This is a genomic window from Mycobacterium sp. (assembly GCF_049278535.1).
Classification (GTDB): domain Bacteria; phylum Actinomycetota; class Actinomycetes; order Mycobacteriales; family Mycobacteriaceae; genus Mycobacterium.
Genome location: NZ_JBAPMI010000079.1, coordinates 1 through 55,406, shown reverse-complemented (window position 1 = coordinate 55,406; position 55,406 = coordinate 1). Strand labels below are relative to the sequence as shown.

At 65.7% G+C, this 55,406-nt stretch carries 59 protein-coding genes and 1 pseudogene (1 of these 60 running past the window's edge); 27 read left to right on the top strand and 33 right to left on the bottom strand.

The window, feature by feature from the left end; all coding sequences use genetic code 11:
• From WAO18_RS04975 to WAO18_RS04955, 5 genes are all read left to right on the top strand, one after another.
• Nucleotides 1-790 carry the 3' portion of an LLM class F420-dependent oxidoreductase gene (locus WAO18_RS04975; RefSeq protein ID WP_422204361.1) on the top strand. The gene continues 74 nt to the left of window position 1, outside the view, so only the last 790 of its 864 coding nucleotides appear in the window; its start codon lies off the left edge, out of view; its stop codon occupies nt 788-790.
• Nucleotides 791-811: 21 nt separating this feature from the next.
• The gene (gene rfbB, locus WAO18_RS04970) at nt 812-1,807 is read left to right on the top strand and encodes a dTDP-glucose 4,6-dehydratase (protein ID WP_422204359.1); all 996 of its coding nucleotides are present in this window, start codon (nt 812-814) and stop codon (nt 1,805-1,807) included.
• A 1-nt stretch (nt 1,808) separates the two neighbouring features.
• Nucleotides 1,809-2,411, top strand: coding sequence for a dTDP-4-dehydrorhamnose 3,5-epimerase (gene rfbC / locus WAO18_RS04965; protein ID WP_422204357.1), 603 nt, complete (start codon nt 1,809-1,811; stop codon nt 2,409-2,411).
• A gap of 83 nt (nt 2,412-2,494) precedes the next feature.
• Entirely contained in the window at nt 2,495-2,722 is a 228-nt protein-coding gene (locus tag WAO18_RS04960; protein ID WP_422204356.1) for a deoxyribodipyrimidine photolyase, read from the top strand.
• 409 nt (nt 2,723-3,131) lie between these two features.
• Complete coding sequence (locus tag WAO18_RS04955; protein WP_422204354.1) at nt 3,132-4,586, top strand: trypsin-like peptidase domain-containing protein; 1,455 nt, start codon at nt 3,132-3,134, stop codon at nt 4,584-4,586.
• A gap of 55 nt (nt 4,587-4,641) precedes the next feature.
• On the opposite strand, the gene WAO18_RS04950 is transcribed toward WAO18_RS04955, so the two are convergent.
• From WAO18_RS04950 to WAO18_RS04920, 7 genes are all read right to left on the bottom strand, one after another.
• On the bottom strand, nt 4,642-5,013 hold the full coding sequence (locus tag WAO18_RS04950) for a hypothetical protein (RefSeq protein WP_422204352.1): 372 nt from the start codon (nt 5,011-5,013) through the stop codon (nt 4,642-4,644).
• Nucleotides 5,010-5,939: a metallophosphoesterase family protein gene (locus tag WAO18_RS04945; protein ID WP_422204350.1), complete on the bottom strand. Its 930-nt coding sequence runs from the start codon at nt 5,937-5,939 to the stop codon at nt 5,010-5,012. Before WAO18_RS04945 ends, WAO18_RS04950 begins: the two co-directional genes overlap by 4 nt.
• Nucleotides 5,936-6,304 (bottom strand): cupredoxin domain-containing protein, encoded by a 369-nt coding sequence (locus WAO18_RS04940; protein WP_422204348.1) that lies wholly within the window; start codon nt 6,302-6,304, stop codon nt 5,936-5,938. Before WAO18_RS04940 ends, WAO18_RS04945 begins: the two co-directional genes overlap by 4 nt.
• Before the next feature lie 162 nt (nt 6,305-6,466).
• The gene (locus tag WAO18_RS04935) at nt 6,467-7,168 is read right to left on the bottom strand and encodes a Rieske (2Fe-2S) protein (protein ID WP_422204347.1); all 702 of its coding nucleotides are present in this window, start codon (nt 7,166-7,168) and stop codon (nt 6,467-6,469) included.
• Nucleotides 7,165-7,704 (bottom strand): RNA polymerase sigma factor, encoded by a 540-nt coding sequence (locus WAO18_RS04930; RefSeq protein WP_422204345.1) that lies wholly within the window; start codon nt 7,702-7,704, stop codon nt 7,165-7,167. Before WAO18_RS04930 ends, WAO18_RS04935 begins: the two co-directional genes overlap by 4 nt.
• Before the next feature lie 122 nt (nt 7,705-7,826).
• The gene (locus tag WAO18_RS04925) at nt 7,827-9,059 is read right to left on the bottom strand and encodes a tetratricopeptide repeat protein (protein ID WP_422204343.1); all 1,233 of its coding nucleotides are present in this window, start codon (nt 9,057-9,059) and stop codon (nt 7,827-7,829) included.
• Nucleotides 9,060-9,169: 110 nt separating this feature from the next.
• Nucleotides 9,170-9,469 (bottom strand): PE family protein, encoded by a 300-nt coding sequence (locus WAO18_RS04920; RefSeq protein WP_422204341.1) that lies wholly within the window; start codon nt 9,467-9,469, stop codon nt 9,170-9,172.
• 560 nt (nt 9,470-10,029) lie between these two features.
• Between WAO18_RS04920 and WAO18_RS04915 the strand changes: the two genes are divergently transcribed.
• From WAO18_RS04915 to WAO18_RS04905, 3 genes and pseudogenes are all read left to right on the top strand, one after another.
• Nucleotides 10,030-11,316 carry a PPE family protein gene (locus WAO18_RS04915; protein WP_422204379.1) on the top strand — a complete coding sequence of 429 codons (1,287 nt, stop codon included), beginning with the start codon at nt 10,030-10,032 and terminating at the stop codon, nt 11,314-11,316.
• Nucleotides 11,317-11,328: 12 nt separating this feature from the next.
• On the top strand, nt 11,329-12,741 hold the full coding sequence (locus WAO18_RS04910; RefSeq protein WP_422204340.1) for a PPE family protein: 1,413 nt from the start codon (nt 11,329-11,331) through the stop codon (nt 12,739-12,741).
• A 30-nt stretch (nt 12,742-12,771) separates the two neighbouring features.
• Nucleotides 12,772-13,113 (top strand): annotated as a pseudogene (locus tag WAO18_RS04905) (DUF732 domain-containing protein); the annotation flags it as partial.
• A gap of 68 nt (nt 13,114-13,181) precedes the next feature.
• On the opposite strand, the gene WAO18_RS04900 reads toward WAO18_RS04905, so the two are convergent.
• Both WAO18_RS04900 and WAO18_RS04895 read right to left on the bottom strand, forming a co-directional pair.
• Entirely contained in the window at nt 13,182-14,006 is an 825-nt protein-coding gene (locus tag WAO18_RS04900) for an SAM-dependent methyltransferase (RefSeq protein ID WP_422204339.1), read from the bottom strand.
• A gap of 10 nt (nt 14,007-14,016) precedes the next feature.
• Nucleotides 14,017-14,874 carry a helix-turn-helix domain-containing protein gene (locus tag WAO18_RS04895; RefSeq protein ID WP_422204377.1) on the bottom strand — a complete coding sequence of 286 codons (858 nt, stop codon included), beginning with the start codon at nt 14,872-14,874 and terminating at the stop codon, nt 14,017-14,019.
• A 151-nt stretch (nt 14,875-15,025) separates the two neighbouring features.
• On the opposite strand from WAO18_RS04895, the gene WAO18_RS04890 reads away from it, so the two are divergent.
• The 3 genes from WAO18_RS04890 to mmsB are packed head-to-tail and all read left to right on the top strand — an operon-like array spanning nt 15,026 to nt 18,621.
• Nucleotides 15,026-16,546, top strand: a complete 1,521-nt coding sequence (locus WAO18_RS04890; RefSeq protein ID WP_422204337.1) for a CoA-acylating methylmalonate-semialdehyde dehydrogenase — start codon at nt 15,026-15,028, stop codon at nt 16,544-16,546.
• 7 nt (nt 16,547-16,553) lie between these two features.
• Nucleotides 16,554-17,729: an acyl-CoA dehydrogenase family protein gene (locus WAO18_RS04885; RefSeq protein WP_422204336.1), complete on the top strand. Its 1,176-nt coding sequence runs from the start codon at nt 16,554-16,556 to the stop codon at nt 17,727-17,729.
• Nucleotides 17,730-17,739: 10 nt separating this feature from the next.
• On the top strand, nt 17,740-18,621 hold the full coding sequence (gene mmsB / locus WAO18_RS04880) for a 3-hydroxyisobutyrate dehydrogenase (RefSeq protein WP_422204334.1): 882 nt from the start codon (nt 17,740-17,742) through the stop codon (nt 18,619-18,621).
• A gap of 13 nt (nt 18,622-18,634) precedes the next feature.
• Here the strand turns inward: mmsB and WAO18_RS04875 are convergent, their stop codons facing one another.
• The gene (locus WAO18_RS04875; RefSeq protein ID WP_422204332.1) at nt 18,635-19,093 is read right to left on the bottom strand and encodes a haloacid dehalogenase; all 459 of its coding nucleotides are present in this window, start codon (nt 19,091-19,093) and stop codon (nt 18,635-18,637) included.
• A gap of 193 nt (nt 19,094-19,286) precedes the next feature.
• Between WAO18_RS04875 and WAO18_RS04870 the strand changes: the two genes are divergently transcribed.
• Both WAO18_RS04870 and WAO18_RS04865 read left to right on the top strand, forming a co-directional pair.
• Nucleotides 19,287-19,943 (top strand): response regulator, encoded by a 657-nt coding sequence (locus WAO18_RS04870; protein WP_422204331.1) that lies wholly within the window; start codon nt 19,287-19,289, stop codon nt 19,941-19,943.
• Nucleotides 19,940-21,172 (top strand): GAF domain-containing protein, encoded by a 1,233-nt coding sequence (locus WAO18_RS04865; protein ID WP_422204329.1) that lies wholly within the window; start codon nt 19,940-19,942, stop codon nt 21,170-21,172. Before WAO18_RS04870 ends, WAO18_RS04865 begins: the two co-directional genes overlap by 4 nt.
• Here the strand turns inward: WAO18_RS04865 and WAO18_RS04860 are convergent.
• The 5 genes from WAO18_RS04860 to WAO18_RS04840 are packed head-to-tail and all read right to left on the bottom strand — an operon-like array spanning nt 21,169 to nt 26,181.
• Nucleotides 21,169-21,687: a MarR family winged helix-turn-helix transcriptional regulator gene (locus WAO18_RS04860; protein WP_422204327.1), complete on the bottom strand. Its 519-nt coding sequence runs from the start codon at nt 21,685-21,687 to the stop codon at nt 21,169-21,171. The genes WAO18_RS04865 and WAO18_RS04860 overlap by 4 nt on opposite strands.
• A 46-nt stretch (nt 21,688-21,733) precedes the next feature.
• Nucleotides 21,734-22,777: an aminotransferase class I/II-fold pyridoxal phosphate-dependent enzyme gene (locus WAO18_RS04855; RefSeq protein WP_422204326.1), complete on the bottom strand. Its 1,044-nt coding sequence runs from the start codon at nt 22,775-22,777 to the stop codon at nt 21,734-21,736.
• The gene (locus WAO18_RS04850; protein WP_422204325.1) at nt 22,777-23,799 is read right to left on the bottom strand and encodes a 3-oxoacyl-ACP synthase III family protein; all 1,023 of its coding nucleotides are present in this window, start codon (nt 23,797-23,799) and stop codon (nt 22,777-22,779) included. Before WAO18_RS04850 ends, WAO18_RS04855 begins: the two co-directional genes overlap by 1 nt.
• Nucleotides 23,796-24,461, bottom strand: a complete 666-nt coding sequence (locus tag WAO18_RS04845) for an SRPBCC family protein (RefSeq protein ID WP_422204323.1) — start codon at nt 24,459-24,461, stop codon at nt 23,796-23,798. The genes WAO18_RS04850 and WAO18_RS04845 overlap by 4 nt, the downstream gene beginning before the upstream one ends.
• A complete protein-coding gene (locus WAO18_RS04840) occupies nt 24,442-26,181 on the bottom strand; it encodes a thiamine pyrophosphate-binding protein (protein WP_422204322.1) in 1,740 nt (579 codons plus the stop codon). The genes WAO18_RS04845 and WAO18_RS04840 overlap by 20 nt, the downstream gene beginning before the upstream one ends.
• 91 nt (nt 26,182-26,272) lie before the next feature.
• On the opposite strand from WAO18_RS04840, the gene WAO18_RS04835 reads away from it, so the two are divergent.
• A complete protein-coding gene (locus WAO18_RS04835) occupies nt 26,273-27,475 on the top strand; it encodes a flavin-containing monooxygenase (RefSeq protein WP_422204321.1) in 1,203 nt (400 codons plus the stop codon).
• Nucleotides 27,433-28,773, top strand: a complete 1,341-nt coding sequence (locus tag WAO18_RS04830; RefSeq protein WP_422204319.1) for an FAD-binding oxidoreductase — start codon at nt 27,433-27,435, stop codon at nt 28,771-28,773. The genes WAO18_RS04835 and WAO18_RS04830 overlap by 43 nt, the downstream gene beginning before the upstream one ends.
• A gap of 22 nt (nt 28,774-28,795) precedes the next feature.
• Here the strand turns inward: WAO18_RS04830 and WAO18_RS04825 are convergent, their stop codons facing one another.
• From WAO18_RS04825 to secY, 7 genes are all read right to left on the bottom strand, one after another.
• On the bottom strand, nt 28,796-29,539 hold the full coding sequence (locus WAO18_RS04825; protein WP_422204317.1) for an anti-sigma factor family protein: 744 nt from the start codon (nt 29,537-29,539) through the stop codon (nt 28,796-28,798).
• A gap of 70 nt (nt 29,540-29,609) precedes the next feature.
• Nucleotides 29,610-30,143, bottom strand: coding sequence for a sigma-70 family RNA polymerase sigma factor (locus tag WAO18_RS04820; protein WP_422204315.1), 534 nt, complete (start codon nt 30,141-30,143; stop codon nt 29,610-29,612).
• A 76-nt stretch (nt 30,144-30,219) separates the two neighbouring features.
• On the bottom strand, nt 30,220-31,863 hold the full coding sequence (locus tag WAO18_RS04815) for a carotenoid oxygenase family protein (protein ID WP_422204313.1): 1,644 nt from the start codon (nt 31,861-31,863) through the stop codon (nt 30,220-30,222).
• The gene (locus WAO18_RS04810; protein WP_422204375.1) at nt 31,860-32,384 is read right to left on the bottom strand and encodes a sigma-70 family RNA polymerase sigma factor; all 525 of its coding nucleotides are present in this window, start codon (nt 32,382-32,384) and stop codon (nt 31,860-31,862) included. The genes WAO18_RS04815 and WAO18_RS04810 overlap by 4 nt, the downstream gene beginning before the upstream one ends.
• A gap of 64 nt (nt 32,385-32,448) precedes the next feature.
• The gene (map, locus tag WAO18_RS04805; RefSeq protein WP_422204311.1) at nt 32,449-33,249 is read right to left on the bottom strand and encodes a type I methionyl aminopeptidase; all 801 of its coding nucleotides are present in this window, start codon (nt 33,247-33,249) and stop codon (nt 32,449-32,451) included.
• A gap of 2 nt (nt 33,250-33,251) precedes the next feature.
• Nucleotides 33,252-33,797 (bottom strand): adenylate kinase, encoded by a 546-nt coding sequence (locus WAO18_RS04800; RefSeq protein WP_422204309.1) that lies wholly within the window; start codon nt 33,795-33,797, stop codon nt 33,252-33,254.
• Nucleotides 33,794-35,119, bottom strand: a complete 1,326-nt coding sequence (gene secY, locus WAO18_RS04795) for a preprotein translocase subunit SecY (protein WP_422204308.1) — start codon at nt 35,117-35,119, stop codon at nt 33,794-33,796. Before secY ends, WAO18_RS04800 begins: the two co-directional genes overlap by 4 nt.
• A gap of 280 nt (nt 35,120-35,399) precedes the next feature.
• Here secY and WAO18_RS04790 point away from each other — a divergent pair, with 280 nt between their 5' ends.
• Nucleotides 35,400-36,320: a class I SAM-dependent methyltransferase gene (locus WAO18_RS04790; protein WP_422204306.1), complete on the top strand. Its 921-nt coding sequence runs from the start codon at nt 35,400-35,402 to the stop codon at nt 36,318-36,320.
• An 11-nt stretch (nt 36,321-36,331) separates the two neighbouring features.
• Nucleotides 36,332-37,252 (top strand): class I SAM-dependent methyltransferase, encoded by a 921-nt coding sequence (locus WAO18_RS04785; RefSeq protein WP_422204305.1) that lies wholly within the window; start codon nt 36,332-36,334, stop codon nt 37,250-37,252.
• Here the strand turns inward: WAO18_RS04785 and WAO18_RS04780 are convergent.
• Entirely contained in the window at nt 37,244-38,563 is a 1,320-nt protein-coding gene (locus WAO18_RS04780) for a xylulokinase (RefSeq protein ID WP_422204303.1), read from the bottom strand. The genes WAO18_RS04785 and WAO18_RS04780 overlap by 9 nt on opposite strands.
• Nucleotides 38,564-38,620: 57 nt before the next feature.
• Here WAO18_RS04780 and WAO18_RS04775 point away from each other — a divergent pair, with 57 nt between their 5' ends.
• Genes WAO18_RS04775 through WAO18_RS04760 form a run of 4 tightly spaced genes read left to right on the top strand, consistent with a single transcriptional unit; the run spans nt 38,621 to nt 42,133 of the window.
• On the top strand, nt 38,621-39,565 hold the full coding sequence (locus tag WAO18_RS04775) for an NAD(P)-dependent oxidoreductase (protein WP_422204374.1): 945 nt from the start codon (nt 38,621-38,623) through the stop codon (nt 39,563-39,565).
• A complete protein-coding gene (locus tag WAO18_RS04770) occupies nt 39,562-40,218 on the top strand; it encodes an L-fuculose-phosphate aldolase (RefSeq protein WP_422204302.1) in 657 nt (218 codons plus the stop codon). The genes WAO18_RS04775 and WAO18_RS04770 overlap by 4 nt, the downstream gene beginning before the upstream one ends.
• 38 nt (nt 40,219-40,256) lie before the next feature.
• The gene (locus WAO18_RS04765) at nt 40,257-41,093 is read left to right on the top strand and encodes an MBL fold metallo-hydrolase (protein ID WP_422204300.1); all 837 of its coding nucleotides are present in this window, start codon (nt 40,257-40,259) and stop codon (nt 41,091-41,093) included.
• Between the two features lie 2 nt (nt 41,094-41,095).
• Entirely contained in the window at nt 41,096-42,133 is a 1,038-nt protein-coding gene (locus WAO18_RS04760; protein WP_422204299.1) for a dihydrodipicolinate reductase, read from the top strand.
• A 1-nt stretch (nt 42,134) separates the two neighbouring features.
• Here WAO18_RS04760 and WAO18_RS04755 read toward each other — a convergent pair whose 3' ends face one another.
• Entirely contained in the window at nt 42,135-42,983 is an 849-nt protein-coding gene (locus WAO18_RS04755; RefSeq protein WP_422204297.1) for a helix-turn-helix transcriptional regulator, read from the bottom strand.
• Between the two features lie 66 nt (nt 42,984-43,049).
• On the opposite strand from WAO18_RS04755, the gene WAO18_RS04750 reads away from it, so the two are divergent.
• Complete coding sequence (locus tag WAO18_RS04750; protein ID WP_422204295.1) at nt 43,050-43,697, top strand: class I SAM-dependent methyltransferase; 648 nt, start codon at nt 43,050-43,052, stop codon at nt 43,695-43,697.
• Here the strand turns inward: WAO18_RS04750 and WAO18_RS04745 are convergent.
• Nucleotides 43,694-44,908, bottom strand: a complete 1,215-nt coding sequence (locus WAO18_RS04745; protein WP_422204293.1) for a zinc-dependent alcohol dehydrogenase — start codon at nt 44,906-44,908, stop codon at nt 43,694-43,696. The two genes, WAO18_RS04750 and WAO18_RS04745, sit on opposite strands and share 4 nt — an antisense overlap.
• Complete coding sequence (locus WAO18_RS04740; protein WP_422204292.1) at nt 44,905-45,681, bottom strand: SDR family NAD(P)-dependent oxidoreductase; 777 nt, start codon at nt 45,679-45,681, stop codon at nt 44,905-44,907. The genes WAO18_RS04745 and WAO18_RS04740 overlap by 4 nt, the downstream gene beginning before the upstream one ends.
• 133 nt (nt 45,682-45,814) lie before the next feature.
• Between WAO18_RS04740 and WAO18_RS04735 the strand changes: the two genes are divergently transcribed.
• From WAO18_RS04735 to WAO18_RS04725, 3 genes are read left to right on the top strand one after another with little or no spacing between them, the layout of a single operon-like run.
• The gene (locus WAO18_RS04735) at nt 45,815-46,753 is read left to right on the top strand and encodes a class I SAM-dependent methyltransferase (protein WP_422204290.1); all 939 of its coding nucleotides are present in this window, start codon (nt 45,815-45,817) and stop codon (nt 46,751-46,753) included.
• A gap of 10 nt (nt 46,754-46,763) precedes the next feature.
• On the top strand, nt 46,764-47,663 hold the full coding sequence (locus WAO18_RS04730) for a class I SAM-dependent methyltransferase (protein ID WP_422204289.1): 900 nt from the start codon (nt 46,764-46,766) through the stop codon (nt 47,661-47,663).
• A 7-nt stretch (nt 47,664-47,670) separates the two neighbouring features.
• Entirely contained in the window at nt 47,671-48,585 is a 915-nt protein-coding gene (locus WAO18_RS04725) for a class I SAM-dependent methyltransferase (RefSeq protein ID WP_422204288.1), read from the top strand.
• On the opposite strand, the gene sppA is transcribed toward WAO18_RS04725, so the two are convergent.
• A complete protein-coding gene (gene sppA, locus WAO18_RS04720; protein ID WP_422204287.1) occupies nt 48,582-50,372 on the bottom strand; it encodes a signal peptide peptidase SppA in 1,791 nt (596 codons plus the stop codon). The genes WAO18_RS04725 and sppA overlap by 4 nt on opposite strands.
• Before the next feature lie 51 nt (nt 50,373-50,423).
• Between sppA and WAO18_RS04715 the strand changes: the two genes are divergently transcribed.
• Together WAO18_RS04715 and WAO18_RS04710 are read left to right on the top strand one after the other, a co-directional pair.
• Complete coding sequence (locus WAO18_RS04715; RefSeq protein ID WP_422204286.1) at nt 50,424-51,350, top strand: LLM class flavin-dependent oxidoreductase; 927 nt, start codon at nt 50,424-50,426, stop codon at nt 51,348-51,350.
• A gap of 89 nt (nt 51,351-51,439) precedes the next feature.
• Nucleotides 51,440-52,672, top strand: coding sequence for a serine hydrolase domain-containing protein (locus tag WAO18_RS04710; RefSeq protein ID WP_422204284.1), 1,233 nt, complete (start codon nt 51,440-51,442; stop codon nt 52,670-52,672).
• A 6-nt stretch (nt 52,673-52,678) separates the two neighbouring features.
• Here WAO18_RS04710 and rplO read toward each other — a convergent pair whose 3' ends face one another.
• From rplO to rpsH, 6 genes are all read right to left on the bottom strand, one after another.
• The gene (gene rplO / locus WAO18_RS04705) at nt 52,679-53,119 is read right to left on the bottom strand and encodes a 50S ribosomal protein L15 (RefSeq protein ID WP_422204282.1); all 441 of its coding nucleotides are present in this window, start codon (nt 53,117-53,119) and stop codon (nt 52,679-52,681) included.
• Nucleotides 53,116-53,349: a 50S ribosomal protein L30 gene (gene rpmD / locus WAO18_RS04700; RefSeq protein WP_422204280.1), complete on the bottom strand. Its 234-nt coding sequence runs from the start codon at nt 53,347-53,349 to the stop codon at nt 53,116-53,118. Before rpmD ends, rplO begins: the two co-directional genes overlap by 4 nt.
• Before the next feature lie 2 nt (nt 53,350-53,351).
• A complete protein-coding gene (gene rpsE / locus WAO18_RS04695) occupies nt 53,352-54,053 on the bottom strand; it encodes a 30S ribosomal protein S5 (RefSeq protein ID WP_422204279.1) in 702 nt (233 codons plus the stop codon).
• Between the two features lie 31 nt (nt 54,054-54,084).
• Nucleotides 54,085-54,489, bottom strand: coding sequence for a 50S ribosomal protein L18 (gene rplR / locus WAO18_RS04690; protein WP_422204278.1), 405 nt, complete (start codon nt 54,487-54,489; stop codon nt 54,085-54,087).
• Between the two features lie 2 nt (nt 54,490-54,491).
• Nucleotides 54,492-55,031, bottom strand: a complete 540-nt coding sequence (gene rplF, locus WAO18_RS04685; RefSeq protein ID WP_422204277.1) for a 50S ribosomal protein L6 — start codon at nt 55,029-55,031, stop codon at nt 54,492-54,494.
• A gap of 12 nt (nt 55,032-55,043) precedes the next feature.
• Nucleotides 55,044-55,406: 30S ribosomal protein S8 (rpsH, locus tag WAO18_RS04680; RefSeq protein ID WP_422204276.1), on the bottom strand; the 363-nt coding region annotated here is incomplete at its 5' end.

Genomic DNA, 55,406 nt, shown 5'->3' with positions numbered 1-55,406 from the left:
GAATCTCGCCAAACAAATCGAATCACTTGGCTATGGCGCGGCCTGGATCGGCGGCTCCCCCGATGCCGACCTTGAGTGGGTGGAACCGGCCCTGGCCGAGACGTCGGCACTGCAACTGGCGACCGGGATCATCAACATCTGGGCGTCGCCGGCCGCCGACGTCGCCAAGTCCTACCATCGCATCGAAAGTGCTTACCCCGGAAGGTTTTTACTGGGTGTCGGTGTAGGCCATCCCGAACACACCGGCGACTACAAGAAGCCCTACGAAGCGCTCGTCGACTATCTCGACGAGCTCGACGGCGCATCGGTGCCGACCAGCCGGCGAGTGCTCGCAGCACTGGGCCCCAAAGTGCTGGCCCTCTCGGCGGAACGCAGTGCCGGTGCGCATCCGTACTTGACGACGCCGGAGCACACCGCGCACGCGCGCGAGCTGATCGGCAACACGGTGTTTCTGGCTCCCGAACACAAGGTGGTGCTGACCGCCAATGCCAACGAGGCGCGTGAAATCGGCCGCAAGACGGTTGATTTCTACCTTGGCCTGAGCAACTACGTGAACAACTGGCTCCGGCTCGGGTTCACCGATTCCGACGTACGTAAACCCGGCAGCGACAAGCTGATTGACGCAGTGGTCGCCTACGGCACCCCCGAGCAGATCGCAGCGCGCCTCAACGAGCATCTGGAGGCCGGCGCCGATCACGTGGCGATCCAGGTGCTCGGCGGGCCAGACGGCAAGCTGGTGGGCGTGCTGGAAGAACTGGCCGGCGCGCTGGGGTTGACGCCCGCCGGCTGACCGCCGGGCTAGGGTTTCTCCATGCGGTTGCTGGTCACCGGTGGCGCTGGGTTCATCGGCGCCAATTTCGTGCACGCCACCGTGCGCGACCATCCGGACGACGCGGTGACGGTTCTGGATGCCATGACATATGCGGGCAGCCGCGAATCACTGGCTGCTGTCGACGCCGACATCAGGCTGGTGCAAGGTGATATCACCGACGCGGAACTGGTTTCACAGTTGGTCGACGAGTCCGACGCGGTGGTGCACTTTGCCGCCGAAACACATGTCGACAATGCACTGGCCGACCCTGCCCCGTTCCTGCAGGCCAACGTGATCGGGACCTTCACCATCCTGGAAGCGGTACGCCGGCACGGGGTGCGACTGCATCACGTTTCCACCGACGAGGTCTACGGCGATCTCGCACTCGACGATGCGCAGCGGTTCACCGAGTCCACGCCCTACAACCCGTCGAGCCCGTACTCCTCGACCAAGGCGGCCTCCGACATGCTGGTCCGAGCCTGGGTGCGGTCGTACGGTGTGCACGCGACAATCTCGAACTGCTCCAACAACTATGGGCCGTATCAGCATGTTGAGAAGTTCATCCCGCGGCAGATCACCAACGTGCTGGCCGGCCGACGGCCGAAGTTGTATGGCACAGGGGCCAACGTCAGGGACTGGATCCATGTCGACGACCACAACGACGCGGTCCGCCGCATTCTCGAACGCGGCCGGGCCGGGCAGACGTATCTGATCGGTGCCGACGGCGAACGCGACAACCTTTCGGTGCTGCGGACCCTGCTCGAGTTGATGGGACGCGATCCCGACGACTTCGATCACGTTGTCGACCGCGCCGGCCACGACCTCCGGTACGCGATCGATCCGACTCAGCTGAGCAGTGAATTAGGCTGGGCGCCAAAGCATACCGATTTTACCGAAGGTCTGCGCCTCACCATCGACTGGTATCGCGACCACGAATCCTGGTGGCGGCCACTGAAAGACGCCGTCGAGGCTCGCTACGAGCAGCGGGGTCAATGAGATGGGAGCCCGCGAACTCGACATTGCCGGAGCATGGGAGATTACGCCGGCACTGCATGCCGATTCACGAGGGATGTTCTTCGAATGGCTCACCGACCGCGAGTTCACCGAGTTCGCGGGTCATCGCCTGGACGTCCAGCAAGCCAATTGCTCGGTATCGGCGGCCGGCGTGCTGCGCGGCCTGCATTTCGCCCAACTGCCGCCGGGCCAAGCCAAATACGTGACCTGCCTGTCCGGCTCGGTTTTCGACGTCGTTGTCGACATCCGGGTGGGATCGCCGACGTTCGGACGCTGGGACGCCCTCGTGCTCGACGCTCATAGCCACAAGTCGGTCTACCTGTCCGAGGGGCTGGCGCATGGGTTCCTTGCACTGCAAGATAATTCGACGGTGATGTACCTGTGTTCAGCGGAATACAACCCGCAACGCGAACACACCATCGCCCCCACCGACCCGGCGTTGGCGATCGACTGGCCCAGCGGGCACGAACTGGTGATCTCCGACCGTGACGCTGCCGCACCCACCCTGGACGAAGTGCGCGCCGCCGGAATGTTACCGAGCTGGGACGAGGCCCGGGCTTTCGTTGAGGGCCTGCGTAACCGCTAGGACGGCGGTTTGATTCAGCCCGTTTGGGGTATTTCCATCCGTGGCTTCACACGGGTGACCCTATTGGTGTTGAGGAGGTCATCATGCTTCATCAACTGTTACTGGCCAGCTATAGCCAGCCGGAAGCCGCGGGCTTTATCTTGCGCGGCATCAAGGGCATTTTCGTCGCGATCGGCAGCGTCATCGCGGCTATCGTGTGCGCGCTCATCGCAGGGACCAAGGGCCGCAACCCATTCGGCTGGGGCATCCTCGGATTATTTTTCAGCATTCTGACGCTGATCGTGGTGATTGTGATCCCGTCCAAGAAATAACCCGTCCCACATCCAGCAGGGCGGCGACTCGTCATTTTGCGACGATCGGCAGTCGCCGCATCCGCTCTCGCCTCCCTTGATCATGTCGTCGCTCGGCGGCAACGTAATTGGCCCGATTCTGGGCGCGGGTGCGTCGGCGTCTGGGCATCACCGCTGTGCGGGCGGCGCCAATGCCTGAATGCGGTCGAGATCCTTCCGCTAAACCTGATACGTAACCAGTCCTTCCGGGTACCGTCGTATCCGCTGCCTTGGTAGGACGGCCATCTGCCCTCCCCACCAGGGAAGTAGCGGTCAGGAAGGTCCGTGGCGGTCCCCTCAATGCCGAAGGGGGTTGGAAATGTTTCACTCCCAACTCAGATCACTTGCGGTGCTGGTGTCGGTGGTAGGGCTTGTATTCGTGGGTGCCCCTGTGAGCCGGGCCGACCAGGGTGCTCGGCCGAAGGCGACGCCGGTGCAGTTGGCCGAAAATCTGATCCGCCCGGCGGTGGTGTATATCGAGGGGGACCTCAGCGCCTACGTGGGGACCGACAAAGGGTATTTCACCGATATCGATCAACCCTTCAAGGTGACCATCTCGTGCACCGGTTTCGTGGTCAACCCGACGGGATATGTGGGCACCGCCGGACACTGCGCCGACCTCGGACCGGAGGGAGCGCGGGCCGACATCATCCATCAGATAGTCAACCAAGACGTCCAAAAAGACCCGACCATCGACGCGAGCAAATTCTTTAGCGATGCGATGGCGAATTGGAAGATCGAGGGACAGGCCGGGGGGTCCCCCATCGATCAGAAGCTGCGTGTTGCGATCGATCCCGGGCCTGGGGCAAAACCGCAGGTCCTACCCGCCCGGGTCGTTGAGGTCCGTCCGGTGTCCCAGGGTGATGTCGCGCTGCTGAAGGTGGAGGCCACCGATCTGCCGTCGAGCGAACTAGCCGCCGGCTCTGACGTCCAGGTCGGTCAACAGGTCGTGTCCATCGGTTATCCGGCGAGCACCGAACAGATCACCGACTTTTCCCTGAATCCGGATAACAAAGATGGCACCATCAGCGCCATCAAGACCGACGCATCGGTACCGGTCTATGAGACCGATTCAGCACTGTCGCAGGGCATGAGCGGAGGCCCCACCGTCGGGATCGACGGCAAGGTCCTGGGGGTCAACAGCCGCTTACCCGCCGGGGAAACGCAGGCCTTCAACTTCATTGCGCCGGCGTCGGGGCTGACCGAGTTGCTCACCCGCAACGGGACCAAGGCCGAGCTGGGTCCCCTCGATGTCCAGTTCCGCAGCGGCCTCACCGATTACTACGCGGGGCATTACACCTCTGCGATCGCAACGTTCGATAAGATTCTCGCCCTGTCGCGGAACTACGGACAGGCCGCGGTGTTCAAGACCAACGCGACGAAGGCCCAAGCACAGTTCGGAGACGTCCCGACCTCCTCGGGATTTAGCGCTCTGTGGTTCGTCCTCGGCGGTGTGGCGCTCGTCGCCGTTGCGGCCGCGGTGATGGTACTGCTGCTGCGGCGCCGAGGCCTTAAGCCCGCCGGCGCCGCAGCATACTTCCCGGGCCAGGGTTCCCAGCCCAGGTGGAACCCGACGATCCACCAACCGGCCGAGCTGACCACCGGCGCCGACTTGAGCGATCCCCATTCGGGGTCTACCCCAGTCCAGCAGAGGTGGTCGACACCGCCTGACTCCGCGAATCAACCACCCCCAAGCGCGCCGGTGACCGGCCCGGTCCCGTCCGGGGCAAACGCCGCGCCCGCCGATTCCGCCACCGCGGCCACCAACCGCTACTGCTCGAACTGCGGAGCCCCGCACTCGCAGAATGCGCGGTTCTGCCCCGGCTGCGGACACGCCACAACATGACATACCAGTCAGGTTGAGTATCCCGTCATTGCCAGAGGCGCCCAAGCCGGCTCTGTCAGAATCCGCGCTTGGTCCGGTGCCCGATCGCGTAGACCGCCCACAGCCCGACGGCCAGTAGTTCGGCAAGCACGCTGATCGCCGCATGTGGCGACGGTTGCCATCCCGTTTCGGAGAATCCGAAGAGTCCGACGGTGCGTGACAACGCAAAGGCGACCAGTGCACCGCCGGCCACCGCGGCCGCAGCCCACTGAAGCCACCATGGGCCGCCGAGCAGAATCAGCACCGCGAGAGCGAACGAGACACTGGCCTGCACGACGAAAGCTGTGCCGATCGTCGGGATGTGCTGGTAGCCGTGGACATACAGATACGCATGACTGACCCCAGTGATCGCCATCGCAGCGGCCATCCCGATCCGGATCAGCGTCATTGCAGTGCCTTCTCTTTCAAGGCGAGCACGGTCTCGCCCCGGTTGTAGCTGACTTCACGGATTCCCAGCGCGTCGTGTAATTTGCCGGCCGGCAGGGTGACCGGCTTGGGCGCCGGCCCGTCGCCGGGATGCGGCAGCGGATAGGCGGTCGTGGTTCCACTGTGGAACGTCACGTTGCCTTCGGTTTTGGAAAAGACTTGATGGACATGGCCGTTGAGGCAGGTCACCGACGAGAAGCGGCGCAGATAGCTCAGCGCCTGGGCGGCATCGTCGGTCCCCCAACCCCATTCCGGATACATGGCGAACAGCGGGATATGACTGAATACGATGATCGGCGTGTCGCTGGGCAGTGCCGCCACATCTTTGGCGACGAACTCGAGTTGCTCAACGCCAAGGTGCCCAAGCTTTTTCAGGTTCAGTGTGTTGACCAACGCGATCACATGCACTCCGGCGACGTCGAAGCTGTACCAACCGTCCCCACGGGTCCCGGCGCCGAAAGAACTGCGGTACTTCTGGCCCGCATCGTCGATCGAGTCGTGTTCTCCGGGAACGGTGAACACGTGCGACGTGTTCAACCCGGTCATCATCTGCTTGACCTGATCGAATTGGCCCGGTGTGGCCATATGGGTCAGGTCGCCGGTGTGGATCACGAAATCCGGTGTGTAACCGAGGTTGTTGATCCGATCGATCGCCTGGCTGAACGAGCCCGCGACATTCGGATTTGCTTTACCCAGGAACCCGATGTGGCTGTCGCTGATTTGAGCGAACCTCAGGGTGGGCCGGCCCTGATTGCGCGCGGCATCGGCGGTGCCGGCGACGTGGGAGATGACTTCGCCGCCAACCACTGCCAGGCCGACGGCTGCACCGAACCATGCGCTGTGCCGAATCAGTTGGCGCCGATTCATGGTGTGCGGCGCGTCCGTCATTGCGTCACCACCACGGTGGCATGCATGAACGGGTGGATCGAGCAGACGTAGCCGAACTTGCCGGCTTTCACAAAGGTGTAGGTAAACGTTGTCTGCGAACCCATTCCAGGTGAGTGAAACGACCCGTCGTCGGCGACGACGTTGTGCGGTTCTTCGTCCCGGTTGGTCCAGGTGACCGTGCTACCCGCTGGGACGGTCAGCGTCGTGGGGGCGAACGCGAAGTTGTCGATGCTGACGGCGTTGCCGGCCACCGGAGCTGCTGATCCTGCGGTCGGGGCGGCCGGACTCGCAGGCACGTTCGGCATCGGCTGCATCCCGCCCATACCCGGCATTCCGGGCGTCGTCGCCGCCGGTCCGAAGGTCACCGAAGGCGCCTTCACTGACGGGGATGACGAGCATCCGGCCAGCACCATCAACATCAGAACCACTGCACGCGAGCCCCGAGGTCGTCCGGGCATAGCGATACACCTCCATCCTCGGCGGAAAAATACGCGTCGCCAAGAGATAGCGCGGTGGGTTACACGTGATTAGGCGTGTTCGGTCGGCGGTGCCGGAACGAACACTTCGATCGCGCCGCCCTGCTCGCGAACCATCAACGTGGGCAGCGGTTTTGGTGCTATCGGTAGTTGATGGGTCAACACCTGGCCGACGGGCGAAAACGACGTCGAATGGCACGGGCAGCGCAGTCGGTCGTCGGGCGCGTCGAACCACAGTCGGCAACCCTGGTGAGTGCACACCCCCGAGACGGCTTCGGGCTTGCCATCGACTCGACGAACGAACCCGATCACGGCGCCGACATCGAAGGGCCGCATGAATCCGTCGGGCACGTCGGCGCTGGCCGCGACGGGCACCCAGCGTCCACTGCTCGGCGTGAGCTCCCGGGACCCGCTGTTGCCTCCGTCGGCGACCTGAGCGCCATCGATCAACGCCCGATCGATGGACACCGCCGCCACCGCCGCCGCCGCGGCTGCCGACGTCCCGACGATGACATTCCTTCGGGTCGCAGTCGACTTCGGCGCCCGATCGGCGGTGCCGTCCTGTTGCTCCGCGAGCCGACGGTGCAGGTCGGTGAGGAATTCCTGCCGTGGGGCATCACTGCCCAGCCTTGCTGCCTGCAGGTCGATCGCCGTCCGAATTTGTGCGGCTTCGAAGTCGCCGGGCCGGAACGGCTTTGGGCGACGGCCCCGCAGCAGGTCGTCGATGTACCTGCGCAACCCACGCGCGTTCATGATCCGCTCTTTTCGTTGACCTGTGCGGCCAGGCGCAATGCCCGATGCTGGAGCACCTTCGCATTGGCGACACTAACTCCCATTTCGGCCGCCGAGTCCTTGATCGAACGCCCTTGCAGGAAACGCAATTCCAAGATCCGCCGATAGTTGTCCGGCAACTGTCCAAGTACACCGGCCACCCGCTGCGGGGCGGTGCTGATCGCCTGCTCGCTCTCGGGCGGCTGTTCGATGTCGTCAATCGAGGTGATCTCCCGCCCCAGCGTCTCACGCCAGTGCGCGGCCAGCACGGTTCGCGCGGTGGCCCGCAGATAGCCGCGAACCTCACCGACACTGGCCGTCAGTCGCATTGGCCGCAGCGCGGCCAGGAAGACCTCGGCGGTGAGATCCTCGGCGTCGGCCCGGTTGCCGACTCGCGCATGGATGGTGCGATAAACCCAGGTGGCGTTGTCTTGATAGACCGCCTCCCAGTCCGGGTAGCCGTCGCCGGACACCAACCGCAAGGGTCGCGGGCCGACGGAATCGCCGTGTGCCGTCACATATCGCCTGCCTGTCGAGAGCGTGGCTCCACCGAGAATCTTGCCTGTCAGTGGTCCATAGCGTCTCGGGTTACACGCAACGGCCGGCCCGCAGCAGGCGCTCGCCGCCGGCCGCGCCGTCATCAGCGCTTGGTGCGCCGAAACAAGAAGGTCAGGCTGCGTCGCCGATTGGCGAACCCCGGCGCGAAGGTGAACCCATCGGTTCGGTGAAAGAGGTGCCCTTCGAACAAGACTGCCCGGTTCGCGCGGTGGGGAATGACCTGCGATTCAGCGTTGCGCTCCCGGAGGAACTGCGTGACGCGGTCCCCTCCCGAGTTGTAAGCGTCGAAGGTCCAGTCACTTGGTGCAGTCGTGTCCCAGACAACCAGGCCGCCCGAATTCGGGTCGAGGTTCGCCGAATCGGGGGTGATCCATAAGTTCAACGAGAAATCGGCATCATCACCGTGGATATCGGTGCCCGGCAATTTGGAGTCGTAGACGAACCCCCACCATTGCGCCAGTTGATATCCCTCGAATGCTTCACCGAGCGCCGCAAGCAACTCTTCGGCGACAGCGAACAGCGAGACGCTCGCGAATCCGTCTTGCGGAAAAGCACCGACGTAGCCGAACTTGTACGGGTGGCGCCAGACGGTGGATTCCAAGCAGAACTTTCGCACCTGCTCCAACGCGGCCGGCGTGAGGAAGTCGTCGATGACCTGGAACTGCTGACCGGTCGAGATACCTTGCTGGATCGGCCCAAAGTCGACTGCCGGGTTCAAATATCGTGGCAGCCTCTGCTCGGAAATCCTCACGTACGGCGGATCGGCGAGGATCTGACTGCTTCTGCCCGGGACGGACACCCATGGCGCTTCGCCGTTTGCCTTATCGATCACGTCGATGAGGCCGCGACGCAGACCGAGAAGTTGTTCGGTCGACGCCGCGGCGGGCGCTTGCTGATCGCGATGTGCGACGGTCAGGATGTGGTCGAGTTGTTCGATGTTGTGCAGGGCGAAATGCGCTGGAATGGGATAACTGTCGGGCGGCGGCTGGCGCTGTTCGCGACACAGGTCAGCAAGAGCGATGTAATCCGACAACGCGGAATCATATTGTCCCAGAGCCAGATTCACCTTCGCGCGTAAATCTGTAGCAGGCGCGGAGGAGGAATCCTTCTCTACCGCGGCCGACGCATAGTGAAGTGCTTTGTCATACTCTCCGAGTTCCAGATACGAGGTGGCGAGCAAGTACAGCGCTTCAATAGTGGGCTCCGCCTCGACGGCGTTCTCGAGCATCTCCGCTGCTTGCTCAAAGTTGCCACTCTGCATCAAGCGTTCGGCGTCGACAAGGGTGGTCCCTGCCTGCGATACGGATTCCGGCACTGATCTTCCTATGTCGAGCTATCGGCACTGCGGCCGACGCCTTCGACGGGTCCGACAAATAACTGTCGGCCGGGTGCCATCACAGGGCCCGGCAGGCAGAAAATTGTTAGCTAGCCTGCGGCGGCGGCGTTGGCGGCCTCGGTGGCCGCGTACGACCCAGCGCTGGTCGACAGGGTGTTCACGAACTGCTCGTGGATCGCGGCAGCTTGGGCAGCAACAGCCTGGTAGAGCTGCGCGTGCGCGGCGAACTGGGCCGCCGTCAGGGCCGACACCTCGTCGGCTGCGGCCGGGACCACCCCGGTTGTCGGGGCCGCCGCGGCGGCGTTTTGAGCGCTGAAGGACGAGCCGATCCCGCCCAGGGCGGTGGCCGCCGAGCTCAGTGCCTCGGGCTGCGTGGTGACGAACGACATGTGCATGTCTCCTCAAGTGCGAACATCGCTTCTGAGAAGACTGTAGGCCCGTCCGGCAGGTTCGCAGGTTTTCCCACGCTCACGCCCGCCCCAACGGCCCCCAACGGCGCCGGAGTTGATGGGCCGCAAAACCCGGTGTGGCGTGCTGAAACGTCGGGAAATCCGCGCAGCGGGTCAGCGGCGAGGGCATAGACCCGAGTTTTTGATTCCCAGATTTTTATTCGCCGACACCGGTCGTTCATCGGCTCCATGCGACTAATCGGCCACCGCCAGGCCCGGAATTTCTGCAGTTCACGGGGCATTTTCGGGGCGCGATAAGCAAGCCCCCGACCGGCGCTCGCGATGCCTGCGGACCGCCGCCAAGGTGTAACCCCGCGAGCTACGTCGACGCCAGAATCGGTGGTGCTGGCTAGCCTTCCAGCAACGGGAAAATCCAGGCAACTGCCAGGCAATATGCACCCGATTGCCAGCAGCCAACAGAAGCTCCCGCCAACTTGTGAACCGCTCAGCGCGACAAGGCGCGAGCGCCGGGGACCACACACTAGCGAGGGAAGCGGATGTTGGATTTCGGAGCGCTACCGCCGGAGGTAAACTCCGGCCGGATCTACTCCGGGCCGGGCTCGGCACCATTGCTCGCGGCGGCGACCGCTTGGGACGCCCTGGCCAGCGAATTGCAGACCACCGCGACCTCATACGCGTCCACGGTCACCGAGTTGACCAGCTCGGGCTGGCAGGGGCCGTCGTCCACCGCGATGACGGACGCGGCGGCGCCGTACACGACGTGGCTGAGCAGCACCGCGGCACAGGCCGAGCAGACCGCAGCCCAGGCCCAGGCGGCAGCGGCGGCCTACGAGGCCGCCTTTGCCGCCAGCATCCCGCCACCGGTGATCGCCGCGAATCGGGCGCTGTTGGCCTTGCTGGTCGCAACGAACTTTCTGGGTCAGAACACGCCGGCCATCGCCGCCAACGAGGCCACTTACGCCGAATTCTGGGCTCAAGACGCGGGCGCGATGTACAGCTACGCCGGGGCTGCCGCCACGGCGAGCCAGCTGACGCCGTTCACCGCCGCACCCGCGACCACCAACGACACCGGGCAGGCCACCCAGTCGGCCGCCGCGGCGCAGTCGGGAGCTGACAGCCTGTCATCGTGGCTGACTCAGCTGAATGCCGAACTGACAACGTGGGGAACGGATCTCACGAACCTCAGCAAGGAGTTCCTCACCTGGTTCCCGGCTGCGGCGCCACTGAACTTGCCGCCCTGGGTGACCATGGGCATCGCGGATATCGAGAAGACGATCACAACGTTCACCAGCACCATCAGCACCTTCGGCTCGGGACCATGGAGCCCGCTCGGAATCGCGGGGTTGTTCAAGAACTGGTGGCAGGTCAGCATCAGTATCCCGGCCCTGGGTACCGGCATCCAAGGCATCGGGCCGTTGCTCAGCCCCAAGCCCATCGTCGGCGCACTGTCGCCGCTGCTGCACAGCGGGTTGCTGAGCGGCTCATACTCCGGCGGCGGGAATGTCGGGGCGCTGGCGTCGGTCGGCCGGGCCGGCACCATCGGCGCCTTATCAGTGCCGCAGAACTGGGCGTCGGCCGTGCCCGCGGTCCGCACGGTTGCGGCCGAGATGAACGCGACGGCGCTCGATGCTGCTCCCGAGCTGGCCGCCGTCGGTCAGAACGGAATGTTCGGCGAGACGGCGCTGGCGAGTCTGGCGGGCCGCGCCATCGGTGGGACCGCTACCCGCGCTGCCGTGGGGCAGGGCTACCGAGTGCCCGGGGCCGTGGCGGTCGACGACATCGCCACCACCGCGACCATCATCGTGATCCCCCCGAGTGCGGAATAAGGAAGGCTGACAATGGTTTTCGATTTCGCAGCACAGCCGCCGGAGCTCATCTCCACCAAGATCTACTCGGGCCCGGGTACCGAGTCCTTGCAGGCCGCGGCGGCGGCCTGGGAAGGTCTGGCCGGCGAATTGCAGTCCACCGCCGCCAACTTCCAGTCGGTGATTGCCGGGCTGGTCAGCGGCGAATGGACAGGTCCGTCGTCGGAGGCCGCGGCGGCGGCCGCCGGGCCGTACGTGTCGTGGCTGTCGACCACAGCGGGCCAGGCCGAGCAGACCGCAGGGCAGGCCCGGGCCGCGGCCAGCGCCTACGAGACCGCGTTGGCGGCCACTGTGCCGCCGGCGGAGATCCTGGCCAACCGCACTCAGCTGTTAACGCTGCTGCAGTCGAACATCCTGGGGCAGAACAACGCATCGATCGCAGCTCTCGAGGCCGAGTACGCGCAGTTCTGGGCCCAAGACGTCGCCGCGATAACCGGCTACGCTGGCTCGTCGCAGGCGGCCACCAGCGGCTTGGGCTCATTCACCGAGGCGCCGCAAACCACCAACGGCAGCGGCACCGCGACCCAGTCGGCCGCCGTTGCCGCCGCAAGCACGACGTCCGGCACGACAAGCGCGGAGTCGATCATCGAGCAGATCGAAGCGACCTGGAACACCTTCCTCACCGACGTCGGCCAGTTCAACAGCGACTACACCAACTTCTTCACCAGCTTTTTCAACAGCTTCCCGGGTGGTTCTTATCTGTCCACGACGTGGACCAACCTGTCCTCGATGATTTCGGGAATCGGAGGCCAGGCCACCTGGACCAACGTCGCCAATAGCTCGACTGGCCTTGGTATTTCGCAATGGAAGAACTTCTTCATCTATCAGCCGTGGAGCCATGGGGTACCGCTGGGCTCACTTAATGGGGGGCTGTCGTCGCCGGGGCACGTCGCTCCACACCTCGGCGCCCGAGCGGCATCGGCTGCCTTGGGCAGCGCGCAGACGGTGGGCAAATTGTCGGTCCCGCCCAGCTGGGCCGGCGCCACGCCGGCGATCCGGCTTGCCGCTACGGCATTGCCGGACAGCACGTTTGCCGCAACGGCGGCTCCCACGATGGATCTTCCGCTCGGTGCGCTCAACCAGGCCACCCTGGGCAGCGCCGCCGGAGGCGCGCTGGGCAGCCCGGCCTCCCGCGTCGTCAGCTCAGCGGGCGTCCGCGCCAAAGTGACGGCGCCCGCGCGCACCAAGGGACCGGTCCCGCTCGACAAAGTGATCGCGCAACTGCAGGAGCAGCCTGACCAGGTTCAGCACTGGAACGTCGACGAGGCGGGACTCGACGATCTCGTCGCGAAGCTGTCGACGAAGCCGGGCATTCATGCCGTGCACTTGAGCGCCGACGGCACGGCCGCGGCCTCGGCCACCAAGACCGAATCCCGGCTGGGATAGCCGGCTCAAACAACCATCGGAGGAGGATCGATGAAACCGCTGTTAGCAATTCTCGGGGTCGCGATGGGGGTAATTTTCGCGGTACCCGCGAATGCCGAACCCGGCGTGGACGACACACCCAATAATGACAACAACGGGTCATTCCTGGCGGACCTGAACAAGGTGGGCATCGGCTACGGCGACCCGGGCCAGGCCATCAGCGCCGGCCAAGCGGTATGCGCGCATATCCACAACGGGATGACCGGTCTGCACCTGATCAAGCATTTGCAGGAGAACAACCCCGCGCTCACCGAAAACGGCGCGGCCCAGTTCGCGACGATCTCGGCGAAGGCGTACTGCCCCAAACAGCTCGACGAATCTTCGGAGCCGGGCGATAAGGAAATTCGGAGCAGCGCCGGGGGACCCGGCGGCGCCCACCCCCACGCTGGCAGCGGTGTCGACTAGGCCTTGACCGCCTCGATGAAGTAGCCGCGCGGCGCGTCGGGCACATCGGCGGGAATCGCCGGGTGCTCCCACCGCTTCCACGCGTTGCCCGGTACGGCCATATCGGTGACGGTTGCGGCCCAGCCGCGGCCCTCGACGAGGGCAGCGGGTGTGTCGCTGCCGAAAACCCATGGTGCACCAAGCTTTTTCATGAACTCCTGAGTCGCCTGCAAGAACGGCGCTTCCAGCAATCTCTTGCCGACGACGTCGTAAAGCAGCACCGAACCGGGCGCAGATAACGCGTCCACGCGTGCGAACAGCCGGTCCACCTCCGGCGCGTCGATGTACTGCAGCAGACCCTCGATCAACCAGACCGTCTGCGCCGACCGGTCGAACCCCTGCGATTCAAGCGCTTTCGGCCAGTCGTCGGCCAGGTCGATGCCGACCGCCACCCGTCGGCAGCGCGGCTGTTCCCCGGCGAGCCGTTCGTCTTTGATCGCGATCACGTGCGGCTGGTCGACCTCGTACACAGTGGTGTCGTCACGCCACGCCAGCCGGTAAGAGCGGGCATCCATACCCGCGGCCAAGATCACCGCCTGCGAAACACCGGCGGCGTGCGCCCGCATCAGCGCCTCGTCGAAAAGCCTTGTCCGAACCACGATCGGCGCCGACGGTTGGCCTGTCTCCGCGCTCGATTCCGCAAGCAATCGCCGGCCGTCGTCGCCGGCCAGCCGTTCGGCGAAGGGGTCGTGGAAAAGCGCGTCGTCGCGCGCGGATTCCTCGGCGCGCATTGCCGCGACGAGTAAACCGGTGGCCGCTACTGCGTGTTTGGTGCTGTCCATCGCGCCATCATCAACGAGCCGCGGCGAGCGGTCTTGGATATTTGTGTCGCATCTGCTGTGCGACGGGGACGTGGCTGGGTAACAGAATCCGCTGCTGCGCGTACTGCGTCGGCGTCATACCGGTGAAAGACCGGAATTCCCGGACAAAGTGGGCCTGGTCGAAGTACCCGACATCGGCAGCGATTCGCGCGCCTGCCGCCGACCCGGTGCCGAGCAGTCGCAGCGCTGATTGGAAGCGGCGAATTCGCGCGTACGCCTTGGGCGACAGGCCAACCTCGGCACGGAACAATGCGATCAGTCGCTTGGTGGACAGGCCAACCAGGTCGCGGATGTCCGCGATCCGGATGGACGGGTTGTGCTCGATCGCGGCGATCGCGGCTGCCACGCCGGGGTGCCGACGTGCCGATGACCATGGTCGCGAGAGCAGGAAATTCTCCAGGATGCTGAATCTGGCGGCCGCGGTCGGCGCGTCGATCAGCTGTTCGTGCAACTCGATGCCGGCCCGCCCCCACACCTGGTCGATACCCACATGGGCATTCTCCAAGTCGCTCAACGGGATTCCGAAGAACGGGAACGCACCGCCGGGCCGGAAATGGACCGCCATCGCGGGCTCGTCAGCCGCCATCTCCGAGACGTAGGAGGCGGTGTGCGATCCGGTGATGAAGGCCGGCGGAACCCTCAGCTTGGTGCGGCCGTCGGCGGCGTAGAAATCCACCTGCTGTCGTTGTCCCACGTCGATGATCAGCGTGACCGCGCCGCGCGGCAGCGCTCGAGTGCGGTAACCGATGTGGGAATGCCAGTGCCCGATGATCTCGGTGTGATCGGCCAGCGCAGACACCGGGCGGTACAGGCGCGGAGCGGCGCGCATGGCGTCCCACTCCCCCGGCCGTTCCGGTCCCATCTGCTCGACCATAGTCCAGCGTGCCATCGCCGACCTGCGTCGCTTGCGAGCATGCCCGGGCAGTTACTAGGATGTCCTAGTAAACCCACCTGCTTCTTTTCTATGTCCGAGGACACCCATGACCACACAGATTCCGCATTTCATCGACGGACGCCGTAGCAATCTCTCGTCGACCCGGACCGCCGACGTGCTCAACCCCAGCACCGGCGAGGTGCAGGCACAGCTGCTACTGGCGTCGGCCGCCGACGTCGACGCCGCAGTCGCTTCGGCCAAGGAGGCGCAAAAAGAGTGGGCGGCGTTCAATCCGCAGCGCCGCGCCCGGGTGATGATGAAGTTCGTCGAACTGGTCAACGCCAACGTCGAGGAACTCGCCGAACTGCTCAGCCTGGAACACGGCAAGACCGTCGCCGATTCCAAGGGCGACATCCAGCGCGGCATCGAGGTCATCGAGTTCTGCATCGGCATCCCGCATCTGCTCAAGGGCGAGTTCACCGAGGGCGCCGGCACGGGCATCGACGTCTATTCCATCCGCCAGCCGCTCGGCGTGGTCGCCGGCATCACGCCGTTCAACTTCCCGGCGATGATCCCGCTGTGGAAAGCAGGCCCCGCGCTGGCATGTGGAAATGCCTTTATTCTCAAGCCTTCTGAGCGCGACCCGTCGGTGCCGCTGCGCCTGGCCGAGTTGTTCCTCGAGGCCGGCCTGCCCGCGGGTGTGTTCCAGGTGGTGCAGGGCGACAAGGAAGCCGTCGACGCCATCCTGCACCACCCCGACGTCCAGGCCGTCGGCTTCGTCGGCAGCTCCGACATCGCGCAGTACATCTACGAGACCGCGGCCGCCAACGGCAAGCGCTCGCAGTGCTTCGGCGGCGCCAAGAATCACATGATCGTGCTGCCCGACGCCGACCTGGACCAGGCCGTCGACGCGCTGATCGGCGCCGGGTACGGCAGCGCCGGTGAGCGGTGCATGGCGATCAGCGTCGCGGTGCCCGTCGGCGAAGAGACGGCAAACCGGTTGCGCAACAGGCTTGTTGAGCGGATCAACCAGCTACGGGTAGGCCACAGCCTCGACCCGAAGGCCGACTACGGCCCGCTTATCACCGAGGCCGCGCTCAAGCGAGTGCGCGACTACATCGGCCAGGGTGTGGAAGCGGGTGCCGACCTGGTGGTCGACGGCCGCGAGCGTGCCACCGACGAATTGACCTTCGATGACGCCAGCCTGGAGAAGGGCTTCTTCATCGGCCCCACACTGTTCGACAATGTCACCACCGACATGTCGATCTATACCGACGAGATCTTCGGACCGGTGCTCTGCATCGTGCGCGCGCATGACTACGAAGAGGCGCTGCGGTTGCCCACCGAACACGAATACGGCAACGGGGTGGCGATTTTCACTCGCGACGGCGACGCCGCCCGCGACTTCGTGTCCCGCGTGCAGGTCGGCATGGTCGGCGTCAACGTGCCGATCCCGGTGCCGGTGGCCTACCACACCTTCGGCGGCTGGAAGCGGTCCGGCTTCGGCGATCTCAACCAGCACGGCCCCGCGTCGATCCAGTTCTACACCAAGGTCAAGACCATTACCGAGCGCTGGCCGTCGGGCATCAAAGACGGCGCCGAATTCAGCATCCCGACGATGAAGTAGCCCGGCGATGCAACTCTTTGATCTGGACGACGACGAACGGGTCATCACCGAGACGGCCGCTGCGTTCGCCGCCAAGAAGCTTGCCCCGTATGCGTTGGAATGGGATGCGGCTCAACACTTCCCGGTCGACGAGCTGCGTGAGGCTGCGGGTCTCGGCATGGCGGCGATCTACTGCCGCGACGACGTGGGCGGCAGCGCGTTGCGCCGCCTCGACGGGGTGCGGATCTTCGAGCAGCTCGCGGCGGCCTGCCCGACGATCTCCGCGTTTCTGTCGATCCACAACATGTGCGCCTGGATGATCGACGCGTTCGGCACCGACGAACAGCGCAAGGACTGGATACCGCGGCTGGCCTCGATGGACGCCATCGCCAGCTACTGTCTGACCGAACCTGGTGCCGGCTCGGATGCCGGCGCGCTCAGCACCAAGGCGGTCAAGCAGAACGGCGACTACGTTCTCGAGGGCGTCAAGCAGTTCATCTCCGGAGCCGGCACCTCGGACGTATACGTGGTGATGGCCAGAACCGGCGGCACGGAAAAGCCCGGCCCACGCGGTATATCGGCGTTCATCGTCGAAAAAGGAACTCCAGGGCTGAGTTTCGGCGCACACGAAGAGAAGATGGGCTGGAACGCGCAACCGACCGCGCAGGTGGTGCTCGACGGAGTACGGGTGCCCGCCGATGCGATGCTCGGCGGCGCCGAGGGCGAGGGCGGCGGCTTCGGCATCGCGATGAACGGCCTCAACGGCGGCCGGATCAACATCGCGGCCTGCTCGCTCGGCGGCGCACAGGCTGCCTACGACAAAGCCGCGACCTATGTCGCACACCGCGAAGCATTCGGGGCTCCCCTGCTCGACGAGCCCACCATCCGATTCACCTTGGCCGACATGGCCACCGCGCTGGAAACGTCCCGACTGATGTTGTGGCGGGCCGCGGCGGCACTGGACAGCGACGCCGACGACAAAGTCGAACTGTGCGCGATGGCCAAACGCTATGTCACCGACGCATGTTTCGACGTCGCAGACACGGCCCTGCAGCTGCACGGTGGCTACGGCTACCTTCGCGAGTACGGTCTGGAGAAGATCGTGCGCGATCTGAGGGTGCACCGCATCCTGGAGGGAACCAACGAAATCATGCGGGTGGTCATCGGCCGAGCCGAAGCCGCCCGGGTGCGCGCCGGCGCCTAGGTAGGGGCAGATGACAGATACTTTCACGGTCGCGTTTTTGGGGCTCGGCCACATGGGCGGTCCCATGTCGAAGAACCTGGTCGACGCCGGCCACACCGTGCGGGGTTTCGACCCGGTTCCCGCCGCGGTCGAGGCCGCGATCGGCAACGGCGTCGAGGTGCTGGACAGTGGCGCGGCGGCCGCCACCGGGGCGGACGTCGTGATCACGATGCTGCCGAACGGCGACCTGGTGAAGCGCTGCTATGCCGACATCCTGCCCGCCGTCGGCGAAGGAACGTTGTTCATCGACAGCTCAACCATTTCCGTCGACGACGCCCGCGAAGTTCATGCGTTGGCGGGCTCACACGGCGCAGCCCAGCTCGACGCGCCGGTGTCCGGCGGCGTCAAGGGCGCGGCTGCCGGCACTCTGGCCTTCATGGTCGGCGGCGAGGCAGACGCCGTAGAGCGGGCCCGCCCAGTGCTGGAACCCATGGCAGGCAAGATCATTCACTGCGGCGACGCCGGCGCCGGGCAGGCAGCGAAGGTCTGCAACAACATGGTGCTGGCCGTCCATCAGATCGCGATCGGCGAAGCGTTTGTGCTGGCCGAAAAGCTCGGGCTGTCAGCACAATCGCTGTTCGACGTCATCACCGGGGCGACCGGAAACTGCTGGGCGGTGCACACTAACTGCCCGGTGCCCGGCCCGGTGCCGACATCCCCGGCTAACAACGACTTCCAACCCGGCTTCGCCACCGCGCTGATGAACAAGGACCTCGGTCTGGCGATGGATGCGGTCCACTCGACCGGATCAGCCGCCCCGTTGGGCAGCCACGCCGCCGACCTCTACGCGAAATTCGCAACAAGCAACGGCGACAAAGACTTCAGCGCGATCATCGAAACGCTACGCGGCTAGGGCACCAGCCCAGCTAGGCAGCCTGACGAATCCACCAGCGCCGGTGCGCCTGCTGACAACTGGCCGCCGACAGCTGGCTGTAGTCGACCAATACTGCCGGCAACCCGGCGGCGGCCGAGGTGCGCAAGCCATCGCCTGAGCCGGCAACCGCCAACGCGGCCCGTGGCGTTATCCCTAGCTCCCACAACGCCAGCCGGTACAGCTCACCCGTGCGAGCAAGGTCTACGGCGGGTTCGGACAAGTCGTCGATGGTCACGATCGTCTCCACGAGGCCATCACCGAGAAGATGCCGAACCTGCCTCTCGACTCGGGCGCGGGGCCGCGCGCTCACCACGCTGACCCAGATACCCGCGACGAACAGGCTCATCACCGCATCGATCAAGTCGGTGGTGGGACCGTCGTGTTCGACGTCGGGAAACGCCGAGTCGGCGTCGAAGATCACCGCACGCAGTACATCGGCTTCCGTCCGCATTGCCCGGTCCCACCAGAAACTCCGGGCTGGACGAGTCTGACCCTTGGCTCGCACGCCCACAGGGTGCCCCGAACCGTCGGTGTCCAGCCTCCCCCATAAGGGGGATTCCGGAGGCCAACCGCGCGCCGACGATGCGGGCCGCCAATCGGCCCGAGGAGGAGGCACGCCATCAAAACCTGCATACTGTGGTGCCATGGCGGGCCCGGTACGACTTGTCCTCGTCGATGACCACGAGATGGTCATCGAGGGACTCAAGGCGATGCTGGCCGCGTTCAAGGACCAGGTGCAGGTGGTGGGACAGGCCGTCGGCGTCGATCGCGCACTCGAGGTCGTCGGCGAACTGCAGCCCGATGTGGTGTTGTGCGACGTGCGCATGCAGGGCTCCAGCGGACTGGACCTGTGCAAGTTGCTGCGCGAGCGCGACGCGGACCGCAAAGTCGTGATGCTGTCGGTCTACGACGACGAGCAGTACCTGTATCAGGCACTGCGGGTGGGCGCGCGCGGGTATCTGCTGAAGAGCATCAACAGCGACGAGCTGGTGCGCCAGCTGGAATTGGCGCACCGCGGCGACACCGTCATCGACCCGGGAATGGCGGCGCGCGCAGCCGATACCGCGGCCCGAATGCAGCGTGACGAATTCTGGCCGGGCGCCCGGCAGGGGCTGACCCAGCGCGAGAGCGAAATCCTGTCGTGCATGGTCAATGGGCTGTCCAACCGTGGGATCGCCAACAAGCTGGTGATCGGCGAGGAGACGGTCAAAAGCCATCTGCGCGCGATCTACCGCAAGCTCGGGGTGAACGACCGCACGGGTGCGGTGGCCACCGCGTTGCGCGAGGGCATCTACCAATGACCACGACACCGGAGAGCGGCGGCCGCGGCTCCAACGCCGTACACGATCTGGTCGACACCGATCGGGAATTGGCCCTGCTGCGAGAACTCATCCAGGCTGCCTCGACCGGGCCGGGTGTCGAACCGTTGGCCGCCGCCGCGGCGCGGATGATCACCGCAGCCACCGGTGCCGACGTGTGTTTCGTGCACGTGCTCGACGACACCGACCGCTCGCTCACCCTCGCCGGTGCCACGCCGCCGTTCGACGGCCAGGTCGGAAAGATCCGACTGCCGTTGGGATCCGGCATTTCCGGCTGGGTGGCCAAGCACCGCGAGCCCGTCGTCATCACCCACGACAAAGAATCCGACCCGCGTTATCTGCCGATCCAGTCGCTGCGCGGACGCGACTTCACCTCGATGGTGTCCATGCCGATGGAGACCGATCCGGGCGGCCTGGTCGGCGTGCTCAACGTGCACACGGTCGCCCGCCGCGAATTCACCGATGGCGACGTCGAACTCCTCCGTGTCATCGGCCGGCTGATCGCCGGGGCGATGCACCAGGCCCGCTTGCACCGGCAGCTGGTGGTCAGGGAGCGCGCCCACGAGTTGTTCGTCGAGCAGGTCATCGAGGCCCAGGAGATCGAACGCCGGCGCGTCGCAGGCGATATCCACGACGGCATCTCGCAACGCCTGATCACGCTGTCCTACCGGCTCGACGCGGCAGCGCGCGCCGTCGGCGACGATCCCACCGAAGCCTCCAGCCAACTCGCCGAGGCCCGGGAATTGGTCGGCCTGACCTTGGGCGAAGCCCGCGCGGCGATCAGCGGACTGCGCCCACCGGTCCTCGACGATCTGGGTCTGGCGGGCGGACTGGCCAGCCTCGCCCGGTCGATTCCGGACTTGGACATGGAACTCGAGTTGGCCGATGTGCGGTTGCCCGAGCACATCGAGATCGCGCTGTACCGGATCGCCCAGGAAGGACTACAAAACATCGTCAAGCACGCCAACGCTTCGGTGGCACGGCTGCGCTTCGCGCTGGACGACGATACCGCCCGACTCGAAATCGTAGACAACGGAATAGGTTTCGACACCTTCGAAAATCCGCTAGGTGGCGACGAGATGGGGGGCTACGGCGTGCTGTCGATGGCCGAGCGCGCCGAGCTGGTCGGCGGACGGCTGAACATTCGATCTCGGCCCGGCTCCGGGACGGCCGTGACCGCGACGATCCCGGTGCCCTCGCTGATCGACTAGAAGTCGCCGGCGTTCTGCCGCAAGGTCTCGATCGACGACACCAGCGCCTGCGACTCACCGTCGGACATCCCGATATCGCAGAACACCTGCTCGTTGAGCATCACGGTGGCGTCCTCGACGGTCGAGCGGCCCAGGTCGGTGATCTGCACCAGCGTTGTTCGCCCGTCGGTAGGGTGCGGCACACGTTGCACCAGTTTGTTGGCCTCCAGTCGGCGGATGGCGTGGGTGACGCTGGTGACGTGCACCTGCAGCCGGTCGGAGGCCTTGGTGATCGGCAGCGCACCCTTACGACTGAACGCCAGCAAGCGCAGCAGCTCGAACCGCGAGAAGCTGAGATCGTAAGGCCGCAAGGCAGTTTCGACCCGGGCAAGCAGAATCTGATGCGCCCGCATCACCGAGGTGACCGCGACCATTCCCTCGGCGACGTCGCCCCACCCGGCTCGCTCCCAGTTTGCCCGCGCGACAGCGATCGGATCGCGGTTGTCGGGTTTGGCGCGGTCATTGGATGGGGCCACGCCCTTTCATACCGCACATCGTGTGCCGATGCGGGAGTTGCAGGCGCTACGCCAGCGACTTTTCCACGGCGGACAGCACCGCCATCGTCGACGACAGGTCGCCCACGGTGACCCGCGCGCCGCCGTCCGGGTAGCAGCGGACCTGCAGGCCGGCCTCGGTGAAGACCTCGCTCCAGGGCCGCCGTGCCTTCGGCAGGTAGACGAAGTTGGCGTGCGAGTCCGTGGTGTAGACACCCCTGGCCATCAGGCGTAGTCGCAAATGGTCGCGCTCGGCGGCAATCCGGCGAATGCGCTGCGCGAGCTGGGCTTCGGCGTCGAACGAAGCCGCGACCGCTGCCACGCTGAAGTTGCTCATGCCGAACGGCAACTGCATGGTCCATAGTCTGGCGGCCAACTCGGGTGCGGCGAATCCGTAGCCGATGCGCAGCCCGGCAAGTCCGTAGGCTTTGGAGAAGGTGCGCAGCACAACGACATTCGGGAAGCGCCGGACCAGCGCCGGCCCGTCGATCCGGTACCGGGCGGCGACGAACTCGATGTAGGCCTCGTCGAGCAACACGACAGTGTCACTGGGGATCTGCTGCAGCAGCCATTCGACCGACCAGATCGCCTCCAATGTTCCGGTCGGATTGTGCGGTCGGCACAACACCAGCACGCGCGCGTCCGCCGCCGCCTCGGCCATTGCCGGCAGATCCTGGCAGCCGTACTGGTCGAGCGGGACGGTGACCGGCGTGAGCCGGGCCATCTGCGCGAAAATCGGGTAACCGTCGAAAGTCGGTGTGCTGAACACGATCCGGTCACCGGGTTGGGTGACCGCATGCAGCACCTGCATCGCCACCCCGGAGGCCCCGGTACCGAGCACCACCTGTTCGTCGTCGATCCCGACCCGGTCACCGATCATTCGTCGTAGCTGTCCGGGCAGGAACTCCGGATAACGATTGGCGACGTCCAGGCAGTGGACCAGCGCCGAACGCACCGCCGGCAGGGGCGGAAATGGGCTTTCGTTGAGCGACAACGCAAATGGATCCACCGCTTGCGGGAGCGAAGACAGGATCTCGGCGGTCACCGAGGTCCCCAGCGCGGGCTCGGCCATCAGTTACGCCCTCCCCAGCGCACCGCTGCCGCACCGGCGAAGTCACCGGCGTGCGCGAAAGCGGCCATCATGATCACGTCGCCGGCGTCGAGCCGGCCCTCGGAGATTGCTCGATCCAGGTTGATCGGGATACCGGCGCCGAACAGGTTGCCGCACTCCTCAAACGTGTTGCAATGACGTTCCGCAGGCACCTCGAGAGCCTCCCGCCAGTTGCGCAGGAACACCCGATTTGGCTGATTGGTGACGAGCAGGTCAATGTCTTTGGAATTCAATCCGATTCGGTCGCAGACTGCCAGCGCCACCTCGGGCACCTGCCGATTGCCGCGAGCCAGCACCTTGGCGATCTTGGTCTCGGTGAACCCGATGCAAGCCTCACCCGGGCCGGGCTGCCACCACTTGCGCGGCTGGTCCATCGCAATCGTCATGTCGCCGGCGTACTCGCCATAGGTACGGCATTCGACGTCAAGGATGGGTGACTGGTCGGACAGCGTTACCAACCCGACCGCGGCGCCGTCGCCGGGAATTGCCGACTGCGCTTTGCGACGCACCCTGGGCTGGTCGAAGACCTGCCCAGCCGCGTTCTGCGCGACCGCGATCAGCGCGGTCTGCCCCTGGCCTGATGTCAGCAGTTGACGGGCTATCTTGAGCGCCAGCACGAACGCTGCGCATCCGCCGTTGTGTAGGTCCAGCACCCAGGACGGGCGCATGCCCAATCGGTGAGCGATACCACCGCCCGCGCCGTAGAAAGGCACATCCGGCACCTGGGTATGGGTGATCAAAACGTCGACGTTTTCGATGACGTCGCGGCCGTGCCGGTCGATCAGTCCTTGCGTTGCGCGCTCGACCATGTCGACCGCGGTCTCGTCGGGCCCCACGTGATGACGGAACTTGGGCGCGCGAAACATGACGTTGTCATGCAGCTCGTCGGAGCCGGCGAACTGCGCGTAATAGTCCGCGCCGATCGGCTCGCCGGGCAGATAGCTGGAGACGTCGAGGAGGCTGACGTCGGTTCCGGTGGTCATTTCATCCACGCCGGGGTGATCGGCAGCCCGTGACGGTGACGGTACTCGGCGATGCACTTGAGGTTGTTCAGCTCAAGCGTGTGACCGGGACCGAACAGATCCCAGAAGTCGCCGACCCAGCCGCTACGCTCCGCCGGGGCGACCTCGGGGTAGGGATTGTTGTCATAGAACGGGTGGCGGCAATTCGTCCACAGCACAACCGAACCCGGCTTGTCCAGCACCACCTTGGCGTCGAGGACACGCATCAGGTAGATCATCCACAGGTGCCTGCCCTGATCCCACGCGCAGTGATAATCGATAGTGCGTGCTTGCGGGTTGGCAACGGTACGGGTGTAGATCGTGGTCTCCGGCAACAGCCGGTCGTAGGCCAACCAGAGGCCCGGTTCATCGGACGGGGTGAAGCCGCGCAGGGTGTAGGTCCACTCCTCCAGGCTTCGGGTGTCAGACAGGTACTCGAACAGCTCGTCGGGCGGGCAGTCGACGTAATCGTTGACGGTGCAGTACTGCCCGAACACCTCACTGTGCGGATACGACGAGCGCATCTGGGTGAAGAAGGTCACCGCGGTCTCTTCCAGCGGCGTGGTCTCGATGCGGACTACGCCGTCGATCGGTTCCGCGGTGCCGTGGTGGGCGGTGATATCGTCAAGCGCTGGCAGCGACATGGGCGTGTTCCTCCTGTGCGGGTGAAATATGTTGATTGACAGAGTGATTGGTTGATGGAGCATTCAGGAAAGGTGCGAACGGTGGAATTTCGTCGGCGGCGCATTCCACGCTGATCACCGACGGACCGTCAACGTTCAGCGAGGCGCGCACCGCGGAGGCCAATCCCATCGTGTCGCTGACGTCGATCGACGACAGCTTGGGGAACATCGCGGCCAGGCCGGCCCCGAGGTGGCTCGGCGAAAATCGGTTGTAGCTATAGAAGTCGTTGTAGTAGAGCTGCTCTCGGGTCACGCACATGGCGTGGGCGTTGTTGTTGAGCAACACGAAGGTGACCGGAAGCCGGTAATGCACCGCGGTGTGCACCTCCATGCCGTGCATGAAGAAAGCGCCGTCCCCAGCGATCACCACCACTCGACGGCTCGAGCCTCGAGCCTTCCTGCGAGCGAACGCCATGCCAATGCCGGCGCCGAAACTGTAGCCCATACCGCCCATGCCCAGGGCCACGGCGAACCGTCCCTTTCGCCGCACCGGCAGGTAGTGAACGGCCGCTGCGCCGGTATTGCCGGCATCGACCACGATGTCGACCCCGGCGGGCAGAAGCTGATCCAGCTCTGCCATCGCTTCGCGATAGCGCACGCCCGGACCGTCGCAAGCCGGCGGGGTGAGCTCGGTGCGCGCGATCACGTCGGGCACCCGAATTCCGGTCAGCCTCGGCGTGGAGACGAGCGCGTCCGTCAGCATCCGCAGTGACGCCCGCAGATCTTCGGTGTGGACATGGGTGCAGGCGAGGTAGGGCGGCGCCGATCCGATCGAGATCGTCGGCACGGCGGCCAGCGCATCGTCGAGGCCGGCCCGCGCGGTCACCGACAATCTAGTGCCCACGACCAGACACAGCCCGCTTTCGGCCACCGCCTCGGGCACGCCCGGGTGCCCCATCACACCGGTGACACCGAGCGCCGACGACGAGCCGAAGCCCGGTGTTCCCGCGACGTCCTTGGCATCGGGCACGCACGCGACTCGTGCACGCAGCACCGCCCGAAGCTCGGCCAGTTCGGTACGCGCGTCGTCGCGGGCCACTTGTTCGCCGGCGATGATCGTGACCGGGCCGGTCACCCGCCGCAGAGCACGCAAGATCGGCTGCGGATTGCCGATGGAACGTTGCCGACAGAGATCCAGGGAAGCTCCGTGACTGATAGTCGATTGCTGAATGTCTTTGGGCAGCAACAGCACTGCCGGGCCACCCGTTTGCGCCGCGGCGATGGCCGCCGGCAACGCCGAGATAATGTCTGCTGCGTTGGTGATCCGCCTGCAGAACACCGATGTCTGCGAGAACAGCGCCTCGGCGTTCAGTGAGCCGTTGCGACCACTGGTGTCCTGGAAGCTACCCATACCGTCCATTCCGGTCGCCGGTTGGCCAACCAGCGCCAGTACCGGTATCCGGCTGGTGAACGACTCACCCAGGGCAGGAATAAGATTCAGCGCTCCGCCGCCAGAGGTCGCAGCGACCACTCCCAGCCCGGCGCCGCTGCGGCTGTAGCCATCGGCCATCGTCGCGGCGGAGAACTCGTGCTTGGCCAACACGGCGGTGATTTCGGGACGGAAATAGGCTGCGTCGTAAAGGTCCTCGATGTTGGCACCGTCGACGCCGAAGATGTATTCGACTCCGGTTTTGGCGAGATGCCCGACGATGTGGTCGACCACCCGGTGCTTGCTTGACATACCAGGGACACGACACGCAGGCCGATCGGGTTCAACACGATTTTCCGTTGAACCAGATGCCGTCCTCACACGTGTTACCCAAGTGCACCTCGTGTTCAGTGACCGCCGGAGCAGACATGACGTCGTTATAGTCGGTGCCGGCCCTGCCGGTCTGGCCGTCGCCCGCCAGCTCGAACACCGCCATCAGATTTCAGCGCTGGTCGTCGAGAAGGCCACCGCGCCCGCGGTGTCGTGGCGCAACCGCTACGACAACTTCCGGCTGAACACCAACGGTTATCTGTCGCACTTACCCGGACAACGCATCCCCCTCAGCGCGGGCCGTTGGCCGACCAAGGACGACATGGTCGGATACTTCGACCGCTACGTCCGGCAGCAGAACATCAAGCTGGCACTGGACTGCGAAGTCAACCGCATCGACCGCGCCGGCGAAGACTGGCGGGTGCGAACCTCGCAGGGCGAGATCCGAACCCCAGCTGTCGTGCTGGCCACCGGCCGTTACCGCACTCCGGGCATCCCGCCGTGGCCCGGGCTGGACCAATTCACCGGCGAGCTGGTGCATTCCATCGACTTCCGCAATGCGTGGCCGTTCCGCGGCCGTGACGTCCTCGTGGTGGGCGCGGGCAATTCGGCTGCAGACATCGCAGTGCAGCTGTCCGAAAACGGCGCCGGCAAGGTCTGGCTGGCGGTACGCACACCGCCACATCTGGTGCGCCGCGCCATCGGTCCCATCCCGTCGGACGTCTTCCTCGAGTTGTTCGCCCGGGTTCCGGCACGCATCGTCGATCCGGTGATCGCGCGACTCAACCGTCTGTTGCTTGGCGATGTGGGGGCCTACGGCTTCGGTCGTCCGCCACTCGGACTGAAGGCGACCGTGGAACAGCGAGGCCGAATTCCCACGCTGGCCGACGAGCTCGTCAGCGTGGTGCGGGAGCGCCGGATCGAGGTCGTGGCGGCGGTCGCAGCACTCGAGCCCCGGCGGGTGATCCTGGCTGACGGCACCGGCATCGCACCCGACGTGATCATTGCCGCCACCGGTTTTGCCCCCGATCTGGATGGTCTGGTCGGCCATCTCGGTGTTCTCGACGACCACGGAGACCCGCACGGCGGCTTCGCCTCGGACCTGGGCGACGGAATGTTCGCAATCGGTTACGGCATTCCGCCCAACGGCCCGTTGCGGGCGATCCGGTTGGCGGCCACGCCGTTAGCCGGTCAGATCGCGGACTATCTGGCGGCCACGACAAAGGGGGGTCAATGGCGCTACTCACCGCAAAGCGGTTCTTCCACCGCGGTGTAGACGGCTACGAGGCAGCGCGCCGCGCGGCGGTGTGGAATAGCATTGTCCCGCAGCGCTTTCCCGATGTGATCGTGCAGGCGTGCGACGCCGACGACGTCGTCTCCGCGGTCCGCTACGCCCGGGCCCAAGGCCATCACATCGGGGTCCGTTCGGGCGGACACAGTTGGAACGCAAGCCATCTGCGCGACGGCGGCATGCTGCTCGACGTGAGCCGCCTCGATCACTGCCGAGTCGACACTGACGCCATGATCGCGCACGTCGGGCCGGGAGTGGTCGCCAGCACCTTCGCCACCGACCTCGACGCGCAGGGCTTGTTCTTTCCCTCCGGTCACTGCGAGGGCATTCGCCTCGGCGGATATCTGCTGCAGGGTGGATACGGCTGGAACAGCAAGGTCGTCGGCCCGGCGTGCGAGAGCGTGCTCGGGCTGGAGGTCGTCACCGCCGACGGCGACACGCTCTACTGCGACCCACATCATCACCCCGACCTGTACTGGGCTGCCCGCGGCAGCGGACCCGGATTCTTCGGCGTCGTCACGTCATTCACGCTGCGACTGCACCGTCGCCCGGCCGTGCTGGGCACGTGTCTGTACCTGTACCCGGTCGAGGTCGCCGACGAGGTGTTCAGCTGGGGGCGCTCGATCAGCGCCGAGATCGACGATCGGGTTGAACTGCAAATCCTCACCTCGCGCAACGCACCGGAACTCGGGCCCGATGAACCCACAATCGCCATCGCCTCACCCGTGTTCGCCGATTCCGACGACGAGGCCGCAAAAGCGCTCGCGATCCTGGGCACATGCCCGGTGATCGACCGGGCGACGGCCAACCTCCCATACATGCCGACGACCCTGTCCAACTGGTATGCAGCGGTGATGGCGAAATACCCTGAGGGCCATCGGTATAGCGTCGACAATATGTTCACCTCGGCCTCGGCCGACGAACTGCTGCCCGGCATCCGCACGATCATCGAGACCTTGCCGCCGCACCCGTCGCACTTCGTCTTCGCCGGCTGGAGGCCGTCCGCGGATCGCACCGAGATGGTCTACGGCGTGGAAGACGAAATCTACCTAGGGCTGTATACCGCCTGGCATGATGCAGCTGACGACGCACGCTACGGCGACTGGGCCCAGTCCAACATGGCCGCGATGTCGCACCTGGCAACCGGCATCTCGCTGGCCGACGAAAATCTCGCCCGCCGTTCCGCGACGTTCATCACCGAGCCGAACATGGCCCGCCTGGATCAGGTACGCGCCGCCTACGACCCGGATAGCGTATTTCACGCCTGGATGGCAAGCAGTTAAACCTCGCGCGCTACAAGACATTTCACAGCGAGCGCTGCAGCAGCACCTGTCCGTTGTCGGCGGAAACGATTTGCACCGCGGCGATCTGGTCGACGGGCGTCGAGGTGCTGCCGGCCGGGTTCGCTGTGTGACCCGGGTCGGCGACCCAGGTGGCCAGCTGAGTGTGGCTGCCGTCGCGATTCACCACCACCATCGCCAGTCTGTCGTGGTGGGCATACACCGGGGCCAGACAGACGCAGTTGAGGTCGATGTAGGTGCCCCAGTGCTGGGTCTTGAGCGACACCGTCGATGCCAACGCGGTCGTGCCGATCTGGGCCATCGGTAGCGCGGCCACGCTGCCCTGAGGGGGGGTCGACGTCGGGTGGCTTCCCATGACGCCGACGAACAGGCCGATCGCCAGCAGCACAGCCGCAGCGGCCCCTGACGTCCACGTCACCATGCGTACCCGGTGCCGGCGTCGGCGCACCTCGGACAGCAATGACGGCAGCAGGTTGGGCGCTCCGACCGGCTCCGCGGTGCGACCGTCGGCGTCTATCCCGGCCACCGTGCCGCCGTCGAGCTTCGACAGCAGCGCCGGAATGCCAGTGAGCTCGCTCACCAACTGGTTGCACGGCGGGCAGACGGTCAGATGCTCCTCGAATTCTCGCCGATCGGCGGGTGACAGCGACCCCAGCACGTAGGCGGCATCCCACGTCGCGTATTCGTGGCTCTCACCAGTGGGTATGTCGCTGTCACTGGGCGGGCCGAAACCTCGGATCACCCTCATCGTGTCACCTCAATTGCCGCCATAAACAGGGATTCGTAGCCGATTGCCGCCCGGATGGCCCGAGAAACCGTCATCGGGTCACCCCCATCTCCTGCAAAGTCAGCCGGAGGGCCCGCACGGCGTAGTGTAGCCGCGATTTGACGGTCCCCTCGGCGATGTCCAGGTCGGCGGCGATCTGGGCCGTGGACCAGCCCCGGTAGTAGGACCGCTCGACCACGGCTCGATGGTCAACCGACATCTGCGCCATCGCATCCGCGATTAGCATCCGGTCCAGCGCCGAGTCGACCTGGTCAGGAGTGGATTGCTCGGGCGCACCCGAATCATCCAGTGAGCCAACGATATTGCGGAATTTCGGGCTGCGGCGTTCGTCGATGATCATGTTGCGGGCGACGGTGAACAGCCAAGCCCGCGCCGAACGCTCGGCGTCGCCGATCACTTCGGGATGCTGCCATGCCCGCAAAAGGGTCTCCTGAACCACGTCTTCGGCCCGACTGGCGTCACCGGTCAACCGCAACGCGTAGCGCCACAACGGCGCAGCGTGCTCGTCGTAAAGGGCCTTCATCAACGCGGCTTCGCCATCGGCGGCGCCGGTGGATCGACTCACTCGATCACCTCCTGATATGTGATACGAGTGGCGGTCCTTTCCAGTTCATCGTGACGCTTCTGCCAGGTGATGTCGCTCAGTCGGGGATCCAGTTGCCGTGGAAGCCGTGCGGCACTCGGCGCGGCATCCGGATCCGGGCCACCGGCTCGCCCTCGAAGTCCGAAGCATCGATGACGACGAGATCGCTGCTGTCCGTTGCCGGGTTATAGACGTACGTCAAATACCAACCCGCGAGCTCGTCCGGCTGACCGACCGCGGGCGCGAATACCGCCTCACCGGGCGCACCGGGTCGGCTTGCCGCGCCGAAGCGATGCTCAACCGCGGTGTCACGGTGCAGGTCATAGCGGATCAGCGCACCGTTGCCGACGGCCACCGAGTAACGCGCGGACCTGCCGGAGACCCGGTCGTCGATACGCGGGAACTCCACCCCGCGGTCATCTAGCCGGCTCTCCTCGACCGCGCCGGTGGCTAGGTTGATCGTCCACCGCCACAATGTCGCGTCGGTCCCGAATTCACTACTATCGCGCCACATTTCGTCATACCGGAGCACTTCCATCACGATCGCATTGCTGCCCGGCGATGTGACGTCGTAGGAGTTGGCGACGTGGAAGACGAAGCACGGGTCGATGTCGAACCACCGCAGCCGCCCGTAGGGGTCGTCGCGGCGCAGCACACCGAGGCGGGCCTGGTGCTGGTCGTCCCAGCGGTACGGCAAATCTCTTTCGAAGGATCCGGTGAGCGCAACGCTCAGGTTGAACAGCAGCGGTAAGTCCAGGAAGACAACATGTTCGGCAGTCAGCGCGAAGTCGTGCATCAACGTCAGCGCGGGAACATCGATGGGGCGATTGATCGTCAACCGGCCGTCGGCATCGGCGCGGTGATAGCTGACATGCGGTTCGAAAATGTTGCCGGAGCTGAAGAAATGCAATTCACCGGTGTCGGGGCAGATCTTCGGATGCGCTGTCATCGAGTCGGTCAGCATCCCGCCGAAGTCGTAAGCGCCCAACGTTTTCAGGTCGTTGCTGATTTCGTAGGGGAGCGAAAACTCCATCAAAGCCAGCGTCTTGCCGGCGTGCCGAACGACATGCGTATTGGCGATGCTGGAGTGCAGATTTCGGCTGCCGTCGCCGTTGTAGAGCGGTGCGGGATTCTCGAAACTTTCGGTGCGCACCCAACGGTTGCGGTACCAGGCGGCGCGACCGTTCTCCAACCGAATGCCGTGGACCATTCCGTCTCCGACGCACCAATGGCCCTCGCCCGCACGCGGATTGGGTCCGTTACGCAGGTACCAGCCGTTCAATTCGGTGGGAATGTGGCCTTCGACCGGCAGGTCGAATTCCGTCAACTCGTCGTGGACCGGGGCGTAGTTGCCGGTGCGGAAGACAGGAAAAACCGTCTCCGCCGCCACGGTGGTCGAGGTCAACAGCGCCGGCTGCAGCTCAACCCGATTCGCGGCCAGGCGTTGGTCGGCCTTCGCCAGCAGCGACGGCAACAGGTCGGGGCATGGTGGCAACACGGCGCGCTCCTCGTCGAGCAGCGACAACATCGGCGGGATGGCCTCCAACTCGGCCACGGCCTGCCGGCAGGAGTTGCAGGCGGTCATGTGCATCTCGAATTCGCGCCGGTCGGTATCCGACAGCGCGTCCAGCACATAGGCGGCATCCCACATCGCATATTCGTGGTCGCCCTGCGGTACGTTTCCGTTCCGCGATTCCGTCATTGCGTCACACCCATCTCCGCCAGTGCTTGGCGAAGTCCCCGCAGCGCGTAGTGCATGCGCGACTTCACCGTGCCCTCGGCGACCCCCAGATCGGCGGCGATCTGGGCCGTGGTCCAGCCCTTGTAGTAGGACCGGACAACCACCGCCCGGTGGTCCGGGGACAGTTGCGCCATCGCATCGCCGACCAATGCTCGGTTCAGCACCCCAGTCGACTCGTCGACACCTGCCGGTTCCGGCGGTCCCGAGCCGTCCGCCGGAATCACCTCATGGCGAAACCGGGCGCTGCGTCGGTCGTCGATGACCATGTTTCTGGCAACGGTGAAAAGCCAAGCTCGCGGGGACTGCCCGTTTTCCAGGACGTGCGGGTGTTGCCACGCCCGCAGCAAGGTCTCCTGCACCACGTCTTCGGCATGGGCATGATCACCCGTCAACCGCCATGCATAGCGCCACAAAGCAGCGGCATGTTGGTCATGCAGCCGCTTCAGAGCGATCGCATCCGCGCCGGTGCCCGGTATGTCCATCACCAGCCTTTCGGTGATGACACGGTCTAAGTGTCCGTTCGGTTCACTCCGTCGCCGGAAGAAGTTAACCGAGGGTCAAAATGCGCGGTCCGTCTTCGGTGGCAGCGACGGTGTGCTCCCAGTGTGCGGCACGGGAGCCGTCGGCGGTAGTGACCGTCCACTCGTCGTCGAGCACCACGGTCTTTCGGGTTCCCAGGGTCAGCATCGGCTCGATCGCCAGCACCGATCCTGGAGCCAGCATCGGGCCCCGGCCAGGTGATCCTTCGTTGGGCAAAAACGGGTCCATGTGCATCTGTCGGCCGATCCCGTGGCCGCCGTAGCCCTCGACGATGCCGAACCTGCGCCCGTAGCGGGCTTCGGCGTCGTGGGTGGCCGTTTCGATGGCGTGCGATACATCGGTCAGACGTTTGCCGGGGATCATCGCCGCGATCCCGGCCTCCATGGACTCTTTGGTCGCCTGCGAGAGCAGTTCGTCGGCGGGGATGAGTTGGCCGACACCGAATGTGATCGCGGCGTCGCCGTGCCAGCCGTCCAGGATCGCCCCGCAATCGACGGAGACCAGGTCGCCGGCGGCGAGTTGCTCGCCGGCCGATGGGATGCCGTGCACGACACGGTCGTTGACCGAGGAGCAAATGGACGCCGGGTAGCCGTGGTAGCCGAGGAACGACGGCGTTGCGCCGGCGTCGCGGATCACCGACTCGGCGATCTGGTCGAGGTCGTGCGTGGTGGCTCCGGGAACAGCGGCCTCGCGCGCCGCCCGCAAGGCCGCGGCGACCACCGCACCGGCCGCGGCCATCGCGTCGAGTTCGGCGGCGCTGCGCTGCGGCACCACCTTGCGACTACGCAGGCCGGCCAGGCCGATCACCGTTACCTCCCGAGAGCCTGCAGCGCACGGGCGAACACCTCGTCGACCGAGCCGACGGCGTCGACGGTTTTCAGCTCGCTGCGGTAGTACTCGATCAGCGGCGCCGTTTCGTCGCGGTATACGTTCATCCGGTTGTGGATCACCTCGTCGGTGTCGTCGGCGCGGCCACGCGAGCTGAGCCGTTCAAACAAGACGTCTTCGGGCACCCGGAACTCCAGCACCGCATCGAGGCTGGTTCCCCGGCGCTCGAGCATGTCGTGCAGCGCCTTGGCCTGCTCCACCGAGCGTGGGTAACCGTCCAGGATGAAACCGTGGTCGGCGTCCGATTTGCTCAGCCGGGCATCGACGAGTTCGTTGGTCAATTCGGACGGCACCAGATCGCCGGCATCCAAGTAGCGCTTGGCTTCCAGCCCCAGCTTGGTGCCATTGCCGATGTTCTCCCGGAACAGGTCGCCGGTGGACAGGTGCGGTACTTCGAGTTTCTCGGCCAACTTGACGGCCTGCGTGCCTTTGCCCGCTCCGGGCGGCCCCAGCAACACAACTCTCACTTCAGGAACCCTTCGTAATTGCGTTGCATCAGCTGACTCTCGATCTGCTTGACCGTGTCCAACCCGACACCAATCATGATCAAAACCGCGGTACCGCCGAACGGCAAGTTCTGCACGGTCCCGGTGCTACCGATCTTCAAGAAGAGGTTGGGCAGCACCGCGATGACGCCTAGATAGATCGAGCCCGGCAGCGTGATCCTGCTCAGCACGTAGCGCAGGTAATCGGCGGTCGGTTTGCCGGGCCGGATGCCGGGAATGAAGCCACCGAATTTCTTCATCTCGTCGGCCCGCTCGTCGGGGTTGAACGTGATCGAGACGTAGAAATACGTGAAGAAGATGATCAGCGCGAAATAGACACCGATGTAGACCGGGCTCGCCGGGTTCGACAAATAGTTGCCGACGAACTTGTCCCACCAGCTGTTGCCCATGCCGCCGCTGCCGCTGCGAATCAACTGGGTGATCAGGTGCGGAATGTAGATCAGGGACGACGCGAAGATCACCGGGATAACGCCGGCCTGGTTCACTTTCAGCGGCAGATAGGTCGAGCTTCCGCCGTACATCCGCCGGCCCACCATGCGCTTGGCGTACTGCACCGGGATGCGGCGCTGGCCCTGCTCGACGAACACCACACCGACGACGATGATCAGCGCGGCCACCAGGACCGTGGTGAGCACGACGCCGCCACGGCTGTCCAGGATGGTCTTGCCTTCGCCCGGGATCCGGGCGGCGATACCCGCGAAAATCAGCATCGACATGCCGTTACCGATGCCGCGCTCGGTGACCAGCTCACCCATCCACATCACCAGCGCGGCCCCCGCGGTCATCACCAGCACGATGACGACCAGGGAGAAGATGCTCTGGTTGGCGATGATGTCCAGGCTGCAGCCCTGTAGCAGCCCGCCGTTGGCCGCCAGTGCCACGATGCTGGTGGCCTGCAAGATAGCCAGCGCGATCGCCAGATAGCGCGTGTACTGGGTCATCTTGGCCTGGCCGGACTGGCCTTCTTTACGCAGCTCCTCGAACCGCGGAATGACCACGGTGAGCAGCTGCACGATGATGCTCGCGGTGATGTACGGCATCACGCCGACGGCGAACACGGTCAGCTGCAGCAGCGCGCCACCGGAGAACAGGTTGATCAGCGAATAGATCTGCGCCGAGTCCCCGCCGCTGATCTGCGCCAAGCACTTCTGCACGTTGGGGTAGTTCACACCGGGTGACGGCACCGTCGCGCCCAGGCGGTACAGCACCACAATGCCCAGCGTGAACAGGATCTTCCGTCTCAGGTCGACTGTTCGCAGCGATGAGATGAAAGCCGAAAGCACTCTTCCTCCTGCGCAGCCGGTCACTGGTCGCGGCATGCCTACTGGCTGGTGTATCCAGCACTGAACTGTCCTGCATGGTCCTGGGTCGCGCGCCGAGCACATGCAGGCAGGACGTGCCCGGGCGCGCGTCAGACAGTCTACGAGACTAACAGCGCACTGACCGCCGCCGGTCCGTCGCGCAACATAGTCGGCGCATAGCTACCAGGCGTAAGGTTTCATTGGCTCTTTACCTTGGCTAAATATCAAAGGACTACAGCTGGGTAGTAAAGGAAGGGTGAATATGGCGCGCAGCGACTTCGACAGTTGGGATCTGGCATCGAGCGTCGGCGCCACCGCGACGATGGTCGCGGCGGCCCGGGCGCTGGCCACCGAGGACACCGACCCGATCATCAACGATCCGTTCGCCGCTCCCCTGGTCCGGGCGGTGGGCATCGAGTTCTTCACCCGAGTGGTCGACGGGGAGATCGACCCGGCCCTTGACGAAGATGCCGGCGGCAACGGTAGCACCGAACTGCAGACGGAAACCGACTCGATTGCGGTGCGCACCCGGTTCTTCGACGAGTTCTTCGCCAACGCGGCCGCGGCGGGCATCAGCCAGGCGGTAATCCTGGCTGCCGGACTGGATTCCAGGGCCTACCGGCTGAACTGGCCGGCTGACAGTGTCGTCTACGAAGTCGATCAGCCCCAAGTTGTGGTGTTCAAGACCGAGACCATGGCGCGACTGGGCGCCGAACCGCTGGCGCAGCGCCGCACGGTCAGCATCGACCTGCGCGAGGATTGGCCGACAGCGTTGCGTGACAGCGGTTTTGACGACAGCAAGCCGTCAGCCTGGAGCGCCGAGGGGCTGCTGATGTATCTGCCGCCGGAAGCGCAGGACCGACTCTTCGACCACATCACCGCGCTCAGCGCTCCCGGCAGCCAGATCGCCACCGAATACCACCCGGACACCGGCCCGACGATGGCCGAGCGCGGCCAGGCGATGAGCGACCGATGGGCCAATATCGGCTGTGACGTCGACTTGTCGGGGCTGTTCTACGAGGGCGAGCGCAACAACGTCGCGGACTATCTCACCGACCGCGGCTGGGACGTGGCCGCCCGCAGTCGCCGCGAGCTCTTCGCCGAATACGGTCGGGTCTTGCCCGGCGACGACGCACTGGCCGCGTTCCGAAACATCGTCTCCGTGATCGCAACCCGCCGATAGGAGGACAGGACATGACCGCAAGCGACACCGGACGACACGACGGCGACAGCTGGGATCTGGCGTCCAGCGTCGGTGCCACCGCGACCGCGGTGGCCGCTCGACGCGCGATGGCGTCCAAAGGCCCCAATCCCCTGATCGACGATCCCTTCGCCGAGCCGCTGGTCACCGCCGTCGGCGTGGAGGCCTTCATCAAGATGATGAACGGCGAGATCGACCTCGCCGACGACGATCCGGCCTTCACCTCCCAGCGGCTGGCCGAGGGAATGGCGGTCCGAACCCGCTTCTTCGACAACTTCTTCACCGACGCCGCCAAAGTCGGTGTGCGCCAGGCTGTCATCCTGGCGGCCGGGCTCGACACCCGCGCATACCGGTTGTCGTGGCCGGCGGGAACGGTCGTCTATGAGGTCGACCAGCCGCAAGTCATCGAATTCAAGACTCGGACACTGGCCGACCTGGGCGCGGCTCCCAGCGCCGACCGCAAGGCGGTGGCCGTCGATCTGCGCGACGACTGGGTAGGGGCGTTGCGCGACATCGGGTTCAACGACCAGCGACCGACGGCGTGGATCGCCGAAGGCCTGTTGGGTTATCTACCGCCGGATGCGCAGGACAGATTGTTCGACACCATCACCACGCTCAGCTTCAGTGGCAGCAGAATAGGCACCGGCTACGTCCCGGACATTCGCGATCGAATCGCCAAGCGGGGCAAAGAGATCAGCGAGCGGTGGCGCCGACTCGGGCTGAACGTCAACTGGGCCGATCTGGTGTACGACGGCGAACGCAACGACGCGGTGGAATACCTGGCCGACCGCGGTTGGCAGACGACCGTGCACACCACCCCGGAGTTATACGCCGCCAACGGTTTTGAATTCCCGGAAGCACCCTCGATGGTCGCGTTCGGGGACATCAGATACGTCTCGGCCGAGCTACCGTAGCGCCAGCTCGAGGAAGCGGCGGTAGCGCTCTGCTGCTGGCTCTACCCAGGCCGGCTGGGGCTCAACCACCCGCTCGACGGCGGCCCAGCGGGCGGCGTCGGTGATTGTCGACTCCGCACCCACAGCCATCCGGGCGAGGAAAGCCGCCCCCAGCGCCGCGCCCTCGGCCACCCCCGACACCTGCACGGGCCGGCCGGTGGCATCGGCGATCGCCTGCATCCAGGGCTGCACTCGCGTACCACCACCGGCAGCCACGATCCGCGACACGTTCGATCCGCTCAGCTCGATGATCTGCCGGACGACGAAGCCGGACGCCTCGTACGCGGCCCGTCGCAGCGCTGCCGCATCGTGGCTGAGGTCCAGGCCGTCGAGCACGCCACGGCGGTCGGGGTCATGGAAGGGCGTGCGCTCGCCGCGCAGATAAGGCGACCACACCGGCACCCGTCGCGGGTCCGCCGCCGCGGGGTCGCCCGGTCCCAGGACGCGATCGACCCATCCGAGAAACAGCCCGCCGGCGTTGCTCGCCCCACCGATCTGGCTCTTGCCGGTCATCGTCGGGATGGTCCACAGGCCCGGCACCTGCCGCGCCTGCGCGACGGTCACCCAGACGATCAGCGTGGTGCCGCACAGCACCAGCACGTCGCCGTCGTCGTCGGCGCCGGCCACCATCTGCTCGCACAGCGCATCGATCGCCCCGACCGCCAGCACCGCGCCGCCGGCCCGGCCGACCGCAGCGCCCGGGGCTTCCACCCGCGGCATCCGGTCGGCCGTCGCGCCGCGCTGCGCACACTCCTGCGCGCTCCAATCGGAGCCGTCGAACAGCGGTGACGCCGTGTAGGCGGTGGGAAAATCGACGACCGCCTCGCCCGCCAGCGCGTAGTTGGCCACCGCCGGAGCCGGCCAGTACCCTGCCGCGTCTGGCGCTTGCGCGGCCGTCCAGCGCAGGAATTCGGCCGCCTCTCCCACCGGGAACGGGCCGTCGGTTGCGGCGCCGGGGACCCGCCCGCGGCTGTCGCCGTACAGCAGCCCCGGCGTGATCGGATGGCCGCCGGCGTCCACAGCGGTCAGCGACGGAACCATCGCGGCAACGGCGACCGCCCGCGCGTCCGGCCGGCCCAGTTGGTCCAGCGCCGTCAGCGGGCCCTGCCGCCACGCCTCGTCGGCGTTGTGCTCCAGCCGATCCGGCGCAGGCACCCGCAACTCGTGCGGAATCCTGGCCCGCGCGACCACCCGGCCATCCTCATCGGCGGCGACCGCTTTGACGGCGGTGGTGCCGATGTCGATGCCGATTGTGACCTCTTTGCGTGACACGGGCGTCACCGTACGCCAGCATTGGCACTCGTGACCCGTGCTCTAGTGACGGCCCCGATGCGTGGCGAAGGATTCGAAAAGCTGCGGCAGTTGGTCGATGTCGTCTACGACCCGTGGATCGACCAGACTCCGCTGCGCATCTACTCCGGCGAGCAGCTGGCCGAACGCATCTCTGCCGAGGCCGCCGATGTCGTTGTGGTGGAGAGTGATTCGGTCACCGGCCCGGTTCTCGACTTGGGACTGCGCGCCATCGCATCCACCCGCGGAGACCCCAACAACGTCGACGTCGCAGGTGCCACCGCAGCCGGTATCCCGGTGCTGAATACGCCGGGGCGCAACGCAGACGCGGTCGCCGAGATGACGCTGGCCCTGCTCTTCGCCGCCACCCGTCAGGTGCTGGGCGCCGACGCGGACGTGCGGGCCGGAGAGGTGTTTCGCGACGGCACCATTCCGTATCAACGCTTCCGCGCCTGGGAGGTGGCCGGCCGGACCGCCGGCCTGATCGGTCTGGGCGCCGTCGGTCAGGCGACGAAGTGGCGGATGGCCGGGCTGGGCATGAAGGTGATCGCCTACGACCCGTTCAACGACGAGGCGGAGCACAGCCTGGACGAGCTACTGGCCGAGGCCGACATCGTCTCGCTGCACGCGCCGGTGACCGCCGACACCACCGGGCTGATCGGCGCCGAACAGTTCGCGGCCATGCGCGACGGCGTCGTCTTCCTCAACAGCGCCCGGGCTCAGTTGCACGACACCGACGCGCTGGTCGATGCGCTGCGCAGCGGAAAGGTGGCCGCCGCGGGACTGGACCACTTCGTCGGAGAATGGCTGCCCACCGACCACCCCCTGGTCGCGATGCCCAATGTGGTGCTCACGCCGCACATCGGCGGGGCAACATGGAACACTGAGGCGCGCCAGGCTCAGATGGTTGCCGACGACCTCGAAGCGCTGCTGTCCGGCAGAACGCCGGCCCATATCGTCAACCCGGAGGTGCTGACCTCATGAGATTCGTCGAGGACACCGAAGCCGCGGTGCTGGCGGCTGCCAAGGACATGCTGCGCCGCGGGCTGGTCGAGGGCACCGCGGGCAACATCTCGGCCCGCCGGCAAGATGGCAACCTGGTCATCACACCCTCGTCGGTGGACTACGCCGACATGACGCTCGAGGATCTGGTGGTGGTCGACCCAAACGGCGCTGTGCAGCAGGCCGGCGACGGCCGGCATCCGTCGTCGGAGATGCAGCTGCACCTGGCCTGCTACCAGGCGTTCGACGACATCGGCAGCGTCATCCACAGCCATCCGGTGTGGGCGACCATGTTCGCGATCGCTCATCAGCCGATTCCGGCCTGCGTCGACGAGTTCGCCGTCTACTGCGGCGGGGACATCCGGTGCGCCGACTACGCCGCGTCCGGCACGCCCGACGTGGGGGCCAACGCGGTCAAGGCACTCGAGGGCCGTGGCGCCGCGCTGATCGCCAACCATGGCCTGGTGGCCGTCGGGCCGCGTCCCGACAAGGTCATGCACATCACGGCCCTTGTTGAACGGACCGCCCAAATTGTTTGGGGGGCACGGGCTCTCGGCGGTCCAGTCCCGATCCCCGACGACGTGAATCGCAACTTCGCCGGAGTCTACGGTTATCTGCGGGCTAACCCGATGTAGTCAGTCGGTGCAGCTCCATGTGCAAAGGAGAAGACACGATGACGGTCTTGGAGCTAACCAGCAGTGGGACAGCAGAATTCGATGAAGGCGATGTCTACTTCATCGGCAACGCGACCACGCTGATCCGTTTTGGCGGCATGACGATCCTGACCGATCCCGCCTTCCTGCACAAAGGTGAACACGTCTATCTGGGCCATGGCATATGGGCCCGGCGCGAAGTCGAGCCGGCCTGTCAGATCGCCGACCTGCCCTCGATAGATCTGATCGTCTTGTCGCACTACCACGGCGATCACTTCGATGACGTCGCCGCGCAGGAGCTCGACAAGAACCTGCCCATCGTCTCGACGGCAGACGCGGTGGACAAGCTCAGTGCTCTCGGCTTCACGCACGGCTGTCCCCTCGATACCTGGGAATCGCTGCAGGTGCACAAAGGCGAAGCGACGCTGACGATCACCGCGATGCCGGCCAAACACGCCACCGAAGAAGCCGTCAACGAGCTGCTGATGCCCGTCAATGGGCACCTGCTCGACTTCAGTCGCAACGGCGATCAGCTCTACCGGCTCTACATCACCGGGGACACGATGCTCGTCGATAGCCTCGAAGACATTCCGCGGCGCTACCCCGACATCGACTTGGGTCTGATTCACACCGGCGGAACGACGTTCCTTGTCACCGTTGTCACGATGACGGGCGAACAAGGCGTCAGGGCGGTCGAGATCACCAAACCTCACACCGCCATCCCGATCCACTACAACGACTTCTCGGTATTCCTGTCGGGGCTCGACGACTTCAAGAAGGCCGCCCAGACGTCTTCCGCAAGTACAAAGTTCGTCTACCTCGCGCACGGCGAGACCTACACGTTCCAGCCACGGTAATCATGGCGCGATATGAGGTAGTCCAGTGGTCAACCGGCAATATCGGCAAGCGTGCGCTCGGCATACTGCTTGACCGCGACGACCTGGACGTAGTGGGCGTCCACGCATTCGGTTCGGACAAGGTCGGGTGCGACGCCGGTGCGCTGGCCGACCGACCCCCGGTTGGCGTTGCAGCAACCGCCGATACCGATGCGCTGCTCGACCTTCGACCGGATTGCGTGAACTACATGCCCCGCGTCATCGACTACGACCTGGTGACCAGGATGCTGCGCGCCGGCATCAACGTCGTCACCACGGGAGACTTCCTGACCGGTACGCATCACCCTGTCGAACTCCCGGCGCTCGAGGAGGCGGCGCGAGCGGGACGCGCGACCTTCCTGGGTACCGGATTCGAGCCGGGCTTCATCAACGTCGTCGCCGGCTTTCTCACCGGCGCGTGCCCTCGGGTGCACAGCATCAAGCTCGTCGAAACGTTGGACTGCACCACCTATCCCGTTCAGGACGTGTGGAAGGTGCTCGGATTCGGCAAGCCGCCCCGAGAGCCGGTTACCCAGATCGATCCGGACACACAACGTTTCGGCCTCGGCTACTTCGAGACGCTGGACATGATCGCCACCATGCTGGGTACCGATCTCGATTCCAAGGAAGCATTCATCGAGCCCGCGGTGCTGACCCGGGACCTCAACCTGGGCTGGGTGGACTATGCCGCCGGCACCGCCGGGGGCCAGCGCCGCACCTATCGGGGTTATCGGGGCGGCCGCCCGGTGATCGAGCTGGCCATCTGCTGGACCATGAGCGACGACGCGCTCGACCCGCAATGGGCCGACCCCAAGGGTTTCAGCGTGGTGATCGAGGGCGAACCACGCGTCGACGCGACGATCAAGTTCGGCGAACCCGGACAGGATGTGATGACCGTGTTGATGGACAGCACCGCCGTTGCCGCGGTCAACGCCATCCCGTTCGTCTGTGCCGCGCAGCCGGGCGTCATCACCCCAATCGACCTACCCATCACCGGATCCCACGGCGCCCTGACGGTCTGAGCTACCGACCCGGTCGACCGCGCCACTGGCGGGGCGAGATGCCGTGTGTCCGGGTGAACAGCCGGCTGAAATAGCCGGGGTCGAAAACCCCGACCCGCCTGGCGATCTCGGCGACCGGAAGATCGGTCTCCGCCAGCACGGTGCGCGCTTCGGCCATTCGGCGTTCGATGATCCACTCCTGCACGGTGCGCCCGGTGCGGCGACGCACGACGGTGGTGAGATATCCCGGCGTCATGCCGAGTTCGCGCGCCACGTCGCGCAGCGACAACGGCTCAGCGTGCCGCCGGTCGATCACCGCGAATACGCCGGCCAGCAGCGGCTCACCGCTGCGCCGCAGATCGTCGGCGACGTCTCCGGCCATCCGAGCAAGGTCAATCAGCAGCAGCGTCAGATGCGCCAGGACCGCCTGTCGATAGCCATCCCGCCGGGCGGCGAGCTCGGTCTCCATCGAACTGATCGCGTTGTCCCACATGGTTCGCCGAGAGGCAGGAACTTCCAGCCGCAACACCCCACCGGACTGGCCATGCAGAAACGGGAAGAGCAGCGGGTGCGCGCGCCAGGCCGGCCACGGCGATCGCGCGTCCTCGCCGAGCGCGGCGGGATCGAAGAACACTGCGGCCCCGGTATCCAGGTTGACCATCTGCCGCGGGTCGAGCACCTCGCCCGCAGCGACCACGTACACCAAGCCTGCCGCGGGGACGTACCAGAGCGCCGGGAAATCGTGGATGTGACGACCCCGCTCGCCCACTTCACCGAGGTGACGGTGTACCGACACGGGCGAAGCGTCCGGATCCGTCCGATACTGGTAGATGGGCACGCCGTCCCGGTAGCTAACCACCCGAGTAGCCAAAGATAATCCTACTTTCAACAACGATCAACCAATTATCCTGCAGTAGCCCGGCGCATTATCGATTCTATGCTCAAACATCATCCACATGACTATCTTCCCGCCGCGGGCCGCGACGCATTCCTGCCCGGCTACGACCTGTTGACCCGCCTGTTCGGTTTCAACCGTGTTTATCAGCAGCTGATCGCGCAGGCCGAACTCGCCGAGACCCATCGTGTTCTGGAAATCGGCTGTGGGACCGGTAATCTCACCATCCGCGCGAAGCGCACGCGGCCATCGGCGGAGCTGATCGGATCCGACCCCGACCCGCTGGCACTGCGCCGTGCACAGCGAAAGGCGCACGGAATTACCGGGATTCGCTTCGAACACGGCTACGCGCAACGGCTCCCCTATGCCGACGGCGAATTCGACCGGGTGCTGTCGTCGATGATGCTGCATCACCTGGACGCCGATGCGAAAACGGCGGCGGCAGCAGAGGTCTTCCGAGTGCTGCGCCCGGGCGGCAGACTGCACCTGGTCGATATGGGCGGAGACATGACCGCCCACGACGGTCTCGCCGCCCGACTCGTCAGGCACAGCCAATACGCAGCCGGCAATCTCGGCGACGCGATTCCTCGACTGCTACGTGCCGCGGGGTTCGACTGCGCCGAGGTCACCACGCAGCGACACCGCTTCGTCGGACGACTGACCTACTATCGCGCCACCCGTCCGGTTTAGCGCTGGTCGAAGGCCACCTTGACGGCACGGCTGTCGCCCTGGTTCGCGATGGCCAGAAACGCATCGCGCCACTGGTCGAGCCGGAACGTGTGAGTCAGCATGGGCCGCAGATCAATTCGGTCGTCGGCAACCAGGTCGAGGTAATGGGCTATCGCATGCTTGCGCTGCCCGTCGACCTCCTCGACGCCGAACGCGTTGCTGCCGACCCAGTTGATCTCCTTGAAGTACAACGGACTCCACTCCCACCGGCCGGGTGCGTGCACACCGGCCTTCACCAGCGTGCCCCGCGCCGCCAGAACCCGGACGCCGACCTCGAACGTCTCCGGCTTTCCCACGGTGTCGTAGACGACGTCGACAGCTCCCGGGTACGCCATTGGCAGCCCTTGCAGCGGTTGCCACAGCCGCCCGCCACCCCAGGCGACCAACTCTTCGATGAGTGCCAACCGGGGCTCGTGCGCCAGCACGATCGAGGCGCCGAATCGGCGTGCCAGCTCAGCCTGGGCTTCAAACCGGGCCACTACCGCGACGGCCACGTCCGGGTAGAGCGCCCGCAGGATCGCCAACGCGCACAACCCCAATGAGCCGGCGCCGTAGACCACGACCCGGCTCGAGCGCGGCGGCGGATGGCGGGTGATGGCGTGTAGCGACACCGAAAACGGGTCGGCGAACACCGCCAACTCATCCGGCACCGCATCGGGCACCGGGAACAACATCGAGTCGTGAGCCGGCATCAACTCGGCGTAGCCACCGGTCACGTCGGCCGAAACACCGGTGTGGATCCCCGGTTTGATGTCGCCGTCGCAGAAGCTCCAGCACAGGCTGTAGTCCCCGCCTTGGCAGGCCGGGCAGGGCGGGTCGACGCCCCGGGGCCCGCAGGACAGCCACGGGTTGAGCACCACCCGCTGGCCCACCTCCAGACCGCGGGCCTTCGGCCCCAACTGCACCACGTCGGCCACCACCTCATGACCCATGACTTGAGGAAACGAGCAGAAGGCCGACATCGCGTTGTCGGCGTCGCCCTCGCCGAAGTCCAGCAGTATCTGCTTGGAGTCCGACCCGCAGATACCCGTCAGCCGCGGCCGGGTGATAACCCAATCCTCGTGCAGCAGCAGCGGATCGGGAACATGGCGCAACGCAACCGGGCTGTGGGTCAGCGCGTCGTCGGGTCCATCCGACGGCTCGGGATGCACGCCGAATACCAGCGCCTTCATCGCGGCGCCATGGTGGCCGCGCCGGCGATGTAGGCGTCGATGTCGGCGTTCTTGGCGTCGACGACCGCTTTCATGTCCGGCAGATAATGCTCGAAACGATCGCTGCCCATTGCCGCGATGATCCCGTCGGCCACCTCTTCGGCCGCCACCTTGGGTCCCTGGTACAGCGGTTCCTCGCTGTCAGGCTGATCCCAGATCTCGGTGTCGACGGGTCCCGGCTCGATCAGCTTGACGGATACACCGGTGTCGTGCAGGTCGACGGCCATCGACTCGCTCCACCCGCACAAGGCGAATTTGCTTGCACAGTAGGCTGTCTCGTGGATGATGCCCAGCCGGCCACCGACACTGGACACGTTGACGATCAGACCGCGCTGTCGCCGGAGCATCTGCGGCAGAATCGCCAGCGTCAGCCGCATCGCAGCGAAGAAGTTGACGCGCATGACGACCTCGACATCGGCCGGATCCAGCGCATCGACCACCCGGCGCTTCGGCATCGCGGCGTTGTTGACCAGAACATCGATGCCGCCGAAGTCATCCCAGACGCACGATCCGAGCCGGTCGACCGAGGCGACGTCGCCCAGGTCGATCACCCACATCGCCGATTCCGGCGAAGTCCGGCGGCAATCGGCCAGCACGTCCGCAAGACGCTCCGACCGGCGGGCGACTAGCCCCACCACCGCGCCATGGCCGGCCAGTCGCCGGGCCAGCGCGGCGCCGATACCCGACGACGCACCGGTGATCAGCACCCGCTTCCCCGCAGCGTCGAACACCATGGCCAAAGCGTTGCGCGAATAGCCCCGCGCGACTCGGGTTTCGGCAATATGCCTGCATAAACGGCCATTCGGCGGCATGGTACGCTCGTTATATTGGCTAAGTAATAACTCGGTTTCATGCAGAGGGGTATCGATGGCACGCACCGACGACGACACCTGGGACCTCGCATCGAGCGTCGGCGCAACCGCCACAATGGTCGCCGCGGCCCGCGCCATGGCAAGCAAGGCCGATCGGCCACTGATCAACGACCCGTTCGCCGAGCCGCTGGTTCGGGCGGTGGGTTTGGACCTCTTCACCCGACTGGCCACCGGCGAACTGGACCCCGCCGATCTCGAGGACGACAGCGACGGCGCTCCGGCGGGCGTGCAACGGATGACCGACAACATGGCCGTCCGGACCAAATTCTTCGACGAGTTCTTTCTCGATGCCACGAACGCGGGTGTTCGGCAGGCGGTGATCCTGGCGTCGGGGCTGGACGCCCGCGCGTACCGGCTGCCCTGGCCCGACGGCACCACGGTGTACGAGATCGACCAGCAGCAGGTCATCGAATTCAAGTCGCGCACGCTGGCCGAGCTGGGTGCCCAGCCCACCGCGTTGCGGCGTGCGGTCGCGGTGGATCTGCGCGACGACTGGCCGGCGGCACTGCAGGCAGCAGGTTTCGACCCCGAACAGCCCAGCGCATGGAGCGCCGAGGGCTTACTGGGCTACCTACCGCCCGATGCGCAGGATCGCTTGCTGGACACCATCACTGTGCTCAGCGCGCCGGGCAGCCGGATCGCGACCGAGAGCGGGCCTACCCGCGAGCCCGGCCACGAGGAGCGAATCAAAGACCGCATGCGAACCGTGTCGCAGCGCTGGCGTAAGCACGGGCTCGATCTCGACATGACCGAGCTGGTGTACTTCGGCGACCGCAACGAAGCCGCGGTCTACCTGTCCGATCACGGGTGGCAGATGGGCGGTAACACGATCCGAGAGTTGTTCGCGGCCAACGGTCTTCCGCCGATCGTCGAGAACGACCTGCCATTCGCCGACCGTCTGTATGTCAGCGGCACGCTGACCGACAAGAAATAGGAGCCAATCTATGCCCCGTACCCACGACGACAGCTGGGATCTGGCCTTCAGTGTGGGCGCGACCGCCACCATGGTGGCGACCACGCGCGCGATAGCGTCGCGAGGACCCGAACCCCTGCTCGACGACCCGTTCGCCGAGCCACTCGTGCGCGCGGTCGGTCTTGCGCCATTCGTTCGCATCCTGGACGGGGACATCAGCCTCGAGGACGACCCGCTGCTGAATCGCAAGACACGGACTGAACAAATGGCCGTGCGGACACGGTTTTTCGACGACTTCTTCACCGGCGCCGCCACCGCAGGCGTCCGCCAGGCAGTGATCCTGGCGTCAGGCCTGGACACCCGCTCCTACCGACTGCCATGGGGCGACGGCGTAGTTGTCTACGAGATCGACCAGCCCCAGGTGATCGAATTCAAGACCCGCACACTGGCCGACCTTGGCGCCTCGCCGACGGTGGATCTGCGCACCGTCGCCATCGACCTGCGCGACGACTGGCCGAGCGCGTTGCGCGCCAAGGGTTTCGATGCCAACCAACCAACCGCGTGGAGTGCCGAAGGATTGCTGCCCTACCTGCCGGCCGAGGCCCAGGACCGGCTGTTCGACAACATCACCGCGCTCAGCGCACCGGGCAGCCGGCTCGCCACCGAGCACGTCCCCGATCCGAACGCCTTCACCGACGAACGCCTGCAACAGATCAGCGAGCGGTGGCGCAGCTTCGGTTTCGACCTCAACGCAGCCGACCTTTTCTATGTCGGAGAACGCAGCGTCGTGGTCGACTACCTGACCGAGCACGGCTGGCAGGTTGAGGCACATCCTGCACCGGAACTATTCGCACACAATGGCTTTCAGTTCCCCGAGGCCGAGCTGTCGCTCTTCGGGGAAATGAGCTACGTCAACGCGACGCTGAAATAGGGCAGGCATGGCACGCACCGATGACGACAGCTGGGATCTGGCCTCCAGTGTGGGCGCCACCGCGACCATGGTCGCAGCAGGCCGCGCGATGGCGACCAAGGGTCCCCGCGGCCTGATCAACGACCCGTTCGCCGACCCACTGGTCCGCGCCGTCGGGCTGGATTTCTTCGTGAAGATGATGGACGGCGAGCTCGACTTCTCGTTGCTCCCGAACTCCTCGCCGGACCGGACACAGGCAATCGTCGATGGGATGGGCATTCGCACCAAGTACTTTGACGAGTATCTGCTCGCGGCAGTGCAGGCCGGCGTGCGGCAAGTGGTGATCCTGGCGTCGGGCCTGGACTCCCGCGCCTACCGGCTGCCCTGGCCTGACGGCACTACGGTGTACGAGATCGATCAGCCTCAGGTAATCGAGTTCAAAACGCGCACATTGGCTGATCTCGGCGCCGAGCCGACCGCGAACAGACGCACCGTGCCGATCGACTTGCGTGCCGACTGGCCGGCCGCGTTGCGAGCCGCCGGCCTGGACACCGGCACACCGACAGCCTGGTTGGCCGAGGGCCTGCTGATCTATCTGCCGTCCGAAGCCCAGGATCGGTTGTTCGACAACATCACCGCGCTCAGCGTCCCGGGCAGCGCGATCGCCACCGAATACGTGCCCGGCTTGAAGGACATCGACTTCGAACGGGTTCGCGAGCAGTCCGCCCAGCGTCGCGAGCACGGTCTCGACATCGATATGCCGTCGCTGGTGTACGCCGGCGACCGCAGCCACGTGATCGATTACCTGCGCGGCAAAGGCTGGAACGTTGCCGGTACCGCGCGGGCGGACCTGTTCGTCAGCAACGGGCTCAAGATCCCGGCTCCCGACAACGACGATCCGCTGGGTGAGATCATCTACGTCAGCGGGCCGCTCGGAAGCTAGAAGCGCGACTCCCCCAGCCAGAGCACGCTGGCACCGGACAGTGACCGCTCCGCCTGTTCGATGATCCCGAGCACCGACTGAGTGATCAACGCGCCCAACGCATCCGGCAACGATGCCGCCGCGGGCTGCGAGGACGGCCGTGGCCGCAAAAACTCCCACACCGACGAGCCGGGATAGCCGACCAGGCGCACCTTGGCGTCTTCGTCCAGGCCGGCCAGCACCTTGGCCCGGCGCACCGCGGCTCGCAGGCCGCCGAGTTCGTCGACCAGGCCATGATTGAGAGCGTCCGCGCCAGTCCAGACCCGTCCCCGGGCCACTGTCTCGACGGCTTCGACGCTCAGGTGGCGACCGTGGGCGACCCGCTGCACGAAATCGGTGTAGAACAGGTCTGCCTCGGCTTCGACCTGGGCATGCTGATCGGGCGTGAACGGTGCGTTGACCGACCAGGCGTCGGCATTGGCGTTGGTGCGCACCGCATCTGACCCGACGCCCAGTCGTTCTTTGAGGTCGCGGGCGACCAGCTTGCCCGTCACCACACCGATCGAGCCGGTGATCGTGCCCGGGTTGGCCACGATCGCGTCGGCGCCCATCGAGACGTAGTAACCACCGGAGGCCGCGACCGCGCCCATCGACGCCACTACCGGCTTGCCGCGCTCGCGGGCCTTCTTGACCTCCCGCCAGATGGTTTCCGACGCGGTGACCGAGCCGCCCGGCGAGTCGACCCGCAGCACGATGGCTGATATCGAATCATCATGTGCCGCTTCGCGTAAGGCCGCCGCGATGGTGTCGCCGCCGGCGTTCGAAGAGCCGAACGGCAACCGCGAACCACCGCGGCCGCTGACGATCGGGCCGGCAACGGTGACGACCGCGATCGTCGACTTGGGCCCACGCCCCGGCATCGAAGGACGGGGCGGCCCGCCCGGGCCGGTCGCCCGGGCATAGCGGCTCAGATACAGCCGCGGCGGACCGTCGTCACCATCGGCATCGCCGGAATCCGGTGAAATATCGCCAGCGCCAACCAGTTCCGCGATACGCGCATACGCCTCGTCGCGGAAGCCGACGCGGTCGATCAGCCCCGAGTTCACCGCGATGTCACGCAGTAGCGGCGCCTGATCGGCCAACCCGTCGAGGGTGTCCGTGCCGATGTTGCGTGAGTCCGCGATCGCCTGCCACACCTGAGCGCGCAAGCTCTCCAGCAACCGGGTGTCAGCTTCACGATGCGCTTCGGTGTAGCGGTCCTGCGTGAAAAGGTTTGCCGCCGACTTGTATTCGCCACGCGCCACGAACTGCGCTTCGATTCCGGCCTTGTCCAGTGCATCTCGCAGGAACAGGGCATTGGTGGCGAAGCCGATCAGCCCGACGGTGCCCGACGGCTGCATCCACACCTCGCCGAACGCCGAGGCCAAGTAGTAAGACAACGTCCCGGGATACGTCTCGGCCCAGGCCAGCGTCGGCTTCACCGCGGTGAAGGCGGCGACGGCTTCGCGTAACTCCTGGACCGGTCCGGCCGCAGCTGCGGGCAGCTGGACACGGGCGATCAAGCCGGCCACCCGGGGATCGTTTGCCGCCCGGTGCAGCGCGGATACGGCTTCGCGGAGCACCAGGGGCCGGCCGCCGCCGGTGATAATCGCCAGCGGGTCCAGCCCGCTGGCTTCCGGCGGCGCGACCCGAAGGTCGAGTTCGAGCACACAGCCGTTGGGAACACCGTGGTGGCGGGCGGTGTCCACCCGGCGGGCAAAGGCACGCACGTCGTCGATACCCGGCGGGTCGGGCAGGAAAGCAAACATGCGCCAAGCCTACCGACGAGCGCGCCGCCGCCGGGACCGTAGGTTGGTGGTGTGCGATTCTCCATCTCAATCCACCAGTTCGATGAGACCGGGTTCGACGCCGACGGGCTGCGCGACTTCCTGAAACGGGCCGAGGAACTCGGCTTCGAAGGCGGCTGGGTGCTCGAGCAGATCATCGGCGAGGCCCCGCTACTGGCTCCGTTGGAGTTGCTGGCCTGGGCTGCGGCCGGTACCGAACGGCTGCGGCTGGGCGTGGCCGTGCTCGTCTCGTCGTTGCACGATCCTCTGCAGCTGGCCTCGTCGATCACCGCGGTCGACCGGCTCAGCCACGGCCGGCTGGATGTCGGCGTGGCACCCGGCGGCGGGCGCCGCAGGTTCGCCGCCTTCGGGGTGGACGACGCCACCTTCATCAGCAGCTTCACCGAGGGCCTGCAGCTGATGAAGGCGGCCTGGTCCGACGAGCCTCGGGTGACCTTCGACGGCCGGTTCCGTCAGGTCGACGATCTGCCGATCCAGCCCAAACCGGTACAACGACCGCATCCGCCGATCTGGTTCGGCGGTCAGGCACCCAAGGCGCTGGCCCGCGCGGTGCGACACGGCGATGCGTTCCTCGGCGCCGGGTCGTCGACCACCGCGAAGTTCGCCGAGGCGGTACCGATCGTGCGCCGCGAAATCGTCGAGCAAGACAAGGATCCCGCGACGTTCACGATCGGCAAGCGGGTCTACCTGATAGTCGACGACGACCCGGCCAAAGCTCGCGAACGCGTGCTCGCCGGGCTGCACCGGATCTACGGCGGGATGCCCGGCATCGACGACGTGCCGGTGTCCGGCACGGTCGACGACGTTGCCGCCGGCCTACGCGAAGTCATCGAGGCGGGCGCCGAAACGATCCTGCTGAACCCGGTCGGCCGCGATGTCGCCGAGGACCGCGAGCAGATGGAACGGCTGGCCGCAGAGGTGATTCCGCAGCTGCGTTGAGTGTCGCGCCAGCCACCGCGATTCCTCACGCACGATCGAGTTCGACCAAGACGCCGATTCTGAAGGGTCGGTCGCGATATAACGACACGATGGTTCTCAAAGTCAGGGTGTCGCCGGATCTGATCGGCGGAGAAGTCGACGAGGGTTACGGCAAGGTCGCCGACGCATTTCGTGCCAACTTCACGTCCGGTCACGAGGTCGGCGCCGCGGTCGCGGTCTACCGCGACGGCGTCAAGGTGGTCGACCTGTGGGGCGGCTACCGCAACGGCCTCACCAAAGAACCGTGGCAGCGCGACACCATGGTCAACATGTTCTCGACGACCAAAGGCGTTGCCGGCCTTGCCGTTGCGGTAGCGGTGTCGCGCGGATTGTTCGGCTACGACGACAAAGTCGTCGACCACTGGCCGGAGTTCGCACAGGCAGGCAAGGCCGATGTGACGGTCCGGCAACTGCTCGGCCACCAAGCCGGATTGTGTGTACTGAAACCAGTGCCGACCGTGCGCGATGTCGCCGACCCAGCGCGGCTCTCGGCAATCCTGGCGGCGCAGAAGCCGGTGTGGCCCCCGGGCACCCGGCATGGATACCACGCAATCACGCTGGGCTGGTACGAATCCGAGCTGATCCGTCGCACCGACCCGGCCGGCCGTACACTCGGCCGCTTCTTCGCCGATGAAGTCGCCGGCCCGCTCGGGCTGGACCTACATATCGGGCTCCCGGATTCAGTGAGCCGCGACCGGGTGGCATACGTGCACAACTTCTCGCGCCCGGAATCCTTACTGCACCTCAACGTGATGCCGGCGGCACTGCTGGCAGCGTCATTCAACCCGGCCGGACTGCTCGCCCGTGCCGGCTGCCTTCCGCGCGACGTCGTGCCGTGGAACGGCGACTACAACCGCGAAGACGTTCGCGCCATTGAGATTCCGTCGGCCAACGGAATCGGGACTGCTCGCGCCGTGGCCCAGCTCTACGGTGCCGCTGCGGCCCGGGAAGCTGCCCTGGGCCTCACCCAGCCCGTGCTGGAAGAACTCGAGGCGATGCCGACCCCGCCAAGCCGCGGGCCACGGGACAAAGTACTGCGCGTCGACACCGTGTTTTCGTTAGGGATGTCAAAACCGATGCCGTCGGCCGAGTTCGGGTCGTCCGACAAGGCCTTCGGCACACCGGGTTTCGGTGGATCGTTTGGTTTCGCCGACCCCGACACCGGGGTCGGCTTCGGCTATGTGATGAACCGGCTGGGCTTTCACCTTTACAGCGACCCGCGCGAATTGGCGCTGCGTCAAGCCTTGTTCCGCGACGTGCTGGGCGCACGACCGCAGAAGTAGCAAGCCCTAGAGCTCGGTCGCCGAGCCGCCCGCCGCGGTGATCTTGTCGCGCGCGCTGCCGCTGAACTTGTGAGCGGTGACGTCGACCTTGACCGCCAGCTTGCCGTCGCCGAGAACCTTGACGAGCGTGTTCTTGCGAACCGCGCCCTTGGCCACCAGCTCGTCCACCCCGATCGAACCGCCCTTCGGGAACAGCCGATTGAGGTCGCCGACGTTGACGACCTCGTATTCGGTGCGGAACCGGTTGCGGAAACCCTTCAGCTTGGGCAGCCGCATGTGAATCGGCATCTGCCCACCCTCGAAGGTGGCCGGCACGTTCTTACGGGCCTTGGTGCCCTTCGTGCCACGGCCGGCGGTCTTACCCTTGGAGCCTTCACCGCGACCGACGCGGGTGCGCTTGGTTTTCGAACCCGGCGCGGGACGCAGGTCGTGCAGTTTGATCGTCATTTCTTGCTACCTCCCCCGGACGCGGCCGCAGCCGGCTCGACCTCGACGAGGTGGCGGACGGTCGCGATCAGGCCGCGGGTCTGCGGGTTGTCGTCGCGGATCACCGACTGGCGAATCCGTCGAAGCCCAAGTGTGCGAAGGCTTTCCTGCTGCCTCCAGCGGGTGCCGATCGTGCTGCGCACCTGGGTGATCTTCAGCTGAGTCGATTCTGTTGCTTTTCCTGCGGCCATGGTTATGCCGTTCCTTCACGAGCGGTGTTGGCACTGGCGGCCAGCGCCTCACCTTCGCGGCGGGCGCGCAGCATGCCGGCCGGAGCGACATCCTCGAGCGGCAGGCCGCGTCGTGCGGCCACCTCTTCGGGCCGCTGCAGCAGCTTGAGCGCGGCGACCGTTGCGTGCACGACGTTGATCGCGTTGTCACTGCCCAGCGATTTGGACAGGATGTCGCGCACGCCGGCACATTCGAGCACCGCACGAACCGCACCACCGGCGATCACACCGGTACCGGGGCTGGCCGGACGCAGCAGCACAACGCCTGCGGCGGCTTCACCCTGCACCGGGTGGACGATGGTCCCACCGATCATCGGAACGCGGAAGAAACCCTTACGAGCTTCCTCGACGCCCTTGGCGATCGCAGCCGGAACTTCCTTGGCTTTGCCGTAGCCGACGCCGACCATCCCGTTGCCGTCGCCGACGATGACCAGCGCGGTGAAGCTGAATCGCCGACCACCCTTGACCACCTTGGAAACTCGGTTGATCGTGACAACCCGCTCGAGATAGTTGCTCTTGTCCCCGTCGCGGTCGCGACCGCCACGGCCACCGCCATCGCGGCGGCCCCGGTTGTCGCCGCGCGAGTCCCGGCCATCAGACCGAGAGTCACGACCTTCCGCGGGACCGGATGTCTGGCCGGCCGTTCCGGCCGGTTGCTCCGCCATTATGCGGTCCTTCCAAAGTTGTTGCTTGCCATCAGAATTTCAACCCACCTTCACGGGCAGCGTCGGCCAGTGCCGCGATCCGCCCGCCGTAGGTGTAGCCGCCACGGTCGAACACCACCGCGTCGACGCCGGCGGCCTTGGCCCGCTCCGCGATCAACTGGCCGACCCGCACGCTGTGGGCCTTCTTGTCACCGTCCACGCCGCGCACATCCGCCTCGATCGACGAGGCGGCGGCCACGGTCGTGCCGGTCAGGTCGTCCACCAACTGCACGTGGATGTGCCGCGACGAGCGGTGCACCACCAGGCGCGGACGCTCCGCGGTGCCGGAGATCTTCTTACGCAGCCGCGCGTGACGTCGCAGCCGCTGCCTCCGCCGAATGGCGGACACGCTCTGCCCGGGCGACTTCTGCGCGGTACCAGCTTGTGATTGCGCCATGACTACTTACCTGTCTTTCCGACCTTGCGGCGGATCTGCTCGCCTTCGTAGCGGATGCCCTTGCCCTTGTAAGGGTCGCTCTTACGCAGACGGCGGATGTTGGCCGCGATCTGGCCGACCTTTTGCTTGTCGATACCCGTGATCGAGAACTTGGTGGGCGTCTCGACCGCGAAGGTGACGCCGTCGGGCGCCGTGATCAGCACCGGGTGGCTGTAGCCCAGGGCGAACTCGAGGTTGCTGCCCTTGGCCACCACGCGGTAGCCGACACCGAAGATCTCCATCTTGATCGTGTAGCCCTGCGTCACCCCGGTCACCAGGTTGGACACCAGGGTCCGCGACAGCCCGTGCAGCGAACGATTGTGCCGCTCGTCGTCGGGACGGGTGACCACGATGGCGCCATCCTCGTTGCGCGCCACGGCAATCGGCTCGGCGACCCTCAGATCCAAGGCGCCCTTTGGCCCCTTGACCGAGACCTGCTGGCCATCGATCGAAACCTCGACCCCGGACGGAACCGGGATCGGCTGCTTACCAATACGTGACATGTCAGTTCCCCCTCACCACACGTACGCGAGGACTTCGCCGCCCACGCCCTGTCTGGCTGCCTGACGGTCGGTGAGCAGGCCCGAGGAGGTCGAGATGATCGCCACGCCAAGGCCGCCGAGCACTCGCGGCAGGCCGGTGGACTTGGCGTACACCCGCAACCCCGGCTTGGAAACCCGGCGCAGGCCGGCGATGCTGCGTTCCCGGCTCGGCCCGTACTTGAGCTGAACGGTCAGTGCCTTGCCGACGCGCGCATCTTCGGTGTGATAGTCGGTGATGTAACCCTCCCGCTTGAGGATCTCGGCGATGTTGGCCTTGATCTTCGAATGCGGCAGCGTCACCTCATCGTGGTACGCCGAATTGGCGTTGCGCAGACG

Bases quoted from the DNA above. Each gene is read 5' to 3' on its own strand.
- rfbB (WP_422204359.1), top strand. From the start codon at position 812: ATGCGGTTGCTGGTCACCGGTGGCGCTGGGTTCATCGGCGCCAATTTC.
- rfbC (WP_422204357.1), top strand. From the start codon at position 1,809: ATGGGAGCCCGCGAACTCGACATTGCCGGAGCATGGGAGATTACGCCG.
- WAO18_RS04960 (WP_422204356.1), top strand. From the start codon at position 2,495: ATGCTTCATCAACTGTTACTGGCCAGCTATAGCCAGCCGGAAGCCGCG.
- WAO18_RS04950 (WP_422204352.1), bottom strand. From the start codon at position 5,013: ATGACGCTGATCCGGATCGGGATGGCCGCTGCGATGGCGATCACTGGG.
- WAO18_RS04945 (WP_422204350.1), bottom strand. From the start codon at position 5,939: ATGACGGACGCGCCGCACACCATGAATCGGCGCCAACTGATTCGGCAC.
- WAO18_RS04935 (WP_422204347.1), bottom strand. From the start codon at position 7,168: ATGAACGCGCGTGGGTTGCGCAGGTACATCGACGACCTGCTGCGGGGC.
- WAO18_RS04920 (WP_422204341.1), bottom strand. From the start codon at position 9,469: ATGTCGTTCGTCACCACGCAGCCCGAGGCACTGAGCTCGGCGGCCACC.
- WAO18_RS04910 (WP_422204340.1), top strand. From the start codon at position 11,329: ATGGTTTTCGATTTCGCAGCACAGCCGCCGGAGCTCATCTCCACCAAG.
- WAO18_RS04900 (WP_422204339.1), bottom strand. From the start codon at position 14,006: ATGGACAGCACCAAACACGCAGTAGCGGCCACCGGTTTACTCGTCGCG.
- WAO18_RS04895 (WP_422204377.1), bottom strand. From the start codon at position 14,874: ATGCGCGCCGCTCCGCGCCTGTACCGCCCGGTGTCTGCGCTGGCCGAT.
- WAO18_RS04890 (WP_422204337.1), top strand. From the start codon at position 15,026: ATGACCACACAGATTCCGCATTTCATCGACGGACGCCGTAGCAATCTC.
- WAO18_RS04885 (WP_422204336.1), top strand. From the start codon at position 16,554: ATGCAACTCTTTGATCTGGACGACGACGAACGGGTCATCACCGAGACG.
- mmsB (WP_422204334.1), top strand. From the start codon at position 17,740: ATGACAGATACTTTCACGGTCGCGTTTTTGGGGCTCGGCCACATGGGC.
- WAO18_RS04875 (WP_422204332.1), bottom strand. From the start codon at position 19,093: ATGCGGACGGAAGCCGATGTACTGCGTGCGGTGATCTTCGACGCCGAC.
- WAO18_RS04870 (WP_422204331.1), top strand. From the start codon at position 19,287: ATGGCGGGCCCGGTACGACTTGTCCTCGTCGATGACCACGAGATGGTC.
- WAO18_RS04865 (WP_422204329.1), top strand. From the start codon at position 19,940: ATGACCACGACACCGGAGAGCGGCGGCCGCGGCTCCAACGCCGTACAC.
- WAO18_RS04855 (WP_422204326.1), bottom strand. From the start codon at position 22,777: ATGGCCGAGCCCGCGCTGGGGACCTCGGTGACCGCCGAGATCCTGTCT.
- WAO18_RS04850 (WP_422204325.1), bottom strand. From the start codon at position 23,799: ATGACCACCGGAACCGACGTCAGCCTCCTCGACGTCTCCAGCTATCTG.
- WAO18_RS04845 (WP_422204323.1), bottom strand. From the start codon at position 24,461: ATGTCGCTGCCAGCGCTTGACGATATCACCGCCCACCACGGCACCGCG.
- WAO18_RS04840 (WP_422204322.1), bottom strand. From the start codon at position 26,181: ATGTCAAGCAAGCACCGGGTGGTCGACCACATCGTCGGGCATCTCGCC.
- WAO18_RS04830 (WP_422204319.1), top strand. From the start codon at position 27,433: ATGGCGCTACTCACCGCAAAGCGGTTCTTCCACCGCGGTGTAGACGGC.
- WAO18_RS04825 (WP_422204317.1), bottom strand. From the start codon at position 29,539: ATGAGGGTGATCCGAGGTTTCGGCCCGCCCAGTGACAGCGACATACCC.
- WAO18_RS04815 (WP_422204313.1), bottom strand. From the start codon at position 31,863: ATGACGGAATCGCGGAACGGAAACGTACCGCAGGGCGACCACGAATAT.
- WAO18_RS04810 (WP_422204375.1), bottom strand. From the start codon at position 32,384: ATGGACATACCGGGCACCGGCGCGGATGCGATCGCTCTGAAGCGGCTG.
- WAO18_RS04790 (WP_422204306.1), top strand. From the start codon at position 35,400: ATGGCGCGCAGCGACTTCGACAGTTGGGATCTGGCATCGAGCGTCGGC.
- WAO18_RS04785 (WP_422204305.1), top strand. From the start codon at position 36,332: ATGACCGCAAGCGACACCGGACGACACGACGGCGACAGCTGGGATCTG.
- WAO18_RS04775 (WP_422204374.1), top strand. From the start codon at position 38,621: ATGCGTGGCGAAGGATTCGAAAAGCTGCGGCAGTTGGTCGATGTCGTC.
- WAO18_RS04770 (WP_422204302.1), top strand. From the start codon at position 39,562: ATGAGATTCGTCGAGGACACCGAAGCCGCGGTGCTGGCGGCTGCCAAG.
- WAO18_RS04765 (WP_422204300.1), top strand. From the start codon at position 40,257: ATGACGGTCTTGGAGCTAACCAGCAGTGGGACAGCAGAATTCGATGAA.
- WAO18_RS04760 (WP_422204299.1), top strand. From the start codon at position 41,096: ATGGCGCGATATGAGGTAGTCCAGTGGTCAACCGGCAATATCGGCAAG.
- WAO18_RS04750 (WP_422204295.1), top strand. From the start codon at position 43,050: ATGCTCAAACATCATCCACATGACTATCTTCCCGCCGCGGGCCGCGAC.
- WAO18_RS04745 (WP_422204293.1), bottom strand. From the start codon at position 44,908: ATGAAGGCGCTGGTATTCGGCGTGCATCCCGAGCCGTCGGATGGACCC.
- WAO18_RS04740 (WP_422204292.1), bottom strand. From the start codon at position 45,681: ATGGTGTTCGACGCTGCGGGGAAGCGGGTGCTGATCACCGGTGCGTCG.
- WAO18_RS04735 (WP_422204290.1), top strand. From the start codon at position 45,815: ATGGCACGCACCGACGACGACACCTGGGACCTCGCATCGAGCGTCGGC.
- WAO18_RS04730 (WP_422204289.1), top strand. From the start codon at position 46,764: ATGCCCCGTACCCACGACGACAGCTGGGATCTGGCCTTCAGTGTGGGC.
- WAO18_RS04725 (WP_422204288.1), top strand. From the start codon at position 47,671: ATGGCACGCACCGATGACGACAGCTGGGATCTGGCCTCCAGTGTGGGC.
- sppA (WP_422204287.1), bottom strand. From the start codon at position 50,372: ATGTTTGCTTTCCTGCCCGACCCGCCGGGTATCGACGACGTGCGTGCC.
- WAO18_RS04710 (WP_422204284.1), top strand. From the start codon at position 51,440: ATGGTTCTCAAAGTCAGGGTGTCGCCGGATCTGATCGGCGGAGAAGTC.
- rplO (WP_422204282.1), bottom strand. From the start codon at position 53,119: ATGACGATCAAACTGCACGACCTGCGTCCCGCGCCGGGTTCGAAAACC.
- rpmD (WP_422204280.1), bottom strand. From the start codon at position 53,349: ATGGCCGCAGGAAAAGCAACAGAATCGACTCAGCTGAAGATCACCCAG.
- rpsE (WP_422204279.1), bottom strand. From the start codon at position 54,053: ATGGCGGAGCAACCGGCCGGAACGGCCGGCCAGACATCCGGTCCCGCG.
- rplR (WP_422204278.1), bottom strand. From the start codon at position 54,489: ATGGCGCAATCACAAGCTGGTACCGCGCAGAAGTCGCCCGGGCAGAGC.
- rplF (WP_422204277.1), bottom strand. From the start codon at position 55,031: ATGTCACGTATTGGTAAGCAGCCGATCCCGGTTCCGTCCGGGGTCGAG.